This window comes from Pseudomonas sp. A-RE-22 (assembly GCF_019956035.1).
Taxonomy (GTDB): domain Bacteria; phylum Pseudomonadota; class Gammaproteobacteria; order Pseudomonadales; family Pseudomonadaceae; genus Aquipseudomonas; species Aquipseudomonas brassicacearum.
In genome coordinates, this window is the sequence record NZ_JAHBCZ010000098.1 from 1 (window position 1) to 56703 (window position 56703).

Sequence of the window (56703 nt, forward strand, 5' to 3'; positions counted from 1 at the left end):
GATTGATGCGGGTTAGGGGTGGGTGAATATCCATTTCTTCGGTAACGGCGGCTTATGGTTCCGCCCTTGCGGCGGGTCACTTTTGGAAGAGCCGGGAGCCGGACCAGCCAAAAGTAACCAAAAGCGCTTTGCCCCACCACTTGGTGCCTCGCTTAGGCTCGGCATGCCTGAACGAAGGCATTGCTCCGTGGGCCGCCGCGAAGGGCCATCCATGGCCCACTGCGCAATACCTGCGTTCGGCCATCGTGGTTAACGGGGCGTCCGAGATCAACGTCCATCGCGAGGCGGCCTAACAGCCGACCTGACTCTTGATGGGACCGCGTTTTTCCTGTGGGAGCGGGCTTGCTCGCGAAAGCGGTGGGTCAGCTCGCGGTGAGGTTGGCTGTGCCGACGTCATCGCGAGCAAGCTCGCTCCCACAGGTTCTTGTGTCGTATGCGGATGCTTTGAATACCCGAAAACCCATGTGAGGAGCGAGCTTGCTCGCGAAAGCGGTGGGTCAGTTTGTGATGATGTTGGATGTGCCGGCCTCTTCGCGAGCAAGCTCGCTCCCACAGGAGGAATGCGGTCCCCATCAAGAACCAGGTCGGCTACTAGGCGGGCATGCCGAGCCTAAGCGAGGCACCAAGTGGTGGGGCAAGAGCGTTTTGCTTACTTTTGACTGGGCCGGCTTCCGGGCTCTTCAAAAGTGAGCCGCCGTAAGGGCTGAACCATAAGTCGCCGTTACCTAAATAACGGATATTCACACAAACCTACTGCTGATAACCCTCAAGCCCATCCTCGGACAAGATACGAATCTGACGCCGCTCCATGGCAATCAACCCCCCATCAACCAACCGATGAAGAATCCGCGAAAACGTCTCCGGCTGAATCCCCAGCTTGGAAGCCACCAGACGCTTGGACACCTGCAACACCAATTGACCATCCCGCGGATCGCGTTCCTGCAGCAGGAAATTGATCACCCGCCGGCTGGCACTGGCCAAGGTCAAGTTATCGATGTCCTTGAGGCGCTGGTGCAGATGGATGCTCATGCTCGCCAGGATCGCCAGGCAGACCTTGGGCTGGTCCTCCAGGGCCTTGCGGTAATGGGTGCCCTCGATACTCACCAGCACGCTGTCCTTGATCGCCGACGCACTGACCGGATAGCAGCGGGCCTGGCTGAACAGCAGGGCCTCGGCGAAGGTCTGGCCGGGCTGGATGATTTCCACCAGGTTCTCCTGGCCCTCACCGGTCACCCGGAACAGCTTGATCTGACCACTGACCAGCAAGAAAAACCGCTTGGCCGGATCGCCCTGGTGCATGAGCGTGCTGTTGCATTCCAGGCGTTTGAGGACAGCCAGGCTGCAGACATCCTCAAAGACCCGCTCCGGCAGTTGGCTGAACAGGTGATGACGACGCAACAGTAAAACGATGGAAGGGTGGGTCAGCATGGCGTACCTCCGCGTGCCGTCATGGTAGAGCCCAAATCACCGTCGGCCTATGCCTCGGCAGGCCTACCTCGGAAGAGGGATGGGTCTTTCGATCAAGGCAAAACCCCGTGGGAGCAAAGCTTGCTCGCGATGGCGGCAGCACGCTCAACATTTGCGCAAGCTGAACCACCGCTATCGCGAGCAAGCTTTGCTCCCACAGGATTTTTTCCTGCAGGCTCTGCTCTCACAGTTGGTGTGTTTTGCTGGGCTAGCCCGCCCCGCGCAAATGCTCCATTGCCCACACCGCAGCTTCGACCCGTGAGCGCAAGCCGAGCTTGTGCAGCAGGTTCTTCACATGCACCTTGACCGTGCCTTCGGTGATGCCCAGCTTGTGCCCGATGACCTTGTTGCTGTAGCCGCCGGCGATGGTCTTGAGGACCTGGCGTTCGCGCTCGGTCAGTTCCACATCGGCCTGGCGCGGTGGCGAGCGCAGCGCCTGGGCCATGACGCGGGTCAGGCCGGGGCTGATCACCAGGGCGCCGTTGAGGGCATCGCGGATGTACTGGATCAGCAGCTCCGGCTCCATGTCCTTGAGCAGGTAACCGTTGGCGTCCAGGCGCAGGGCATCGCGGATGTCGTCCTCGGCATCGGACACGGTGAACAGCAGCACCTTGCCGGTGTAGTGCATGGCGCGCAGCCGACGCAGGGTCTCGATGCCGTTCATCTGCGGCATGTTGTTGTCCAGCAGCACCAGGTCGGGCTTGAGCGGTTCGATCAGGGTCAGGGCTTCTTCGCCGTGGCTGGCTTCGCCAACGATCTGCAAATCGTCTTCGAGCTCAAGCATCTGACGAATGCCGCGACGCATCATCGGATGATCGTCGACCAGTAGCAGGGTGTGGCGCAGGGGGGCGTTCATGTTGCGAGGCCTTCGGTGTGTTGGCCCAGGAATTCCGGTTGGAAATGCACCTGGATGCGGGTGCCCTGGGGTGTTCGGGAGAGAATCTGCAGTTGGCCGCGCAGGCTGCGGGCCCGTTCGTTCATGATGTTCAGGCCATGGTGTTCGCGCTGGTCGACCTCGCCGCTGAAGCCGCGGCCATCGTCTTCGATCGACAGCTGCACGGTCTCGCCTTCCTGGCGCAGTTCGAGCCAGGCGTTTTCGGCATGGGCATGGCGCAGGCAGTTGGACAGCGCCTCACGGGTGATCTGCAGGATGTGGATCTGCTCGCTGGCCGACAGCTCGAAGGCCAGGGTGTCGACGAACAGATGCACCTTGAAGTCCCCTCGGTTGGAGAATTCCTCGGCGGTGTCCTTGAGCTCTTCGACCAGGCCATCGTCGTGGATCTGCAAGCGGAAGGTGGTCAGCAACTCGCGCAACTGGCGATAAGCATTGTTGAGCCCTTCACGCAGTTCACCGGTGACGGTCTCCAGGGTCTGCACCGGTTCGCCCCGACGCATCAGGGTCTGCATGCGGCTGACTTGCAGCTTCATGTACGACAAGGCCTGGGCCAGGGAATCGTGGAGCTCGCGGGCAATGATCGTGCGTTCATCGAGCAGCAGCAGGCGATGGTCCTGTTCGCGCTGGCGCTTGAGCGACAGCGACGTACCAATCAGGTTGGCGAGGGCCTGGATCAATGCGGTTTCCCAGGGCTGCGCGGCGTGGCCGTCGACAAAATGAGCCTTGAGCTCACCCAGTTCGTTGCCCTGGTTGCTGATGCTGAAGGCTTGCGGGCGTGCCGCGTTGCGTTTATGGCAACTGGCGCAATCGCTGCTGGCGCAGACCTGGCGGCTGTCGGCGCCATGCAACGCCAGCAGGTGCCTGGCCGGTGATTGCAATTGCCCTTGCAGGCACAGCGTCAGGCGCAGGCCCGGCAGGCGCTGTTGGAAGCGCCGGATCAATTCATCCAGCCCTTCGGCATTGGCCTGTCGCGTCGCCAGGCTGCGACTGCTCTGGTACAGCAGCTCCAGGGCGGCGTTGGCCTGTTGCAGGTTCAGGGTCTTTTGCCGGACCTGGTTTTCCAGGGTGCGGTGCGATTGCTCGATGGTCTCGGCCATGGTGTTGAAACTGGTCGCCAACTGGCCCAGTTCATCTTCGGACTGGTGATTGACTCGCACCTGGAATTCGCCACGGCGAAAGCGCTGGGTGGCGTCCACCAACTCCTGCAAGGGCGTGACCACGCCGTACTGCAATTCATACAGGCCGATCAGCAGGATGATCATGGTGCTGAACAGCGCCGCGCCCTGGATCACCTGCTGCCAGCCTTGCTTGTGCTCGCTCTGGCGCTGCAGCAGGGTAACGAACCGGTCCAACTGGTTGACGAAGGCATTGGCATTGGCCTGGAAAAACGCCGAGTCGCCACGCTCGATGGCCGGGCGCAAAGTCTGGTTCCAGCGTTGCACAAGGTCGCGATAGCTCTTGTGCAGGGAGGTTTCCGGCCCATCTTCCAGCACGGCGCGCAGGGCAGGGCTGTCGAGGCGTTGTTGCAGGCTGGCGATGATCGCCGGGACGTCGTCGTTGGCCCCCGCCGCCAGTTTCCAGCTCAGGTGGTAGGTCTCCATGCGCACGGAGCCGGCGGTGTTGATGGCGGCAGCGTCGCCCTGGCTGAACCAGGCGATCAACCCTGCACTCAAGGAACTGGCCAGGGCCAGGATGGCGATCAGGATCACCGCCAGCCCGGCGCGAGCGGGCAGGGAACTGCGCAGCCAACGCATCATCGACGCGGGCCTGCGGGGCAAAACTGTGAACCGAGCATAGGGGCGCCCTGGACCTGGGGGTGTAGCAGCCAATCCTGGGCGCACTACCTCTAAAGAGTTGTCGGCCGCTCCATTTCCATAAAAGCTTCGGCAGACTTGATCAAGGTATTGATAAATAAAGGGTTGTATCAATATCCGGGTCTACCTCCTTGGAGGTAGACGGGCCAAGCATAGGCCTGGACCGCCCCGGCACACGTTGATCCAGGTCAAGTTTTCGCGGGGTTCGTATCACTAGGCTGCGCTCAATCGAACTGACGGAGTGCATCGTGATGCGAGCGCAAGTGCAACAAGGGCTGGTACTAGGGATGAGTACCCTGGCCTTCACCGTGTGCTTCATGGTCTGGATGATGTTTGCCGTGCTGGGGGTTCCGATCAAGGAACTGCTGGCCCTCAATGAAACCCAGTTTGGCCTGCTGGCCGCTACGCCGGTGTTGACCGGTTCGCTGGTGCGCTTGCCCCTGGGGCTTCTGACCGACCGCTTTGGCGGACGGATCGTGTTCTTCCTGCTGATGCTGGCCTGCGTATTGCCGCTGTACCTGATCACCCTCGCCACGGCCTTCTGGCAGTTCCTGGTACTGGGCCTGTTCGTCGGCCTGGCCGGTGGCTCGTTCTCGGTGGGCATCGCCTACGTCGCCAAATGGTTCGACAAGCAGAACCAGGGTTTTGCCATGGGCGTCTTCGGCGCCGGCAACGCCGGTGCGGCAGTGACCAAGTTCCTCGCCCCGGCGTTGATCGCGTTCGGCACCTGGCACCTGGTGCCGAAAGTGTTCAGCGCCATCCTGTTCATCACCGCGCTGTTGTTCTGGTTTCTCACCACCGAGAAAAAGGAACACAGCGGCACCGGCGGCGCGACGTTGCGCGAGCAATTGAAAACCCTGAAAGAGCCGGCCGTGTGGCGCTACTGCCAGTACTACTCGATCGTGTTCGGCGGCTACGTGGCACTGGCCTTGTGGATGACCAAGTACTACGTGCAGGAATACGGCTTCAGCCTGCAAAGCGCGGCGCTGCTGGCGGCGTGTTTCTCCTTGCCCGGTGGCGTGTTGCGGGCGGTCGGTGGCTGGATGTCCGACCGCTGGGGCGCCCAGAGCGTGACCTGGTGGGTGTTGTGGGTCAGCTGGATCTGCCTGTTCCTGCTCTCCTATCCCCAGACTCAACTGCAAGTGCAGACCGTCAACGGCATCGTCGATTTCCACATTGGTCTCAGCCCCACGCTGTTCACCGTGCTGCTGTTCGTGATGGGCATTGCCTTCGCGTTCGGCAAGGCCTCGGTCTTCAAATACATCGCCAACGACTACCCGAAAAACATGGGCGCGGTGTCCGGCATCGTCGGCCTGGCCGGCGGCCTGGGCGGGTTCGTGCTGCCGATCATGTTCGGCGCCCTGGTGGACCTCACCGGCGTGCGCTCGTCCTGCTTCATGTTGATGTACGGCGTGGTCTGGGTCTCCCTGGCCTGGATGTACTTCAGCGAAATGCGCAAGCGCCCGCTGCTGGGTAAACAGCCGCCGGCCACTCAATCCCCGTTTTCCAGCATTGCCCAAGGAGAAGAACATGTCCGTTCTGCAAACGCCTGAAAAGGGCCCGGTCATTCATGACTGGCGCCCGGAAGACCCTGCTTTCTGGGGCAGTAGCGGCAAACTGACCGCCCGGCGCAACCTGTGGATTTCCATCCCGGCGCTGCTGTTGGCCTTCGCGGTGTGGATGGTCTGGAGCACGGTGATCGTGCGCCTGAATGCCATCGGTTTCAGCTTCAGCACCGACCAGCTGTTCTGGCTGGCGGCATTGCCGGGGCTGTCCGGCGCAACCTTGCGCATCTTCTACTCGTTCATGGTGCCGATCTTCGGCGGACGCCGCTGGACCGCGCTGAGCACGGCGTCGTTGCTGATACCGGCTTTGTGGATGGGCTTCGCCGTGCAGGATTCGGCCACGCCCTACAGCGTGTTCGTGCTGATCGCATTGCTTTGCGGTTTTGGTGGCGGCAACTTCGCCTCGAGCATGTCCAACATCAGCTTCTTCTATCCCAAGTCCCAGCAGGGCACCGCCCTGGGCCTGAACGCCGGGCTGGGTAACCTGGGCGTGTCGGTGATGCAGTTCAGCGTGCCGCTGGTGATCTCCTTCGGCGTGTTCGGCTTCATGGGCGGCCAGCCACAGGTGTTGGCCGACGGCAGCTCGCTGTGGTTGCAGAACGCCGGTTTCATCTGGGTGCCGTTCATCCTCGCCATTACCGTGATCGCCTGGTTCGGCATGAATGACCTGTCCAGCGCCCGCGCCTCGTTCAGCGAACAGGCGGTGATCTTCAAGCGCAAGCACAACTGGCTGATGTGCTGGCTGTACCTGGCCACTTTCGGTTCGTTCATTGGTTTCTCCGCCGCCTTCCCGTTGCTGATCAAGACTTCGTTCCCGGAAGTCATCGCCCTGAAATTCGCCTTCCTCGGCCCGCTGGTGGGCGCGCTGGTACGGCCGCTGGGCGGCTGGCTGGCGGACAAGCTCGGTGGTGCGAAGGTCACCTTGTGGAACTTCGTGTTGATGATCGTGATGGTGTTCGGCGTCCTGCACTTTCTTCCGCAGAACGGCCAGGGCGGCAGCTTCTACGGCTTCCTGGGCATGTTCATGTTGCTGTTCATCACCACTGGCGTGGGCAACGGTTCGACCTTCCGCATGATCCCGGTGATCTTCCGCACCCTGCACGAGAAAGCCGCCCTGGGCAAGAAGCCCGAGCAACGCGAGTTGGCGCTCAAGAACGCCGGCAAGGAATCGGCTGCGGTGCTGGGTTTCAGCTCGGCCATGGGCGCCTTCGGAGCCTTCTTCATTCCCAAATCATTCGGCACTTCGATGGCCCTGACCGGCGGCCCGGAGATGGCCTTCTACATGTTCGTCGGCTTCTACCTGAGCTGCATCGTGGTGACCTGGTGGTGGTATGCCCGCAAGGGCGCCGCGACACCTTGCTAAGCCGAACCTAAACCTGCGTGGGCGGGGCGCAGACCCCGCGGAGCAAGCCTGAGAGGAACACACTGTGAGTCATTTACTGGATCAACTGCGGTTTTTCAACCGTAAGCAAGGCGAGTTTTCAGACGGGCACGGCGAGACCCGCAAGGAGTCCCGGGACTGGGAGAACGTCTACCGTTCGCGCTGGCAGTACGACAAGATCGTGCGGTCCACCCATGGGGTGAACTGCACCGGTTCGTGCTCGTGGAAAATCTACGTCAAGAACGGCCTGATCACCTGGGAAACCCAGCAGACCGACTATCCGCGTACCCGCAACGATCTGCCCAACCACGAACCACGCGGCTGCCCTCGCGGCGCGAGCTACAGCTGGTACATCTACAGCGCCAACCGGCTCAAGTACCCGAAAATTCGCAAGCCATTGCTCAAGCTGTGGCGTGAAGCCCGGCAGACCCTGCCGCCGGTGGAAGCCTGGGCCAGCATCGTCGAGGACAAGGCCAAGGCCGACTCCTATAAAAGCAAGCGCGGCATGGGTGGCTTCATCCGTTCCAACTGGGAAGAAGTCAACGAGATCATCGCCGCAGCGAACGTCTACACCGTCAAGGAACACGGCCCGGACCGGGTGGTGGGCTTCTCGCCGATCCCGGCCATGTCGATGGTCAGCTACGCCGCCGGCTCGCGTTACCTGTCGTTGATCGGTGGCGTCTGCCTGAGCTTCTATGACTGGTATTGCGACTTGCCGCCAGCGTCGCCGATGGTCTGGGGCGAGCAGACCGACGTGCCGGAATCGGCCGACTGGTACAACTCCAACTACATCATTGCCTGGGGCTCCAACGTTCCGCAGACCCGTACCCCTGACGCCCACTTCTTCACCGAGGTGCGCTACAAGGGCACCAAGACCGTGGCGATCACCCCGGACTATTCGGAAGTCGCCAAGCTCACCGACCTGTGGCTCAACCCCAAGCAGGGCACCGACGCCGCGCTGGCCCAGGCCTTCAACCATGTGATCTTCAAAGAATTCCACCTGGACAAGCCGAGCGTCTATTTCACCGAATACGCCAAGCGCTACACCGACCTGCCGGTACTGGTGATGCTCAAGCCAATGCTCGGCGCCGCTCCGGGCGCGGGTTACCAGCCGGACCGTTTCCTGCGGGCCAGCGACCTGACCGACAACCTCGGCCAGGACAACAACCCGGAATGGAAAACCATCGCCATGGATGCCGCCGGCGAACTGGTTTCGCCCCAAGGTTCCATCGGCTATCGCTGGGGTGAGAAGGGCAAGTGGAACATCCTGCCCCGTGAAGGCGGCGAGGGCCGTGAGATCGACCTCAAGCTGAGCCTGATCGGCGGCGACGTCGCCGAGGTGGCGTTCCCGTACTTCGCTGGCGAAGCCCAGGAGTACTTCCAGCACGTGGCCGGTGACGCGGTGCAGTTCCGGCGGGTGCCGGTGCACAGCGTGGTACTGGCCGACGGCAGCGTGGCGAAAGTCGCCACCGTATTCGACCTGTCGGCGGCCAACCTGGCGATCGACCGTGGCCTGGGCGGCGCCAACGTTGCCAAGGACTATGACGACGCCTCGGTGCCTGGCACCCCGGCCTGGCAGGAGCAGATCACTGGCGTAAGCCGCGAGAAGGCGATCCAGATCGCCCGCGAGTTTGCCGACAACGCCGACAAGACCCGTGGACGCTCGATGATCATCGTCGGTGCGGCGATGAACCACTGGTACCACATGGACATGAACTACCGCGGGCTGATCAACATGCTCATGCTCTGCGGTTGCGTCGGCCAGACCGGCGGCGGCTGGGCCCACTATGTCGGCCAGGAAAAACTCCGTCCGCAATGCGGCTGGCTGCCCCTGGCCTTTGGCCTGGACTGGAACCGTCCGCCACGGCAGATGAACGGCACCAGCTTCTTCTACGGGCACAGTTCGCAATGGCGCCACGAGAAGATGAGCATGCACGATGTGCTCTCGCCCCTGGCCGACAAATCGCAATTTCCCGAGCACGCCCTGGACTACAACATCCGCGCCGAACGGGCCGGCTGGTTGCCGAGCGCACCGCAGCTCAACACCAACCCGCTGCACATCTGCCGCGATGCCGCCGCCGCGGGCATGGACCCCAAGGACTACGTGGTCAAGTCGCTGCAGGACGGTTCGCTGCGCTTTGCCTGCGAGCAACCGGACAGCCCGGTGAACTTCCCGCGCAACATGTTCATCTGGCGTTCCAACCTGCTGGGCTCCTCGGGCAAGGGCCACGAGTACATGCTCAAGTACCTGCTGGGCACCAAGAACGGCGTGATGAACGAAGACATCGGCCATAGCACCGAGTGCAAGCCCACCGAAGCCGAATGGGTCGACGAGGGCGCCATTGGCAAGCTCGATCTGGTGACCACCCTGGACTTCCGCATGTCCTCGACCTGCGTTTATTCCGACATCGTCTTGCCAACCGCTACCTGGTACGAAAAAGACGACATGAACACTTCGGACATGCACCCGTTCATTCACCCACTGTCGGCCGCCATCGATCCGGCCTGGGAGTCGCGTTCGGACTGGGAAATCTACAAGGGCATCGCCAAGGCGTTTTCCGCCATGTCGGTCGGCCACTTGGGTGTCGAGAAAGACCTGGTCACCGTACCGCTGATGCACGACAGCGTCGGCGAACTGGCCCAGCCATTCGGCGGCACCGACTGGAAAAGTGCCGGTGTGGCGCCGGTCCCGGGCAAGAACGCGCCGAACCTGCAAGTGGTGGAACGCGACTACCCGAACATCTACAAGCAGTTCACCTCCCTGGGCCCGATGCTGGAAAAACTCGGCAACGGCGGCAAGGGCATCAACTGGAACACCGACACTGAAGTTAAATTCCTTGGCGAACTGAACCACAAGGAAGTCGAGGCGGGTATCAGCCAAGGGCGGCCAAAAATCGACAGCGCCATTGATGCTGCCGAAGTGATCCTGTCCCTGGCGCCGGAAACCAACGGCCATGTCGCGGTGAAAGCCTGGGCAGCGCTGTCGGAATTCACCGGCATCGACCACAGCCACCTGGCGGTGTCCAAGGAGCACGAGGCGATTCGCTTCCGTGACATCCAGGCCCAGCCACGCAAGATCATTTCCAGCCCGACCTGGTCTGGCCTGGAAGACGATCACGTGAGCTACAACGCTGGCTACACCAACGTCCATGAGTCGATCCCATGGCGCACCATCACCGGTCGCCAGCAGTTCTACCAGGATCACCCGTGGATGCAGGCGTTCGGCGAGCAACTGATGAGCTATCGGCCACCGGTCAACACCCGCACCATCGCCGGCGTGAAGGGCAAGCGCAGCAATGGCGAGACCGAGATCGTCCTGAACTGGATCACCCCGCACCAGAAGTGGGGTATCCACAGCACCTACAGCGACAACCTGCTGATGCTGACCTTGAGCCGTGGCGGACCGATTGTCTGGCTCTCGGAAATCGACGCCAAGCGCGCCGGTATCGAGGACAACGACTGGATCGAATGCTTCAACGTCAACGGCGCGCTGACCGCCCGTGCGGTGGTCAGCCAACGGGTCAAGGAAGGCATGGTGATGATGTATCACGCCCAGGAACGGATCGTGAACGTGCCGGGTTCGGAAACCACCAAGACCCGTGGCGGCCACCACAACTCGGTGACCCGCGTGGTGCTCAAGCCCACCCACATGATTGGCGGCTACGCCCAACAGGCCTACGGCTTCAACTATTACGGCACGGTCGGTTGCAACCGCGACGAATTCGTCGTGGTGCGCAAGATGGTCAAGGTCGATTGGCTCGATGGTTCCAGTGGCGATGATTTGCCGCGTCCACTGCCGACTGATATCGAGGAGAACTGAGATGAAGATTCGCTCACAAATCGGCATGGTCCTGAACCTGGACAAATGCATCGGCTGCCACACCTGCTCGATTACCTGCAAGAACGTCTGGACCAGCCGCGAAGGCATGGAATACGCCTGGTTCAACAACGTCGAATCCAAGCCTGGCATCGGCTATCCCAAGGAGTGGGAAAACCAGGACAAGTGGAAAGGCGGCTGGATCCGCAACGCTGACGGTTCGATCAACCCGCGCATCGGCGGCAAGTTCCGCGTGCTGGCGAACATCTTCGCCAACCCGGACCTGCCGAGCCTGGACGATTACTACGAGCCGTTCGACTTCGACTACCAGCACCTGCACACCGCACCGCTGGGCGAGCACCAGCCCACCGCGCGACCACGCTCGGTGGTGTCCGGCAAGCGCATGCAGAAAATCGAATGGGGCCCGAACTGGGAGGAAATCCTCGGCACTGAATTCGCCAAGCGGCGCAAGGACAAGAACTTCGACAAGATCCAGGCGGACATCTACGGCGAGTACGAAAACACTTTCATGATGTACCTGCCGCGCCTGTGCGAGCACTGCCTGAACCCGGCGTGCGCGGCGTCGTGCCCGAGCGGAGCGATCTACAAGCGCGAAGAGGACGGCATCGTCCTGATCGACCAGGAGAAGTGCCGCGGCTGGCGCATGTGCATCAGCGGCTGCCCGTACAAGAAGATCTACTTCAATTGGAAGAGCGGCAAGTCGGAAAAATGCATCTTCTGCTACCCGCGCATCGAAGCCGGGATGCCGACCGTCTGCGCTGAAACCTGCGTTGGCCGCATCCGTTACCTCGGCGTGTTGCTGTATGACGCCGATCGCATCAGCGAAGTGGCAAGCACCGCCAATGAGCAGGACCTGTACGAGAAACAACTGGAGATCTTCCTCGACCCGAACGACCCGGCGGTGATTCGCCAGGCCCTGGCCGATGGCGTGCCGCAGTCGGTGATCGATTCGGCGCAACGCTCGCCGGTCTACAAAATGGCCGTGGACTGGAAACTCGCACTGCCGCTGCACCCGGAATACCGCACCTTGCCAATGGTCTGGTACGTGCCGCCACTGTCGCCGATCCAGAACGCTGCCACGGCCGGCACCGTGGGCATGAACGGGGTGATCCCGGACGTCGACAGCCTGCGTATCCCGCTGCGCTACCTGGCGAACATGCTCACCGCCGGTGATGAAAAGCCGGTCAAGCTTGCGCTGAAACGCTTGCTGGCGATGCGTGCCTACAAGCGTTCCGAGCAGGTCGACGGCGTGCAGGACTTGCAAGTGCTGGCCGACGTCGGCTTGAGCGTGAACCAGGTGGAAGAGATGTACCGCTACCTGGCCATCGCCAACTACGAAGACCGTTTCGTCGTGCCAAGCGCCCACCGCGAAGACGCCATGAGCGACGCGTTCGCCGAGCGTTCCGGGTGCGGTTTCAGCTTTGGCAGCGGTTGCAGTGGCAGCTCCGACACCAACATGTTCGGTGGCAAGAAGGCCAACCGCCGCGACGTGATCAAAACCGTGCAGTTGTGGGAGGAATGAGCATGCGCATTCTCAAGGTGATTTCGTTGCTGCTCGACTACCCGACCGAGACCCTGGTGGCCGGTCGGGATGAGCTGGAACAAGCGATTCTCCAAACGCGGGAAATCAGTCCGAACCAGCGCGCCGGGTTGTTCGAGTTGCTGGAGGTGATCTGCGGCAAGGACCTGATGGATGGCCAGGAGCACTACGGTGCTCTGTTCGGCCGCGGTCGCTCGCTGTCGCTGCTGCTGTTCGAACATGTCCATGGCGAATCCCGCGACCGGGGCCAGGCCATGGTCGACATGATGGCTCAGTACGAAGAGGCCGGTTTCGCCATCGGCGTCAAGGAACTGCCCGACTACATCCCGCTGTACCTGGAGTTTCTGTCCACCCGCGAAGACCTCGAGGCCCGCGAGGGCCTGGCCGATGTCGCGCACCTGCTGGCCTTGCTCGCGGCGCGCCTGGACGAGCGTGAAAGCGCCTACGCCAGTTGCTTCCGGGCCTTGCTGCAAATCGCCGGGGCCGAGCCCCAGGTGGCCGTGGCCGAGTTGCGTGAGCAAGTGAAGGCCGAACCACGGGACGACTCCCTCGAAGCCCTGGACAAGATCTGGGAAGAAGAGGCAGTGGATTTCATGAAGGCCGAACAGCAGGACCGTTGCAGTTCACTGCCCAGCGCGCCGGGCAAGGCGCGGGACGAAAGTGCGGTGCCGCTGCACTGGGTGGATTTTCAGCATGAAGGGCTGGCCGCAGCGCCAGCCGGGGAGGTGGGCAATGTCTAAATGGGATCTGTTGTTGTTCGGGGTCTACCCCTATGTCGCCTTGGCGATTTGCCTGCTTGGCAGTTGGGCACGCTTTGATCTGTCCCAGTACACCTGGAAGGCAGGTTCCAGCCAGATGCTGAACAAGCGCGGCATGCGCGTGGCCAGCAACCTGTTTCACATCGGCGTGCTGTTCGTGCTGGCCGGCCACTTCGTCGGCCTGCTGACACCCTCGGCGATCTACCACCATGTGCTGAGCACCGAGAACAAGCAGTTGCTGGCGATGGTTTCCGGCGGTTTCTTCGGCGTACTGGGCCTGATCGGCCTGGTGATGCTGCTCAACCGTCGCCTGACCGACCCACGGGTTCGCGCCACCTCCAATGTCTCGGACATCCTCGTGCTGGTGGTGCTGCTGGTGCAACTGGTACTGGGGCTGATGACCATCGTGGCGTCCACCGCCCATATGGACGGCTCGATGATGGTGATGCTGGCCGACTGGGCCCAGAACACCGTGCTGTTGCGTCCGGTCGAAGCCGCTACCTCGATAGCGCCGGTGGGCCTGGTCTACAAGCTCCACGTGGTGCTGGGCCTGACCCTGTTCGTGTTGTTCCCGTTCACCCGTCTGGTCCATATCGTCAGTGCGCCGGTCTGGTACCTGGGGCGTCGTTATCAAATCGTTCGGCAGAAGTTTTGAGGAGAAGATCATGGCGAGTGGATGCGGATGTGGCGGTAGTGGTGGCGGCAGCGGCGGCTGCGGTTCTTCGGCAAAAGCGGCACCGGTGATCGCGCCGCTGGCCGATGCCGAACCGGCGGGGGCGGTGCAGTTCGAGCCGGCCCAGGCCGGGCCGGTGACGGAGGATGAAGCGCCACAGTTGATTGCCAGCAGTGAGCAAGAGTGGCCGATCATCAGCGTCAACGGGGTGTCGGTCACCCCGCAGGCGATGGCCCAGGAGCTGCAATATCACCCGGCGGAAAGCCGCGAGGAGGCGGTTTATCAGGCGGCACGGGCCTTGGTGATCCGTGAGTTGCTGCAGCAACGTATCGCCGAACTGGGTCTGGCGTTGCAGGTCGGCGCCGGTGAAAACGAAGAGGAAGCGGCCACGCGGCTGTTGCTCGAACGCGAGGTACAGGTGCCGCAGTGCGACGAGGCCACCTGCCTGCGTTATTACGAAAGCAACCGGGCGCGCTTTCACAGCGCACCGTTGCTGGCGGTGCGACACATCCTGCTCGAGTGTGCGCCGGACGATGCCGAGGCGCGCAGCCTGGCCCATGTACAGGCCGAGCTGCTGCTGGAGCGGCTGGACCAGTTCCCGGGCAGTTTTGCCGAGTTGGCGCTGAAGCATTCGGCGTGTCCATCCAAGGAGCAGGGCGGCTCGCTGGGGCAGATCAGCAAGGGCCAGACCGTGCCTGAACTGGAGCGCCAGTTGTTCACCCTGCCGGCGGGCCTGGCTGGTAAACCGCTGGAAAGTCGTTACGGCTGGCACGTGATCAGCATCGACCAGCGAATCGATGGCCAGCCATTGCCGTATGAGGCAGTGGCGACGGCGATTCGTACCCAGTTGCAGCAGGGCGTGTGGCAAAAAGCGCTGGTGCAGTACCTGCAAACCCTGATCGGTGCGGCGGATATTCGCGGCATTCACCTTCAGGGCGCCGACTCGCCGCTGGTGCAGTGAACACGGGCTCAATCGGGAGATCTTCATGAACGCGGTGTTGCAGGACGGATTTGGGCGCCAGATCGATTATTTGCGGATGTCGGTGACCGATCGTTGTGATTTTCGTTGTGTGTATTGCATGGCGAAAAACATGACTTTCCTGCCGCGTCAGCAAGTGTTGACCCTGGAGGAGTTGCAGCGCCTGGCGCGGCTGTTCGTCGGCCTGGGGGTGAAGAAAATCCGCCTGACCGGTGGTGAGCCGCTGATCCGTCCAGGCATCGTCGGGCTGTGTCGCGAGATCGCGGCATTGCCCGGCCTGCGGGAACTGGTGATGACCAGCAACGGCTCGCAGCTGGGGCGACTGGCCCAGCCGCTGGTCGAGGCCGGGGTCAAGCGCATGAACATCAGCCTCGACAGCCTGGACGGCGATCGTTTTCGGGCGATCACCCGCAACGGCAACCTGGACCAGGTGCTGGCCGGCATCGAAGCGGCGAAGGTCGCCGGGTTCGAGCGGATCAAGCTCAACTGCGTGGTGATGAAAGGGCGCAACTTCGATGAAGTCCCGGCGTTGGTGCAATACGCCATCGAGCAGCGCATCGACATCAGCTTCATCGAGGAAATGCCGCTGGGGGAGGTCGGGCGTTCCCGGGGCGAGTCGTTCTGTTCCAGCGATGAGGTACGGGCCGAAATCGCCCGCCATCACCGGCTGCTCGACAGCACCGAAAACAGCGGCGGGCCAGCGCGCTATGTGCGCCTGGAGCGTCATCCGGACACCCGGATCGGTTTCATTTCGCCCAACACCCACAACTTCTGCGCCAGTTGCAACCGCGTGCGCATGACCGTCGAAGGGCGCTTGCTGTTGTGCCTGGGACAAGAGGACTCCCTCGACCTTCGCGGCTTGCTGCGGCGTTATCCGCTGGACGACCAACCGGTGATCCAGGCGGTGCAACGGGCGTTGCGTGGCAAGCCACTGCGCCATGACTTCAACCCGGGTGGGGAAGTGCAGATCGTGCGGTTCATGAACATGAGTGGGGGGTGAGCAGTACACAGGTCCCACAAAGGGACCTGTGGTGGATACAGACCTTGCAGTCACCCCGAAACCAATGTGGGAGCGAGCTTGCTCGCGATGACGGTGGGTCAGCTTGCATTGATGTTGAATGTGCTGGCCTCTTCGCGAGCAAGCCCGCTCCCACAGGGGATCTATGGTGCTTGCAAAAATGACTTTTCGAGCCTGAATGTGGGTCGCTTCCGATTCTTGATGTCGATCAATTGCAACCCTGCCTTTTGCCCGTACTCTCCACTGCATATTGTGTTTGAAGATCTCAAAAAGCCTATATGTAGTGTCTGGAGCCAAAATGCAGAGCACGTTGATCTCAGTAGGGTGTAACCGCTTGCACAAGCGCGATGGCAGTGTGGTTGCCTTTGATGCGGACAAGATCCGCCAGGCGCTGATCGCCGCTGGCAAGGCCACCGGCGAATATGCCGAAGTCGAGGCCGAGGCGTTGCTGGAGGCGGTGTTGGCGCGGTTGGAAGGGCAGACGCGGTTGAACGTCGAGCAGATCCAGGACCGTGTCGAACGGGTACTGATGGACGCCGGTTTCTTTCTCTCCATGCGCGCCTACATCGTGTATCGCGAGCAACACGGACGCCTGCGTCGGGATCGTCGCACACTGGTGGAAGTCGCCACGTCGATGAACGAATACCTGGATCGCGAAGACTGGCGTGTGCAGGCCAACGCCAACCAGGGGTATTCCCTCGGCGGGTTGATCCTCAACGTTTCGGGCAAGGTCACCGCCAACTACTGGCTCGACGAGGTCTACAGCCAGGCCATCGGCGAGGCGCACCGCGAGGCTGACCTGCATATCCACGACCTGGACATGCTCGCCGGCTACTGTGCCGGCTGGTCCTTGCGCACCTTGTTGCACGAAGGCCTCAACGGCGTGCCGGGGCGGGTCGAGGCCGGGCCGCCCAAGCATCTGAGCAGTGCCCTGGGGCAGATGGTTAATTTTCTTGGCACCCTGCAGAACGAATGGGCCGGCGCCCAGGCGTTCAGCTCGTTCGACACTTATCTCGCGCCCTATGTGCGCAAGGACCAGCTCAGCTACGACGAAGTCCGCCAGTCGTTGCAGGAGTTCATCTACAACCTCAACGTGCCGTCGCGCTGGGGTACGCAAACCCCGTTCACCAACCTGACGTTCGACTGGGTCTGCCCACAGGATCTGCGCGAACAGATCCCGATCATCGGCGGCGAAGAGATGCCGTTCGCCTACGGTGACCTGCAAACGGAAATGGAACTGATCAACCGCGCCTACATCGAGGTGATGCAGGCCGGCGATGCGAAAGGCCGGGTCTTCACCTTCCCGATCCCGACCTACAACATCACCCACGACTTCCCGTGGGACAGCGAGAACGCCGACCGGCTGTTCGAAATGACTGCCCGCTACGGCTTGCCGTATTTCCAGAACTTCCTCAATTCGGACATGCAACCCAATCAGGTGCGGTCGATGTGCTGCCGCTTGCAACTGGACGTGCGCGAGTTGCTCAAGCGTGGCGGCGGGCTGTTCGGCTCGGCGGAGCAGACCGGTTCCCTGGGCGTGGTGACGATCAACTGCGCCCGCCTGGGCTATCTGTACAAGGGCGACACCAGTGCGTTGCTGCAACGCATCGATACCCTGATGGAACTGGCGAAAGAGAGCCTGGAGGTCAAGCGCAAGGTCATCCAGCATCATATGGATGCCGGTTTGTACCCCTACACCAAGCGCTACCTGGGCACCTTGCGCAATCACTTCTCCACCATCGGCGTGAATGGCCTGCACGAAATGCTGCGCAATTTCACCGATGATCAGCAAGGCCTGCACACCGAGCAAGGCCGGGAATTCGCCCTGAAACTGCTGGATCACGTGCGGGCCACGCTGTTGCGATTCCAGGAGGAAACCGGCCACCTCTACAACCTCGAAGCCACGCCTGCCGAGGGCACCACGTACCGCTTCGCCAAGGAAGACCTCAAGCGCTATCCGGATATCTTGCAGGCCGGCAGCACGGTCGCCCCGTACTACACCAACTCGTCGCAACTGCCGGTGGGCTTCACCGAAGATCCGTTCGAAGCCCTGGAGCTGCAAGATGAACTGCAATGCAAATACACCGGCGGCACCGTGTTGCACCTGTACATGGCCGAGCAGATTTCCTCCACGCAGGCCTGCAAGCAGTTGGTGCGCAAGGCCCTGGGACGTTTCCGCCTGCCGTACCTGACCATCACGCCGACCTTTTCCATCTGCCCGGTGCACGGTTACCTGGCCGGCGAACACGAGTTTTGCCCCAAATGCGACGAGGCCTTGCTGCTGCAACAACAGCGCCAGGGCAGCGTTCACTGATCCGATCCATCGACCGCAAGGAGCTTCACCCATGAATGCATCGCAAAGCCTTCCACAAGCACAGCGTCAACGTTGCGAAGTCTGGACCCGAGTGATGGGTTATCACCGTCCGGTGGCGGCCTTCAACCCAGGCAAGCAGTCCGAGCACCGCGAGCGGGTGCACTTCACCGAACGCGCGGCCGGGCGTCCATGAGTCGAGTGCTACGGGTCGGGGGCATGGTGCCCCTGACCACACTCGATTATCCGGGCAAACTGGCGTGCGTGCTGTTTTGCCAGGGCTGTGCCTGGCGTTGTCGTTATTGCCATAACCCGCAACTGATCCCGCCGCGCGGTAGCGAGGAGGTGGATTGGTGCCGGGTATTGGCGTTCCTGCAACGCCGTCAGGATCTGCTCGACGCCGTGGTGTTCAGCGGCGGTGAGCCAACGTTGCAGGACGGCCTGGCGCCGGCCATGGAGCAAGTGCGGCAGATGGGCTTTCGCATCGGCCTGCACAGCGCCGGCATCAAGCCGGCGGCCTTCGCCAAAGTGGTCGGGCTTGCCGACTGGGTGGGTTTCGACGTCAAGGCCTTGCCCGAGGATGCCCTGGACGTGACCCGGGTCGAAGGCAGCGGTGCCGCCAACTGGCGCAGCCTCGACCACCTGCTGGCCAGCGGCGTGGATTATGAATGTCGCACAACGGTGCACTGGCACCTGTTCGACCCCGAGCGGTTGCTGACCCTGGCCCGACGCTTGAGCGAACGCGGCGTCACGCGGTTCGCCGTACAACTGGTGCGCACCGCGCGGATGCTCGATCCCCACCTTTCCAGCGTTTCGGCACAAGCCTTGCAGCCTGAGCTGTGGGCCGCCATGCGCGAGTTGTTCCCCTCGTTCGTCTTACGCAGTTGAGCGAGCGCCGGGATGAACGACCGACAGCGGCCCGGGATGACTGGGCCGCACTTTTTCATGGTTTTCAAATGCGCTGCCAACCGGCAGGTAGTTGAACAGGGAGCATTTGATATGACCAGATTCACCACTGCCCAACGCATCGTGATCGGCTTTGCCATCGCCCCACTGGCCTTGATCGCCTTGGCGCTTTACGCCTTGAGCGACCTGGCGATGCTGCGCGACCAGGCCGAGCAGATCGTCAGGCAGGATTGGCCGAAGATCGACCCGATCATGGTGATCGCCACGGGCGTGCGCGATAACGCCAGGAATACCCGGGACTTGTTGATCGACAAGAACAACGCGCAAGTCCAGCAATCCATCGACGCCACCCGGCAGCGGATTACCCAGGCCTTCGCCACGCTGGAGCCGTTGTTCGATCAGCCTGAAGGCAAGGCCGTGTATGCCGAGTTGAAAAAGCGTCGCGAGGCCTATGTGGCGGCTTTCGTCCAGGTGCAGGCGTTGATCCGCCAGGGCGCGACGGAGGAGGCGATGACGCAGCTCAAGCAAGGGGTGATTCCGGCGGAGCTTGAGGTGTACAAAAGCCTCGAAGGGATCATGGCGATGCAGGGCAAGGTCTTTGTCGAACGTGAACAGCAGGCCCAGGCACGTTACAACGATGCGCGGCGCAACATGTTGGCGTTGGTGCTGGCTTGCCTGGCCCTGGTAACGACCGTGGCGGTCCTGGTGACCCGCAGCGTGACCCGTCCCCTGGGCGGTGAACCGAATGACGCGGCGCGGCTGCTTAATCTCATCGCCCAGGGCGACCTGACGATCCGCGTGCCCGTGGGCGTTGGCGCCAATGACAGCGTGATGAGCAACATGCACGACATGCAGCAGAGCCTCAACAGCATGGTCCGGCACATTGCGGCCTCGGTGGATCGGGTGGCCAGTTCCTCCGAAGAACTGAGCGCGGTGAGCAGCCAGACCAGCAGCACCTTGCAGTTGCAAGGGCATGAAATCGAACAGGCTGCCGCGGCCGTGAACCAGATGACCGCTGCGGTGGATGAAGTGGCGCGCAATGCGGTGAGCACCAGCGAAGCCTCGCGAGTGTCCGAGCAAACGGCCCAGCGCGGTCGTGAACAGGTCCAGGAAACGGTGGCTTCCATTACCGCGCTGGCCGAAGGTGTGACGGACAGTTCCGGGCGAATCCAGCAATTGGCCGGGCGGGTCCAGGACATCAGTTCGGTGCTGGACGTGATCCGCAGCATCGCCGAACAGACCAATCTCCTGGCACTGAACGCCGCCATCGAAGCCGCCCGCGCCGGTGATGCCGGGCGTGGTTTTGCAGTGGTGGCCGATGAAGTCCGGGCGTTGGCCCATCGGACCCAGGATTCGACTCGGGAAATCGAGGGCATGATCGGTAACATCCGCCTGGACAGCGGGCATGCGGTGAGCTCCATGCAGAACAACAGCGAACTGGTGCAAGCCACGCTGCTAGTGGCCCAGCGCTCCGGCGATGCCCTGGATGAAATCGCCCATTCGATCTCGCAGATCAACGAGCGCAACCTGATGATCGCCAGCGCCACGGAACAGCAGGCGCTGGTGGCGCGAGAGGTGGATCGTAACCTGGTGGGCATTCGCAACCTGTCCGAACAAGTCATGCTGGGCGCCCGGCATACCGATACGGCGGGCCAGGACCTGGCGCAGATGGCCGGGTCACTGCATGAGACGGTGGCGCGGTTCAAGGTCTAGATCGCTTACTGCTGGGCGAGATGTCCGCAGAAGTCGTGTTCACCTGAACCCCCTGTGGGAGCGAGCTTGCTCGCGATAGCGGAGGGTCAGCTAGTAGTGATGTTGGCTGTGCCGACGTCATCGCGAGCAAGCTCGCTCCCACAGGAGGAACGCGATCACCCAGAACCAGGTCGGCTATAAGGCCGCCTCGAGGTAGCCGCGCTGGGCCATGATGGCCCTTCGCGGCGGCCCACGGAGCAATGCCTTCGTTCAGGCACACCGAGCCTAGGCGAGGTGCCGAGTGGTGGGGCAGAAGCGCTTTGGTTACTTTCGACTGGGCCGGCTTCCGGGCTTTTCGAAAGTGACCCGCCGTAAGGGCGGAACCATAAGCCGCCGTTACCCAAAAAACGGATATTCACACCAAGTCAGGAGTTCCCAGCGACCTGCTCAGAAGCACCCAATCGAGGCCCGGCCGAATAACGAACCACACTAAGAACAGCCAACGTCGCAACCACCAACCCAGGCGAAGTCGCCAGCAATACGGCCGTGGTCCCACCCCCTGCGGCCAGGATCTGCCCTGCAGCCAGAGGCCCGGCCACCGACCCCAGGCGTCCGATGGCCACCGCCGCACCAACCCCCGTCGCACGTACGGTCGTAGGGTAGGAGGGCGGAGCCAAGGCGTAGAGGACCAATTGCGCAGCCATGACAAACAACCCAGCGGCGAACCCGGCAATGGCCATCGGCACGATACCGACCGACAACCCGACCCCGGCCAGGGCGCTCAGCAGACCGGCATAGACGAACAGCACCACCTTGATGCCATTGCAACGGTCCAGCAACAGGCCGCCGAGCAACGAGCCAAGAGCACCGCCGATGTTGAACAGCATCTGCACCAGGCCGGCCTGGGGTTTGCTGAAGCCCTGCTCCAGCAGCAACGATGGCAGCCAGTTGAGCAACATGTACATCACCGTCAGGGTGAAGAAATAACTCAGCCACAGCGCCAAGGTGGTGCGGCCGCGACCTTCACCGAACAGCGCCTGGGCGGTGGAGCCGCGCGATGAGCCGCCATCCTGCGCCTGGCGAAAGACGCTCGATTCGGGGAGCCACAGGAGCATCAGCGGGACCACCAGCAAGGGCGCCAGCCCACCGATGAAAAACGTCATCTGCCAGTGCTCGCCAAACAACATGGCGACCACTGCCGCCAATGCACCACCCAACGGAACGCCGGCATACATCACGCTGATAGCCGTGCCCCGGCGCTGCTCGCCCACGGCTTCGGCGCACAGGGCAATGAGGTTGGGCAGGGCGGCGCCCAAGCCCAGGCCGGTCATGAAACGCACCAGCAAGAGGCTGGAGAAGTGTTCGACATAAGCGGTGCTGAGGGAAAACACGCCGAACAGCAAGACAGCGGTGACGAGGATTTTCTTGCGACCGATACGATCAGCGATCCAGCCACCGAAGAACGCACCTGGCAACAGCCCGATGATCCCGGCGCTGAATACCCAACCCATCATTTTCGGATCGAGGGCAAACGTCTGTCGCAGACCTGCGGCTGCGGTACCGGCTGACTGAAGGTCGAAACCCTCGATCAGCGCGACGATGAAACACAAGGCGATGGTCAGCGTCGCACGACGCGCCGGACGGTTCATGGCAAATCCTCTTATTGTTTTTGTGAGGGACACCGGCTCGGAGGATAGCCGGTAGGTGCATTTAAGATTAACAAAGCTAACTAAAAAATGAAGGTTGCCATTGGGCAGTCATAAACTGACCAGATCATTATAAAAATCAGAGGCTTGGTACGAATCTTCGAGCTAGTTGGTAAATTAGTTAATGATATTAATGTTCGATTATCGGTCATTGTTGATTGACGAAGCGCCCGTGCAGTTTCCATTCTTGGTTCCCACGGCCCCCACCACCAAGGTTGGGCCGAACAAAACAACAACAATAAGTGGATATCGAACATGCCAAACCTTGCCCGGGCCGCCCTGACGGCGCGCCCTGTTTCATCGCTCGTTCATCTGCTGGCTTGTCTCGGGCTGAGCCTGGGGGCTCCGGCCTTGCGGGCGGAGGGCTTCATCGACGACAGTCACGGCACCCTGACCCTGCGCAATTACTACATGGACCGCGACTACAAGGACGACGGCGCCAAGACCGCGGCCAGGGAGTGGGCTCAAGGTGTGTTCATGAACGTCGAGTCGGGGTTTACCCCAGGGGCGGTTGGGTTCGGCCTCGACGTGAGGGGATTGCTGGGCATCAAGCTCGACTCGTCACCTGACCGAAGCGGCACCGAACTGTTGCCGGTGTCGAGCAGCGACAAGCGCGCAGCTGATGAGTATTCGCGCCTGGGCGTGACCGGCAAGCTGCGTTTCGCGCAAACCACGGTGAAGACCGGCGATGTGTCGATCTTCCTGCCGTTTGCCTTTGCCAGCCCATCGCGGCTGCTGCCGCAGACCTTTCGCGGGACGACTCTCAGTTCCAAGGACATCGACGGCTTGACGTTGAACACCGGTTATATCGATCGCATCGCCCGGCGCGATTCCACCGACTACCAACCGATGAGCATCGCCTCGCCCAACCGTCGTTTCAACGGTGCGGCGACTTCTTCCCATATGGCGTACGTGGGCGGCGACTACCAGGTCAGCAAAGACCTCAGCTTGCGGGCTTACCACGCCGAAGTGGCGGATTTGTATCAACAGAACACTCTGGCGTTATTGCATAACCTGCCTTTGGGCGATGGCGTCCTGACCACCGACCTGCGCAGTTTTTTCAGCGACGAAGACGGCGCGGCCAAGGCCGGAAAAGTGGATAACCGCAATGTCTCGGCGCTGGTCGGCTATCGCCTGGGTGGCCATCGCGTGAGCCTGGGCTACATGCATTCCAGTGGCGATACGGCCACGCCTTATGTGTCCGGCACCGAGCTGATGGGCTTGAGCGAAATGACCATGAGCTCGGATTTTCTCAATGCCAGGGAACGCACCTGGCAGGCGATCCATGACTACGACTTTGCCGCCGTGGGCGTGCCGGGCCTGCGGAGTCGGCTGCGTTATGTGCGTGGTGATCACATCGAACTGGCGGCCCTCAATGCCGAGGATCGCAAGGAACGCGAGTTCCAGATGGAACTGGGGTACGTGATCCAGAGCGGCCCGCTGAAAAACGTCGGGCTGCTGGCGCGCAAATCGATCTATCGCAACAACTTCCCGGGTACGGCGGCGTTTCGCGACGAGAACCAGACACGGTTCCTGGTGACGTACAGCGTGCCGATCTGGTGAGTTCCCAGGTGCCTGGCTTGCTCTTGTGGGAGCAAGGCTTGCCCGCGATTGAAGCGCTGCGGTTTTTCAGGAATCGAGGTGCCTTCGTCGCGAGCAAGCTTTGCTCCCACATAGCCGGAGCTTGCGTCCTCGCCACAGGGAGCGCCGCCAGGTTTGCTACTGGTAAACCTTCTTCAACAACCGCAGCAACTCCTCCCGCTCAGCGCCTGAAAGGGTCGCGGTGGAATCCAAGTCACTCTGTGCGGCGATTTGCTTGAGTTCCTTGAGCAAGGTTTCGCCAGTCTTGCTCAGGAATATCCCGTAGGAGCGTTTATCCGGCTTGCACCGCACACGCACGGCCAGGGCCCGACTTTCCAGTTTGTTCAGTAGCGGCACCACTTGCGGCGGTTCGATCGTCAGGGCCTTGGCCAGGTCGGCCTGCATCAGGCCGGGATTCTGGTCGATGATCGCCAGCGCCGAGAACTGGGCGGGGCGCAGATCGTGGACGGCGAGCCGGCCAATCAGGTTCTGGAACAGTTTCAACTGGGCGCGGCGCAGGGCGTAACCGATCAGGTCGTCCAGCGCGGAGTCCAGCGGCGCTTGCGCGTCGGTACCGGCGGCCAGGGGCTCGGCGGGTTCGGCAAGCTTGGAAGACTTGGCCATCGAAGTGAACTTCCTCAAGGTAAGTGATTAACAAGGCTATCCAGTTTGCCGGGGTTGCGACGCCCTGGCTATGGGCTCGCGCAAATTCGAGATTTGTAACCGCCGACCCAGACCCGGAAAAATACAGATAAATCGATTAATAGTTAATTGACATAACTATTTTTCCGGTTTAGTTTTTGATCATCTTCAGCCAAGAACAAGAGAGCACGCATCATGAGTAATTACGAAGGTCGCTGGAAAACGGTCAAGGTCGATATCGAGGAGGGCATCGCCTGGGTCACCCTCAATCGCCCGGAAAAACGCAACGCCATGAGCCCGACCCTCAACCGCGAGATGATCGACGTGCTCGAGACGCTGGAGCAGGATCCGGCCGCTGGCGTATTGGTGCTGACCGGGGCCGGTGATGCCTGGACCGCCGGCATGGACCTCAAGGAATATTTCCGCGAAGTGGATGCCGGGCCGGAAATCCTCCAGGAAAAAATCCGTCGCGAAGCGTCGCAATGGCAATGGAAGCTGCTGCGCATGTACGCCAAGCCAACCATCGCCATGGTCAACGGCTGGTGCTTTGGTGGCGGTTTCAGCCCGCTGGTGGCGTGCGACCTGGCGATCTGCGCCGACGAAGCGACCTTCGGTCTCTCGGAAATCAACTGGGGCATTCCGCCAGGCAACCTGGTGAGCAAGGCCATGGCCGACACCGTGGGCCATCGCCAGTCGCTGTACTACATCATGACGGGCAAGACGTTCGGCGGGCAGAAAGCCGCCGAAATGGGCCTGGTCAACGAAAGCGTGCCCTTGGCGCAACTGCGTGAAGTCACGGTGGAGCTGGCGCGCAACCTGCTGGAAAAGAACCCGGTGGTGCTGCGGGCCGCCAAGCATGGTTTCAAACGCTGCCGCGAACTGACCTGGGAGCAGAACGAGGATTACCTGTACGCCAAGCTCGACCAGTCGCGCCTGCTCGACACCGAAGGTGGCCGCGAGCAGGGCATGAAGCAGTTTCTGGACGACAAGAGCATCAAGCCTGGCTTGCAAACCTATAAGCGCTGAATCGACCGGCGAATGGCGGGCCGCATCCCGCTGTTCGCTGCCTCGCCCTGGCGCTACTGTTACACCGCTGCGATGCATTCCCGATAAAGACAATAAAGAGGAATCACCATGCTGGACGTGCCCCTGTTGATTGGCGGCCAGTCGTGCCCGGCCCGTGACGGCCGGACCTTCGAACGCTGCAACCCGGTGACGGGTGAGGTGGTGTCTCGCGTGGCCGCCGCCACCCTGGAAGATGCCGACGCCGCGGTAGCTGCTGCCCAAGCGGCGTTTCCCGCCTGGGCCGCATTGGCGCCTAACGAACGCCGCACGCGACTGTTGCGTGCAGCCGAGCAGTTGCAGGCCCGTAGCAGTGAATTCGTCGCTGCTGCCGGCGAAACCGGTGCCATGGCCAATTGGTACGGTTTCAACGTACACCTGGCTGCGAACATGCTGCGCGAAGCCGCTTCCATGACGACCCAGATCAATGGCGAAATCATTCCTTCGGACGTGCCTGGCAGTTTCGCCATGGCCCTGCGTCAGCCTTGCGGCGTGGTGCTGGGCATCGCGCCCTGGAACGCTCCGGTGATTCTCGCCACCCGCGCCATCGCCATGCCCCTGGCCTGTGGTAACACCGTGGTGCTCAAGGCTTCTGAAATAAGCCCGGCGGTGCACCGGCTGATCGGCCAGGTGTTGCAGGACGCAGGGCTGGGTGACGGCGTGGTCAACGTGATCTGTAACGCACCGGCGGATGCGCCGGCCATTGTCGAGCGGTTGATCGCCAACCCGGCGGTGCGTCGGGTCAATTTCACCGGTTCGACCCATGTCGGGCGCATCGTCGGCGAACTGTCGGCGCGTCACCTCAAGCCGGCCTTGCTGGAACTGGGCGGCAAGGCGCCGCTGCTGGTGCTGGACGATGCCGACCTGGACGCTGCGGTGCAAGCGGCGGCCTTCGGCGCCTACTTCAACCAGGGCCAGATCTGCATGTCCACCGAGCGACTGATCGTCGATGCCCGTGTGGCGGATGAGTTCATCGCCCGCTTGACCGCCAAGATCGCCACCCTGCGCGCCGGCGATCCGACGGCCGCTGATTCGGTGCTGGGCTCGTTGGTTGACGTCAGTGCCGGCCAACGCATCAAGGGGCTGATCGACGATGCCCTGGCCAAAGGCGCAACGCTGGTCACGGGTGGGCAGTTGGAAGGCAGCATCCTGCAACCAACCTTGCTCGACGGCGTCACTGCGCAGATGCGCTTGTACCGCGAAGAGTCTTTCGGGCCGGTGGCGGTGCTTCTGCGCGGTGACGGCGATGAAGAGCTGTTGCGCCTGGCCAACGATTCCGAGTTCGGCCTGTCGGCCGCCATCTTCAGTCGCGACACGAGCCGTGCTCTAGCCTTGGCCCAGCGGGTCGAGTCGGGCATTTGCCACATCAACGGGCCGACCGTGCACGATGAGGCGCAGATGCCCTTTGGCGGGGTCAAGTCCAGTGGTTACGGCAGCTTTGGCGGCAAGGCGTCCATCGAGCATTTCACCCAGCTGCGTTGGGTGACCTTGCAGAACGGTCCCCGGCATTACCCGATCTGAAACCCGTCGCATCGCGGGCGGTGGAGCCTTGAACACCGTCGCCCCGATGCAGGCCAGAATAATAATGACAAGGCCGCAGCCTAGTGCTGCCACGCTCCGCTCGCATCGCGACCCGAGTGTGCCTTGGTGGAGGAAATGTACGTGAGTTCCGAGTCAAGATCGTCCTCCCGACCCGAGGCCGGGCGGTATCGCCAGGTGTCGATTGGTCATCCTGCCGTCGAAGTCCGGGAAGAGCGTGGCATCTTGCACATGCGCTCCCTGGAGCCCCTGGCCCCGCTGCCGGCGCGGTTGCTCGAGCGCCTGGTGCACTGGGCCGAGGTGCGCCCAGAGCAGACGTTTATCGCCGCCCGTGAATCCAGTGGTGATTGGCGTCGAGTCAGTTATGCGCAAATGCTCGACAGTGTACGGGCCATCGCCCAAGGCCTGCTCGGTTACGGCTTATCGGCCGAAAAACCCTTGGCGCTGCTCTCCGGCAACGACATCGAGCACCTGCAAATGGCCCTCGGCGCGATGTACGCCGGTATTCCCTATTGCCCGGTTTCGCCGGCCTATTCATTGCTGTCCCAGGATTTCGCCAAGCTGCGTCACGTCTGCGATCTGTTGCAGCCGGGGCTGGTGTTTGTCAGCGAAGCCGCACCGTTCGAGCGGGCAATCACTGCCGTATTGCCGGCGGACGTGCCCTTGATCACGGTGCGTGGCGAGATAGCTGGCCGGTCGAGGACAAGCTTCGCCAGCCTGCTGGCCCAACCCGGCGGCGCCGAGGCCGAGCAGGCGTTCGCCGCCACTGGCCCGGACAGCATCGCCAAGTTCCTGTTTACCTCAGGCTCCACCAAACTGCCCAAGGCGGTGATCACCACCCAGCGTATGCTTTGCGCCAATCAGCAGATGCTGCTGCAGACCTTTCCGGTGTTCGGCGAGGCGCCCCCAGTGCTGGTGGACTGGTTGCCGTGGAACCACACGTTCGGTGGCAGCCACAACGTTGGCATCGTGTTGTACAACGGCGGCACGTTCTACCTGGACGACGGCAAACCCACCGCCCAGGGCTTCGCCGAAACCCTGCGCAACCTCAAGGAAATTTCACCGACCGCCTACCTGACCGTGCCCAAGGGCTGGGAGGAGCTGGTTAGCGCCCTGGAGCGGGACGGTGAGTTGCGCGAGCGATTCTTCAAGCGCATCAGTCTGTTCTTCTTTGCGGCAGCGGGTTTGTCCCAAAGCACCTGGGACCGGCTCGACAAGGTCGCCGAACAGCATTGCGGCGAACGTATCCGCATGATGGCGGGCCTGGGCATGACCGAGGCGGCGCCGTCCTGCACCTTCACCACCGGGCCGTTGTCCATGGCCGGCTACATTGGCCTTCCGGCGCCCGGCTGCGAAGTCCGGCTGGTGCCGGTGGACGGCAAGTTCGAAGGGCGTTTTCGCGGGCCGCACATCATGCCCGGCTACTGGCGCTCGCCGCAGCAAACTGCCGAGGTATTCGACGAGGACGGTTTCTATTGTTCGGGGGATGCGATCAAGTTGGCCGAAGCCAGCAATCCGCAACTGGGGCTGATGTTCGATGGGCGGATCGCCGAGGACTTCAAATTGTCTTCCGGTGTATTTGTCAGCGTCGGGCCGTTGCGCAACCGCGCGGTGCTGGAGGGCACGCCCTACGTCCAGGACCTGGTGATCACCGCGCCGGATCGCGAGTGCCTGGGTGCGCTGGTGTTCCCACGGCTTGCTGAATGCCGACGCTTGTCGGGCCTGGGCGGGGAGGCCAGCGACGCCCAGGTCCTCGCCAGCCCGCCGGTACGCCAATGGTTCGCCGACTGGCTGCAACGCCTGAACCGCGAAGCCAGCGGCAACGCCAGTCGCGTGGAGTGGATCGCCTTGCTCGATGAACCGGCGTCCATCGACCGTGGTGAAATCACCGACAAGGGCTCGATCAACCAACGGGCGGTGCTGCAGTGGCGGGCGGGGAAGGTCGAGGCGCTGTATCGCGGGGAGGATGTGTCGATCCTGCGGGCGGGACCTGTGGCTTAAAGCAAAACCTTGTGGATGTTCATAAGTGGCAGGCTCATCCACAAACTCCTGTGGGAGCGAGCTTGCTCGCGATAGCGGTGGTTCAGCAGCAGAGATGTTGCCTGACTCACCGTCATCGCGAGCAAGCTCGCTCCCACATGAGGTCCGGGGGCTGGTTTGTGATGTTTAACGCCGTCCTAGCAACAAACCCACCACCAGGCCGAAACCGGCGGAAATCGCCACGGTCTGCCAGGGGTGGCCGCCAATATAGACCTCAGTGGCATCGACCATGGGACGGGTACGTTCCCGGGTGCTGGTGACTGAGTCGAGCGCCTGTTGCAGTTTCTGGGATATCTGGCCTCGCAGGTCTTCGGCCTCTTCGCCCACCAGCGAGGCACTGCTTTTGAGCAGCTTTTCCGATTCTTCAATCAGAGCCGTCAATTCGCTGAAGGCTTGATCCTTGATTTGCTCTCCGTTCGCTTGCACGGTGCCTTTACGGGCCATGGAAGTACTCCTTGTGTGGATGATGGCATTGAACAATGGAGTGCCGTGCCCGTTAAAAAGTTGCAACGCTCGGCGCTGGCAGGGCAGTCCATCACAAATCGTGGTTAAGACGTTTCCCTCCAAGGTGTAAGATGGCGCCTATTTACGCAACAGGTAATTCCCATGAGCTTCAATCTGGCTGACAAGCCCCTGGCCGAGCGCGCCGCGCTGGAAGACGAAAAATCCCGACTTTTTGAACTGTGGCAAAACAACCTGGGCAAGGCCAAGGGCGATGCTGCCCGCTTGTTCGGCGAGCGCTCCAAACGCAAGGGCAAGTGGGCCGAGTGGGTGCGTGCCGAACTGGATGGCATGTCGCCGCCGGAGTACGCCAACATGGTGCGCAGTGAGGTCAATCGACTGATGGCCGCCAACAAGTAAGCCTTAGGCGAATGTTGCCGTAATGGCCTGGCGAACCTTGAGCATTGTCGGCTCCATTTGCGTGTGGGTTCGCCATCCCAACTCGATGGGGTAGCGGGGCAAGGCCAGGGGGCAGGGCAGCAAGGCCAGGCCGCTGAGGTCGGCGATGGCCCGGGCGGCATGGGTCGGGATGGTCGCCACGGCCTGACTGCCCTTGAGCAGGAACGGCAACGCGGCAAAGTGGGTGGTCGAGGCGCAGACTCGCCGACTCAGGCCAAGCCCGGCCAGCCCTTCGTCGGTGATGCCGATGAAACCACCCGAAGACACCAGCAGGTGCTCACGGGCCACGAACGCCTCCAGGCTGAGGGATTGCTGGCCCTGCGCCAGGCTCGCCGGGTCCAGGAGGCAGGCGTAATCGCCTTCGCCCAACACCTGACGGCTGAGCAATCGCTGGGCGAAACCGCCCGCTGTGATCGCCAGGTCAAGGTCGCGCTCCATCAGGGCCCGGCCGACGATCTGACTGTGGGTCTGGCGGAAAATCAAGCGCAGGCCCGGCGCGCGGTGGGCCACTTCTTCGATCAAGCGTCGCCCATGGGCAATTTCGAAATCGTCCGACAGGCCGACGATGACCGAGCGGCCTTCGTAATGGCTGGCATCCGGGTCGACCATCGCCAGGCTCTGGCGGCATTTATCCAGTGCTTCGCTGATCACCGGCTTCAGTTGATTGGCCCGCAGCGTCGGCGCCAGGCCCCGGCCGGTGCGCACGAATAATTGATCGTCATACAAACCGCGAAGCCTGCGCAGCGCAGCGCTGATGGCCGACTGGGTCACGCCCAGGCGCACGGCGGCGCGGCTGGCGCTGGATTCGTCATGCAGGGCTTCGAAGGTCTTGAGCAGATTGAGGTCGATGTCGGCGATATTCATAAGGCTCATATCATTTAGCAGCATTCAGGGCTTTATTCATGATCGGCCGCTGCTTGAGAATCAGCAACACCTGATGATCAAGGAGTTGAAAAGCCATGCCCAAATCCATTGTGGCTGCCCTGCAGATCGGCTCGTTGCCTGGCGGCAAGGGCGAGACCCTGGCACAGATCCTTTCCTATGAAGAGGCCATTCGCCAGGCCGGCGCGCGTCTGGTGGTGATGCCTGAAGCGCTGCTGGGTGGCTATCCCAAGGGCGAGGGGTTCGGGACTCAACTGGGTTACCGGCTGCCGGAGGGGCGCGAGGCGTTTGCCCGCTATTTTGCCAATGCCATTGACGTGCCCGGCGTTGAAACCGAAGCGCTGGCCGGGCTGTCGGCGCGTACAGGGGCGAGCCTGGTGCTGGGCGTCATCGAGCGTGTCGGCAGCACCCTGTACTGCACCGCGCTGTATTTCGAACCCGATGCAGGCCTGGTGGCCCGGCACCGCAAGTTGATGCCCACCGGCACCGAGCGGCTGATCTGGGGCAAGGGCGATGGGTCGACCTTGCCCGTGATCGACAGCCAGGTCGGCCGGGTCGGCGCGGCGGTGTGCTGGGAGAACATGATGCCGCTGCTGCGCACTGCGATGTACGCCAAAGGGGTGGAGGTCTGGTGTGCGCCGACGGTGGATGAGCGAGAGATGTGGCAGGTGACCATGCGCCATATCGCCCACGAAGGTCGCTGCTTTGTGGTCAGTGCCTGTCAGGTACAGGCCTCTCCGCAGGCCCTGGGTATCGAGGTCGCGCACTGGCCGGCCGAGCGGCCGTTGATTGCCGGTGGCAGCGTGATTGTCGGACCCATGGGCGACGTGCTGGCCGGGCCGCTGAAAGACACGGCGGGGTTACTCATCGCCGAAATCGACACCGATGAACTGGTGCGGGCGCGCTACGACTATGACGTGGTCGGGCATTACGCCAGGCCGGATGTGTTCGAGTTGGTGGTGGACGAGCGCGCCAAACCCGGCGTGCGCTTCACCGCCTGATCACCAGCTGGCGGCGGAACCCGGCAGGTCGAGGGTTCCGCGGTCGACGAAGCGCAGGGTGCCGAATACGCCGCCGGCGAGCTTGCCCTTGAGCACATAGGGCAGGTTGTCCAGCCCTTGGGTCTGGCTCAGGCCCAAGGTCTGGCGCAACACCGAAAACGCCGAAATGCTCACCGGGACACTGAGGATCGCCTCGGAAAAGCGCGGGATCGAACCGCTCTGGTCACTGACCCCCGTTGCCAGCGTACGGTCGTTGACCTCCAGGTCCAGCGCCACGCCGTTGTAGTCGATGGCGGTTTCGTTGGGGTTCTGCACGCGCAGTTTCACGGCGAAACGTACCTCCAGCCCCTGGTTGGGCAAGGGTTCGATGCCGACCACGTTGATGTTCAGCGGGTCACGGTGCGGGAAGAGGGCGCAGGCGCTCAGGCTGAGCAGTATCAGGAAAACGGAAAGGCCGAGGATTCTGCGCATGGATAGACTCTCAAGAAAGGAAAAAACTCGGAAACGATTGAGTACGATAACCCACAGCGGCCCCATGACAACGGCAAACCACCCTGTGGGAGCAAGGCTTGCCCGCGATGAAGGTGATGCGGTCTTTCAGGAACCGAGGTGTCTGTTTCGCGAGCAAACTTTGCTCCCACAGCCTTGCGGGGCAAATTCCACCTTGCTCTGGATCCAAACAAGGTTCAGGGCTCCTGACAGTTTCTGACACCAGCCTCTGCTAATCTGCGTCAACTTTTTCTTTCCGGACAGTCCATCGTGTCGCGTACCTCTCGGTTGCTCACTTTGCTGCAAGTCTTGCGGGGCAAGCGTTGCCCGGTCACCGCTGCGACATTGGCGGGCGAACTGAACGTTTCCGAGCGCACCTTGTACCGCGACATCGCCGAACTCAGCGCCCTCGGCGCGCCGATCCAGGGCGAGGCGGGCATCGGTTATGTCTTGCGCAGCGGCCTGTTCCTGCCGCCACTGATGTTCACCGCCGATGAAATCGAGGCCATTGTGCTGGGCTTGCGCTACGTCGATCAGCGCGCCGACGAGGTGCTGGGCAAGGCGGCCGCCGACGCCCTGGCGAAGGTCGCCGCAGTGCTGGCTCCCGATGTGCGAGACGCCTTGCGCAACCCCACGGTATTGCCCGGTCCACCGGGTTATGGCTATCCGCAGAACACGGTGGAACTGAATGTGTACCGCCAGGCCATTCGTGCCCAGGCCAAGCTGCATATCGATTACGCCGATGTGAACAAGACCCCGAGCCAACGCTTGATCTGGCCGCTGGCCCTGGGCTTTTTCAATGAGGCGCGGGTGGTGGTGGCCTGGTGTGAATTGCGCGGCGCCTATCGGACTTTTCGCACTGACCGGATTGCCTCTGCCACCGAGCAGGGCGAGCGCTATCCGGGCCGACGCAGCGACTTGCTGCGCGACTGGTTTGCGCTGATGAAGCTGGACGAAACCGGGCGTTTCACTCCTGACAAAAACTGACACAACGCTGTTCTAGCATAGTGCCAGACCGATAAAACAAGGAGCCGTACCATGTCCAATCCCGTCTCTTCCCTGGCCCCGGCCATCGCCGGCTACATCGCGGCCGCCAATGCCCGTGACAGTTCGGCGGTGACGCGTTTCTTCGCCGAGGATGCCAACGTGTTCGATGAAGGCCAGCACCGTGTTGGCACCCAGGCCATCGCCCAATGGATGGAAGACACCGCCCAGCGCTTCCAGCCGCGGGTGGAAGTCCTCAACGTGCAGCAACGCACTGGCAAGGTGCTGGTGCAGAAACTGATCTCCGGGACATTCCCCGGCAGCCCGTTGGAGTTACGCTACACCTTCCGGCTCGATGAGCAGGGGAAGATCAGTCGGTTGGATATCTCGATCTAAGTTCTGCACTCAGGTCTGTGGGAGCAAAGCCTGTGGGAGCAAGGCTTGCCCGCGATGAACGATAACGCGGTTTGGCTGTTGGACCGCGGCGCGACTATCGCGGGCAAGCCATGCTCCCACAGGCCATTGCTTCCAGAGGCCATGCTCCCACAGGCCATGCTTCCACAAGATATTGCTCCCACAGATAAACCCCACGCCACAGTTCTACGCAGGGTTCCTGCAGTCGCCCGCCATGGCATACTCCCCACCTTCGTTTTCCGGACCCGGGCCGTATGACTTTCGACTCCCCCTTGAGTGCCTGGCAGCATGCCATCGAACACCACGGCTTCGTCCAGGACGAGGCCCAGGAACTGGCCATCATGACACTGGAGCAATGCCACCAGGCGTTGCACGAAGGTCGCAAGTCGATCAAGGGCGTTTATCTCTGGGGCCCGGTGGGACGTGGCAAGACCTGGCTGATGGACCGCTTTTATGAAAGCCTCAAGGTGCCGGCCCGTCGACAACACTTCCATCACTTCATGGCGTGGGTGCATCAGCGTTCGTTCCAGCTCACTGGCACGCCGGATCCTCTGCAGGCCCTGGCCCGGGAGTTGAGTGCTGAAGTACGGGTGCTGTGTTTCGACGAACTGTTCGTCAACGACATCGGCGATGCAATCATCCTCGGGCGCCTGTTCCAGGTGATGTTCGAGCTGGGCATGGTGATGGTCAGTACCTCCAACCTGCCGCCGGAAGAACTCTATGCCAACGGCCACAACCGCGAGCGTTTCCTGCCGACCATCACCGCGATCAATCGATATATGCAGGTCGTGCCGGTGAACGGTTGGCAAGACCATCGCCAGCACCCAGGTCAGTTACAGCAGCGTTATTGGCTGCGCGATCCCGGGCAACCTGATCCGCTGGGGGAGGTCTTCAACCAGTTGACCGCCGGGCAAGTATCGAGCAGTGCGTCGATCGAGGTCGGCCATCGCTTGCTTGAACCGGTCCAGGCCAGCGATAGCGTGCTCTGGAGCCGTTACTCCGACCTGTGCGAGCAACCGTTCTCGGCGCTGGATTTCATGGCGCTGTGCGACCGCTTCAGCGTCATCCTGCTCAGTGACGTGCCGTGCCTGAGCGCCGAACAACGTGAAGGGCGCATTGCCCGTGGCACCGAAGACGGTGTCGAACGGGTCGAGGCCGGTGATCGCGAATTGCCGCAGTTGTCGATCCATGACGATGGCGTACGGCGCTTCATCGCCCTGGTCGACGAGTGTTATGACCGCAAGGTGCCGTTGTGCCTTTCGGCCCTGGTGCCGATGGATGAGTTGTATACCGAGGGCTATCTGCAATTCCCGTTTCGCCGTACCCTCAGCCGCCTCCAGGAAATGCAAATGCAACGTTTTGGTCAGCAAGCCTGACCTGTATCCCGCCGACGGCTTCGAGCTGGCGGCACTAACGAAGTGAGATGGAAGGTCATGGAAGAAGCCAAGGACATCCTTGTACTGCAAGCCAGCTACACCAACCCGGTTCACGCCGAAGCGATCTGTCATGTGCTCAACGGCTATGCACAGGACCCGATGGGCGGGGGACAGCCATTGCCGGCAGAGGTGCTGCTGCATCTGCCCGAGGAACTGGCCAAGCGCCCTCATGCCTTCAGCGTGCTGGCTTTCGTCAACGGCGAACCGGCGGGGCTGGTCAATTGTTTCGAAGGTTTTTCAACCTTTGCCTGCCGGCCACTGGTGAACGTCCACGACGTGGCGGTGATGAAGGATTTTCGTGGGCTCGGGCTGAGCCAGAAGATGCTGCAGAAGGTCGAGGACATCGCCCGTCAGCGTGGTTGCTGCAAGATTACCCTGGAAGTGCTCGAGGGCAATGCCGTGGCCCAGGCCAGCTATGCCAAGTTCGGCTTTGCCGCCGGCATGTTCGACCCGGCCCACGGGCCTATGGAGTTCTGGATCAAGCCCCTGTAAAAGCGGGCTTCTGAGGAGTTTCGGTTATTTCTGCACGACTGCAGCCGCCGGTGCCTTGGGCTGCATCAGGCTGAAGTCGATCAGGGGCTTGCGTGGGGTTTGATAGGGGTCGCCAATCAACAGCGGGCGCGCCTTGAAGTCCGCGCTGACCAGGCTCTTGCTGTGGTCCAGCTCATCAAAACTCAAGCCAGCCATGTCCGCCCAGGTGTGAATCAGGTGCGAGCTGCTGTAGGGGCGCGACAGGTCGCCGGCAAAGTTCCAGTCATGGCTTTCGCGCCACTTGGGCGAGGCCCAGGCCATGAAGGGGATGGTGTACATCGGCGCGGTCGGCTTGCCTTCGTTACGGCCCAGGGTGCCGTGGCCCGAGGAGTCGAACACGTCTTCACCATGGTCCGACAGGTACAGCAGGAAGCCGTTGGGGTCGGTCTTGGCGTAGTCCTTGATCAGGCTGGACACGACGAAGTCGTTGTACAGCACCGCGTTATCGTAGCTGTTGTAGGTCGGGACCTGATCATCACGCAGGCCCGCCGGTACGCCTTGGCGGTCGGTGAACTTGTTGAAGGTCGGCGGATACCGGTACTGGTAGCTCATGTGGGTGCCGAGCAGGTGCACCACGATCAGCTTGCGCGGAGCGCTGTCGGCCAGGGCTTTGTTGAATGGCTCGATCACATCGCCATCGTACTGCGCGGCATTCTGGTTGCGGTTGTTGTTCAGGTACACCTGCTCGTCGGCCTGTTGGGAAAAGGTCGTGAGCATGGTGTTGCGCTTGGTCATGGTCTGCTGGTTGGTGATCCAGAAGGTCTTGTAGCCGGCCTGTTTCATCATGCTCACCAGCGACGGGGTGCTCAGGTACAGGTCCGGGTTCTGTTCGTCGGCGAACGTCAGCACCTGCTGCAGCGCTTCGATGGTGTAGGGGCGCGGGGTGATGACGTTATCGAACACCGACAGCTGGCCTTTGAGCTTGTCCAGCTCCGGCGTGGTTTCCCGCGGGTAACCGTAGAGGCTCATGCGCTGGCGGTTGGTGGATTCACCGATCACCAGCACCAGGGTGGCCGGCTGGTCGGCCATGGCATCCTTGAGATTGCTCAGTGGCGCGATCTTGCTGGCGCTGTGGAGCATGCCTTGCATGTTCTCCAACTGCTCACCATAGCGACGATACGCCACCAGCATCTGCCACGGCACCGCAGGCTCGATGCGATCTTCGAATTTTTCCAGGCCACCGGCAAAGCTGCCGGTACGCTGGGTCTGCTTGATCAGCGGATAACCGACCACCGCCAGGACAATGGCGACTGCTGCGACCATGGCCTGGCCCCGGGGCAGGTACACCGGGCGCAGGCGGGTCCAGAGCCAATAGCCGACGGCGGTGTGGGCCAGGAACGCCGCCACCATCCACCAGGCAAAATACTGTGTCAGGTACTCGCCGGCTTCTGACACGTTCGATTCGAACATGATGAAGATGACGCTCTGGGAAAATTCTTGCTGATAAATGAAGAAGTAGCCGAGGCTGGCCATGGAGCAGGCCCACAGCACCACGCCGATCAACGCCGCGAGCACGCGCGTGCGGGCGGGGAAGAGCAGCATGGGCGCCAACCACACCGCGCTCATCACGAACGCTTGGCGAAAGCCGGTGAAGCCGGAGGTGTCGCTCAACAGAATGAGCAGTTGGGTGATGCCAGAGAAGTACCAGAAGAACAGAAACAGCCAGCCAAGCCCGGCCCAGTCGAAACCTTTCGCAGTCGTTTTGCTGCGTTTGAACAAACTCATCAAGCGCTCCAGCCTTTGTCGACGACGCTGTCGGCACCGGATTGGTGACCGCAGGCATACGTCGAGCAACCTTAAAGGCGGGGAGTATCGCGAGCCGGTTGTGAAAAGTTTGTGAGTTTTTCGGATACAAATCGCTGATTGGGGGGGGGCGAATGCTCTCTGGGGCGAGGGATTATCTGTGGGAGCAAGGCTTGCCCGCGATGAACGATAACGCGGTTCAGCTGTTAGACCACGGCGCGACTATCGCGGGCAAGCCTTGCTCCCACAGATAGAATTCTCGCCATGAGTGTGCCTGGCAGGACTTGCATGGAAGTGACACCGTTTGACCAGCGTCACTTCCTGGCGCTGTGCCTCTGGGGCGGTTACCGAGCCAGGGACTGGCTCTGGTGGGACAGCTGTGCGTGTTGCAACTGCATGCGCAACTGCGTCACTTCATCAAGCAGTAGATCGCGTTCTTCCTTGAGTAGGCGCAATTCATCGCGACGAATGGTCACATAAAGGGTTTGGGGAGGACGTGCGGTAACGACAGGGCCCATTGCTCACCTCGCAAATGGCGTACATCAACTATAGAGATGTCGCCAGTATTTGGTCGACACCTCTACTATCGGCGCCGATTCTGATTTCTTTTGCTTGTGATTGGAACTTTTTTATTTTTCATGGTCGCTGTGTCTTCGGCCGGATCTTGAGCGTTATCCCTTGTGATCGCTCGAATTACCCGGAAACTATGCAGCAATGCTCTGGACTAACCTCCATTAGTCGATAGTGTTAAATCTTTGACACACCTTTATTTGTAGTAGGGAGCATCAGCACATGCAACTCGGGATCATTGGACTGGGCCGCATGGGCGGCAATATTGCGCGGCGCCTGATGCTCAATGGGCACACCACCGTCGTCTATGACCGCAATGCCGCTTTTGTCGAAAACCTGCGTCAGGAAGGCGCCACGGGCGTCGCGGACCTGCCGGCACTGGTCGCTGGGCTGGAGAAGCCACGTGCGGTCTGGGTCATGCTGCCGGCCGGCGCACCCACTGAAGACACCGTCAACGTCCTCAGCGAACTGCTGGAGCCGGGTGATGTGATCATTGATGGCGGTAACACGTACTACAAGGACGACATCCGTCGCGCCCAGGCCCTGTCGGAAAAAGGCCTGAGCTACATCGATGTTGGCACCTCCGGCGGTGTTTGGGGTCTGGAACGCGGTTACTGCATGATGATTGGCGGTGATGCCGAAGTGGTGAAGCGCCTGGACCCGCTGTTCGACAGCCTGGCGCCGGGCATGGGCGATATCCCGCGCACCCGTGATCGCAAATCCGACGATGACCGCGCCGAACGTGGCTACATCCACGCGGGCCCGGCCGGTTCGGGGCATTTCGTGAAGATGATCCACAACGGCATCGAATACGGAATGATGCAGGCCTTCGCCGAGGGTTTTGACATCCTCAAGACCAAATCCAGCGAAAGCCTGCCACCGGAGCAGCGCTTCGACCTGAACGTGGCCGATATCGCTGAAGTCTGGCGTCGCGGCAGCGTCGTATCGTCCTGGCTGCTGGACTTGACCGCCGACGCGTTGGCCAGCGATCCGAAACTGGATGGTTTTTCCGGTGAGGTCGCCGACAGCGGTGAAGGGCGCTGGACCATCGAGGCTGCCATCGAGCAAGCGGTGCCGGTTCCGGTCCTGTCCAGTTCGTTGTTTGCCCGTTTCCGCTCGCGCCAGCAAAGCACGTACGGTGACAAAATGCTCTCGGCCATGCGCTTCGGCTTCGGCGGCCACGTGGAGACGCCGAAAAAATGACCTCGATCGGCAGCAAATCCAAGGCAGAACCCGCGCCGCCGACTACGTTGTTTCTGTTCGGCGCCCATGGCGATCTGGTCAAGCGTCTGCTGATGCCGGCGCTTTACCACCTCAGTCGCGACGGTCTGCTGGGCGATGGGCTGCGCATCATCGGGGTTGACCACAACGCCATCAGCGATGTGGATTTTGCCAAGAAACTCGAGGACTTCATCCGTAACGAAGCGGCGAGCAAGGGCGGCGATGCCGACCGGGCGCTCGATCCGGTGCTGTGGGCCAAGCTGGCCCGGGGCATCAGCTACGTCCAGGGTGATTTCCTCGATGAGAGTACCTACCAGGCGCTGGCGGCGAAAATCGCCGCCAGCGGCACCGGCAACGCGGTTTTCTACCTGGCGACCGCGCCGCGCTTTTTCAGTGAAGTGGTCAGCCGCCTTGGTGCGGCCGGGCTGCTTCAGGAGCAGGAGGGCGCCTTCCGGCGAGTGGTGATCGAAAAGCCGTTCGGCTCCGACCTGCACACCGCCGAAGCGCTGAACGCCTGCCTGCTCAAGGTCATGAGCGAGAAACAGATCTATCGCATCGACCATTACCTGGGCAAGGAAACGGTGCAGAACATTCTGGTCAGCCGTTTCTCCAACAGCCTGTTCGAGGCGTTCTGGAACAACCACTACATCGACCACGTACAAATTACCGCCGCCGAAACGGTCGGCGTGGAAACCCGTGGCAGTTTTTATGAACACACCGGCGCCCTGCGAGACATGGTGCCCAATCATCTGTTCCAACTGCTGGCGATGGTGGCCATGGAGCCGCCAGCGGCGTTTGGTGCCGATGCAGTGCGTGGGGAAAAGGCCAAGGTCGTCGGGGCGATCCGGCCCTGGTCGGTGGAGCAGGCCCGGGCCAACTCGGTCCGTGGCCAGTACACGGCCGGTGAAGTCGGCGGCAAGGCGGTAAATGGTTATCGCCAGGAGGCCAACGTGGCGCCCGACAGCAGCACCGAGACCTACGTCGCCCTCAAGGTCATGATCGACAACTGGCGGTGGGTCGGCGTGCCGTTTTACCTGCGCACCGGCAAGCGCATGAGCGTGCGGGACACGGAGATCGTCATCTGCTTCAAGCCCGCGCCTTACGCACAGTTTCGCGACACCGAAGTCGACGAACTGCAACCTACGTACCTGAGAATCCAGATCCAGCCCAATGAAGGCATGTGGTTCGACCTGCTGGCCAAGCGGCCGGGGCCGGCACTCGACATGGCCAATATCGAATTGGGCTTTGCCTACAAGGACTTCTTCGAAATGCAGCCATCCACGGGTTACGAAACCCTGATCTACGATTGCCTGACCGGCGACCAGACGCTGTTCCAGCGCGCTGACAACATCGAAAACGGCTGGCGCGCCGTGCAGCCGTTCCTCAATGCCTGGCAGCAGGACGCGACATTCCAGCCCTACAAGGCCGGCGAAGATGGCCCGGCGGCCGCCGATGACTTGCTGACCCGCGACAGCCGCGTCTGGCATGGCCTCGGATGAGTGATCTGGTGAAGCACCCCATCCGTTTTTTGCTCAGCGACATGGACGGTACATTGCTGTTGCCCGACCACAGCCTGAACCAGCGCACCATTGAGGCGGTTCGCTCATTGCGTGAGGCTGGTGTGCTGTTCAGCCTCGCCACCGGGCGGCCACCGCGGGCCATGTTGCAGCAGATCGAGGCCCTGGGTGTCGACCTGCCCACGGCGGCGTTCAATGGCGGCACGCTGGTTCATCCCGATGGCAGCTTTCTTGCCGTCCACTACCTGCCACCCGAGGCAGCGCTGGCCACACTGGCCCTGTACGCCGATCAGCCCGGCATCGAAGTCTGGGTATTTGCCGATGGCGACTGGCTGGTGCGCGACGCCAACGGTCCGATGGTGCCGGTGGAGACGCGTGGCCTGGGCTACCCACCTGTAGAGGTCGAAAGCTTCGAGCCGTATCTGGAGCGGATCGACAAGATCGTCGCCACCAGCGCCAACACCGACCTGCTGGTGGAGCTGGAGGCGCGGTTGCATCCGCTGCTCAAGGGCCAGGCCCAGGTGTCGCGCTCGCAACCGATCTACCTGGATGTGACGGCCATGAAGGCGAACAAAGGAGAAGCGCTGTCGACCCTGGCAGCCTTCCTCGATGTGCCCCTGGAGCAGACAGCGGCCATGGGCGACGGCGGCAACGACCCGGCGATGTTCCACCGCGCGGGATTGTCGATTGCCATGGGGCAGGCAGAGGAGGCGATCCGGCGTCAAGCGGACGTCGTGACCGCCGCGGTTATTGACGACGGTGCGGCGCTGGCGATCGAACGCTACATCTTGCCGCGATAGGATGTCCTGGCCTTTGGTGGCAGGGGAATTCATTCCCACTGTGGGAGCAAAGCTTGCTCCCACACCAAATCCCCTCGCCACAGGTTTTCCTACTCAGAAGCTTGGTTACAACCAGTAAGTCACCGCATACCAGCCCAAGCCACCCATCACCACGGTGTAGGGCACGGCCATCCAGACCATCCGGCCATAGGACAGGCGAATCAGCGGGGCGATCGCCGAGGTCAGCAGGAACAGGAATGCAGCCTGGCCGTTGGGTGTGGCGACGCTCGGCAGGTTGGTGCCGGTGTTAATGGCCACCGCCAGGGTCTCGAACTGTTCGCGGCTCATGTGGCCGGATACGAAGGCCTGTTTGACCTCGGTAATGTAGATGGTTGCCACGAACACGTTGTCGCTGATGGCCGATAGCAGGCCATTGGCAATGAACAGCATGCCGGGCTGCTGGTCGGCGGGCAGGCCCAGCACCCACTGGATCAGCGGCGTGAACAACTGCTGGTCGTGAATGACCGCCACCACCGCAAAGAACACCACCAGCAGCGCGGTGAACGGCATGGCGTCCTTGAACGCACTGCCGAGCCTGTGCTCGTCGGTGATGCCGGTGAAGGCGGTAATCAACACGATGACCATCAGGCCGATCAGGCCGACTTCGGCAATGTGCAGGGCCAGGCCCACGATCAGGATCAGCGCGGCAATACCCTGGACGATCAGGGCGGCGCGTTGGCGTGCGGTGCGTTCACGATTGTCCTGCTCGGCGTAGTCGGCCAGCACGGCACGTACGTTGTCCGGTAGTAGCGTGCCGTAACCGAACCAGCGCAGTTTTTCCAGGGCTACGCAGGTCACCAACCCGGCCACCAGCACCGGCAGCGACACCGGCGCGACTTTCAGGAAGAAGTCGATGAAATGCCAGTCCATCTCATGGCCAATCAGCAGGTTCTGCGGTTCTCCTACCAAGGTGCAGACGCCGCCCAGCGCCGTGCCTACGGCGCCATGCATGAGCAGGCTGCGTAGAAACGCCCGAAACTGATTGAGATCTTCATGATGACTCGACGGCAGATCGTGGTCTTCATCGACATTGCTGTCCTGGCGCGGATCGTTGCCCGACGCCACACGGTGATACACCGCATAGAAGCCGACCGCGGCGCTGATGATCACCGCGGTGACGGTCAATGCGTCAAGGAACGCAGACAGGAACGCCGAGAGAAAGCAGAACATCAAGGCCAGCAGCGCCTTGGAGCGCACGCCCAGGAGCAGGCGTGAGAACAGGAACAGCAGCAGATCCTTCATGAAGTAGATGCCTGCCACCATGAACATCAGCAGCAGGATCACCGGGAAGTTGTGCAGCAGTTCATCATACAGCGCCTTGGGGGTGGTCATGCCCAGCACCAGGGCTTCGACCAGCAGCAGGCCGCCGGGCATCAGCGGGTAGCATTTAAGGGCCATGGCGAGGGTGAAGATGAACTCCACCACCAGCATCCAGCCGGCAACAACCGGGCCCAGGGTCCACAGCACCACGGCATTGAGGATCAGGAACGTGATGATGCACGCCTTGTACCAGCGCGGGGAATGCCCCAGAAAGTTATGCGCGAAAGCCTGAGCCATTGAACCGGACATCGGCTGCTCCTTTTAATTAGAAGCGCGCAACTTGCCGTAAGAAATGAGGAATATCAAGAGTAAGAATAAATACCGTTCACCCGCGTCAATCCGACTCAGGCCCAATACCGCGCAACCACCGCTCGATAATGCCCCTGGAGCGAATAACCGCCCACCAGGATTCTTCCATCATCCTGCATAGCCAGGGTAGTGGCGGTGTCCAGGCTGTAGCCGAGTCGAGTGCGAACCCAGCCTTTGCCCTGGCCGAAATCCGGGTCGAGGCTGGCATCTGGCAGATGTCGGGCAAGTACGAAGTCGGCCTCGATACCGCCGATCGTGGCGCCGGCGGTCACCAGTTTTCCGTCCGCTTGAAGCTGGGCGGCGGTCCACTGACTGGCATTGCGTCCGATCGCCATGAGTTGGCACTGGCCCTGGTTGCAATGACGGTCCGGCTTGCCGTCGGGGCGTACTTTCAGCGACAGGCTATGCATCGGATCACGGCTGCTGCCGAACACCTGCAGATCACCGCTCGTATCCTGAACGATTTGGCTGACCATCACGCTGTGCCCCTGCGCCAGGATGGACAGGAAGCCATTTTCGCCGAAGCTGTCATCGAGTTTGCCGCTGCTGTCGTAACGGGCAACCAAGCCATGCTGGGGCAAGTCGATGGCGCCGCCGACGACAATATGACCGTCAGCCTGGAGCACCAGACAGCCGAGCCAGGTATTTTTCAACAGGCGTCGGACCATCACGAAGCCGCGACCGTTGAACGAAGGATCCAACGCCCCATCGGGCAAGAGTCGGATCAGTACGCCGACATGGTCGGAAAATTGATAGTGGTGGTTGGCGAGTACAAGGATCCGGCCATCGGCCTGCACTTGCATGTCGCAAGCCTCAAGCCCTGGCACGCCGGGCGGTAGCCAGGGGTCGCGCAGGCCTTGGGAGAGATTGCCGCAAAGCCGGATGACGTGCCGGCCGGCGTTGCCGAAGCTTTGAACGGCGCAACCTTGCTGGTCGAACAGCGCCAGGGCGGGAAGGGTGTGGTCGTTGCTTTCGTAGTGCAGGCCGGACAGCAGGATATGCCCATCGGGCAACACGATCACCTTGCCCGCCGTCGCTTCGAAACCCTGTTCAAACGCGCCGATCACGTAGCCGCGGGTGCCGAAGTCCGGGTCAATCTCACCGTCGTGGTTGAGTCGCGCCAGCCCGAACCGACTGCCGTGGGCCGTCTCGACCCTGGCTGCCACCAGGATCTGTCCGGCGTGATCAAGGGTCAATCCGGTGGTCAGGCTTGAAGTACTGTCTTCGAAATGAACCCAGGCTTTGCCGTTGGTGGCAAAGCCTGGATCAAGCTGCCCAGCGTGGGCCATGGCCCTGGGGGACACAAACGCGAACTGATCGAGCATGCCTGCCTCTCCTTGCGTGTCGAGCAGCCCGAAAGGGCGACGACTGCATGAGGGCAACATTCAATCCCTGAATGTGACAATGCACAACTGTCATGTTCTACAGATACAGCGGCGATTCGTGCCATAACGATGGCTTTACAACCCAGAGCCAAGCCTGCAATCGATAACAGGCTTTACCAGCGGTTATTCAGGCATCGACCAGGATTGCAATGTGTAGCCTTCCTGGCTCAGTTCGGCACGAGCCTGTTTCAACAGATCGGCCAGTTGGACCGGGTCGGTATAGGCGCTGCTTGGAATTTGGGTGCGGCCAATATGGGTATTGGTGCGGTCGATGACGGTCAGGCTAAGTTCACCGTTGCCGTCTTGTGGAGCCCAGGCCACGCATTGGAAAGGACGGAATGCGCGGTCGGCAATCAAAAGAGCTTCGTTGATACGGAGCGGGGCGTTCATGGCGTTTTCTCTTAAGTGTGCCCAAACAAATGATATGCCGTCGGTTGGGCGTACCGTGCGGCTGGTTACTTGTACTGATGTCCCGAACCCGTAGGCGGGTCACACATTATTTAAATAAATTTCGATTTTCTTTCAGACCAGGCTTTTGGGCTTTTGTTTGAAAGCACCCTGAAACAAACAGGCCTGTGATAACTAACGAAATGCCTGCTTATAACCACTTTGAAGCGATCCCGATAATCAATTGATACAAGGGTGTGTCAACTTCTTGCTACTGTTACATGCAGGTCTGCCAAACGCCTGTTTCTAATCATATTTCCTTATTTTGACGCCAAGGATCAGTCATGATCGAAGCCAGTACGTCCCGTCGTCTGCTCGTGGTTGATCCCTGCGATGATTGTCATCGCCTGTTGCCAGCTCTGCGCACTATTGGCTGGGAGGTGGACAGTTGCGCCCTCGAACACGCCGGCGATCGGACGTGTGACGTCGGTCTTCTGCGATTGCAGCCTTTTCACCTGGAACGCCCGGAAGCCGTCAAGGAGTTGATCAGCCGTAGCGGCACCGAATGGATCGCTGTGCTCAACCAGGAAGTGTTGCGTCTGCAAAATGTCGGTGATTTTGTCTGCGAGTGGTTTTTCGACTTCCATACCTTGCCGTTCGACGTGTCCAGGGTCCAGGTGACACTGGGCCGGGCGTTTGGCATGGCGCGCCTGCGGGGACAGGGCTCGATCCATATCGATCAGCCCGAACATGAACTGCTGGGCGACAGCAAGCCGATTCGCGAACTGCGCAAATTATTGAGCAAGTTGGCGCCCGCCGAGTCGCCGGTATTGATTCGCGGGGAGAGCGGTACCGGCAAGGAGCTGGTGGCGCGCACCCTGCATTGTCAGTCTTACCGGCGTAATAAGCCGTTCATCGCCATCAACTGCGGCGCGATCCCGGAGCACCTGATCCAGTCCGAGTTGTTCGGGCATGAGAAGGGCGCGTTCACCGGGGCTCACCAACGCAAGATCGGGCGGATCGAGGCGGCCCATGGAGGCACGTTGTTTCTCGATGAAATCGGCGATCTGCCGTTGGAGCTGCAGGCCAATCTGCTGCGTTTCCTGCAGGAAAAACACATTGAGCGGGTCGGTGGCAGCCAGCCGATCGCGGTCGATGTGCGGGTCTTGGCGGCCACCCATGTGAACCTTGAGGCGGCCATCGAGCACAAGCGGTTTCGCGAGGACCTGTATTACCGCTTGAACGTATTGCAAGTAGTGATGGCGCCGCTGCGCGAGCGTCATGGCGACCTGTCGATGCTCGCCAGTCACTTCTCCCATTTCTACAGCCAGGAAACCGGTCGCCGTCCCCGCAGCTTCAGCGAAGATGCCTTGGTGGCGATGGGCATGCATGATTGGCCCGGCAATGTGCGGGAACTGGCCAACCGCGTCCGACGCGGTTTGGTGTTGGCCGAAGGGCGACAAATCGAAGCCCGGGACCTTGGCTTGGCCAGCCACCAGGGCGTCGCGGTGCCGATGGGTACGCTGGAGGACTACAAGACCCGCGCCGAGCGCCAGGCCCTGAGCGATGTGCTCAACCGTCACAGCGACAACCTGAGCGTGGCCGCCAGGGTGCTGGGCGTGTCCCGGCCGACGTTCTATCGCCTGCTGCACAAGCATCAGATCCGCTGACTAAAACCTGCGCACATCCCCTGTGGGAGCGAGCTTGCTCGCGATAGCGGTCTTTCATTCAGTATCAATGCTGACTGAAAGGACCTCATCGCGAGCAAGCTCGCTCCCACAGGGGTTTTGCATTTCCCTCAGGGATATGTGCCGATCACATATCCCTGAGGGCATCAGAAGTAGTACGGGAATTTCAGGCTAAAGGTGAAGTCCGGCGCATCGTCGGTCAACCCGATGGACAGGTTGGGCACGATGGTCAGGTTGTCGGACGCGGCGACGGTCATGCCGATGTTGAAGTAGCCGGCGTTGGCGTCGCTGGAGACTACCGATTCCCAGTCGCCGCCGTCCTGTTTGAGCTTGCTTTTCTTTTGGATCAGGTCAGAAACCGAGAATGACATGCTCATCTTCTCGTTCAAGGCAAAGGCGATGCCCGCGCCGAGCTGGAAGCTGTCGCCGATCCGCACCTTGCCTGGGATCTTCTGGTTGACCGTGGAACTGATGTCGTCGAACGACTCCTCCAGATTATGGGTGTAGGAGAGGGTGCCGAACAGCACCGCCGGGTCGAAGGTCTTGACCAGCGAAAGCCCTGGCGTGATCGACCATACGCCGTTGCCGGTGGGCAGGTCGTCAGGCACGAACAGGTTGGTGTTGGCCTGGGATTGGCGCAGCTTGATGCCGAATGGGTCCTTGCCGGTGGGGGCCTTGACCCGCAGGGTGACCACCGCGTCCGGGGAATTGATCGACTCATCCATGAACTTGTAGGCGATGCCGAAGTTGACGTCGCCGATGGTCGGGTCGCGGGTCACGGTTTCTTCGCTGGTGACGCCGGCTGCGCCGTTGTTTGCGCCGCCTGACTGATAGGTGGATTCGCGGTAGACCACCGGGACGTTGAGGTCGAACTGCCAGCGGTTGTCGAAGTTATAACGGCCAGTGAGGTCCAGCGTCCAAGTGTCAGCCTTGATCCGGTCGAGGTTGATGTTGCCCAGGAAAATCGAATCCAGGGCCAGGAAACCATTGAGGATCAGTTGCCGCGTGTCGTAGCGCGAATAGGTCACGCCGGTCTCGAAACTGAATTTACCGCCGCCGAAGAAGCCGCTGGCCTCGTCATAGAGGTTGGAGACGCTCTGGGCCGGCTGGGAATCATCGGCCAGGGATTGCCCATAGCCACTGCCGCCAGCCGTTGTCGCACCGCTGCCGGCCACGGTCTGGTTGCCTTTCATGTCGGCCGGGGATTTGGCCAGGCGTTTGGGCGGTGGGGCGGCGGGTTGATCCTCCACTTGGCGAACCCGCTGTTCGAGCACCGCCAGGGCCTTTTGCTGGACCTCGTATCGTTGCTTGAGCTCAAGAAGTTCCTGTTTCAGGGCCTCGATGTCCGCATCCGGGGCCGCCTGCAACACGGCCGCCGGGAACAACGTGCTTAAACACATCACAGCGCGCAACGATACGGATCGATACATGAAATATGCCGTCCTTATTTGCCCATTGATCGGCGATCAACGTAGATCAATATCCGAGGTTTCGAAGACCACGTAACTGAGTCAGGTTGCAGTCCAATGCTCCGGCACTGGGGCCGTTGTTGTTCAGCACCACGTTGAGCTGCGTCATGTTGTTGACCAGGTTGCTGTTTCCCAGCAGACGGGTGTTTTGCAGCAAGCCGCCTTGGGCCACTTGTTGCAGGGTGCTGCCCTGGTTATGGCTGGCCTGGATCGCCATTTGCACGCCGCTGCCGGTGGCGGTGACCGCGACACTGCCGGCGGCGTTGCTGCCGCTGATGGTCTGGCCCTTGGTCAGCAACTGGCCTTGGGAAGGCACGAGTGCCGGGGCCTGGTTGCTCTCTTTTACGTTGATGTTGACGTTGTTGTAGGCCGTATTGCCGTCTCCGGCGGCGCGTACGCTCTGGGTCACGCCCTGGCTCGTGCCAAGGCCGGCGCCACCGGTAATATTGCCGCTGCCCTGGTCCGGAACGCTGCCGTTACCGGTCTGCTTGATGGTGGAGACATAGAATTCGGGTTTGACGGTGGCAGCCTGGATCTGCATGGCGCTGGTGGCGCCGATCAAGTCGCCGCTGGCGTTGCGCCAGGTACTGCTCATGACGATGCCGAAGCTGATGACTCGGCCGGGCATGACATAACGACCGCGCAGCTCGGCAAGCTCCTGGTCCTTGACTTCGATGGGTTTGAAGCCCGCATGGGCGTAGCCCGAGGCGGTCGCGAGCAGGCAGGCCAGCGACAGCCAGTGTGAGGTTTTCATGTGCTGCTCCCGGAGCGTCCTGCTCCTTTTTGTACTTATGTTGGCAGTTGGTCGGCGATTAAAAAAAGTCGCTCTGTATGAAGCCGAAATCCATCAGTTCCGCATCCCTGACCGGGTTGAAACCGTCCAGCTTGTTACGGGCGGTCAAGGGTTGAGGAGGGCTGCGTAGTGCATTGGTCTTGTCATAGCCCGGGCCGACGATCGCAAAGACGATGCCGTTCCAGCCTTTGATGAACTCATCATGGGCGTAGCGCTTGTGGCCCAGCACCGGGTCGCCGATGTAGACCCATTGCTTGTCGGCCCGCTGCAACACCACGAAGTGCTTGTAGCCGCGTATTTCCATCAGGACCACCACCGGAATCGTCACCGCTTCGAGTTTCTCTGGCGGTATCCGGTAGCCTCGGGCGCGCATGCCGATGGTTTCCACGTAGCGCTTCATGTCCAGCATGGAAAACCCTTGGGTGCGAACCAGATTCTGGTCGGCATTGACCAACATGCCTTTGATGACGTGCTCTTCATCGACGTCAAGCCAATAGGCCTGGCGCAGCACCGTGGCCAGCGCGGCGGCACCGCAACTGAAATCGGTTTTCTGTTCGACGATGTCGCTGAATTTGCGTTCGCGTACGCTTTGCACCGGTTTGTAGACCAGCATGCCGCCAGGCAGGGCGGCCACAGGCATCTGCGCTGCTTCGGCCGCGCAGGCCAGGCAGAGCAGCAGGGAAACGGCAGTGACACGCATGATCAATACGCCTAGTGGGCATCCAGGAAAAAGCCCCCTGTGGGAGCGAGTCCGTGGGTGCAACGCTTGCTCGCGATAGCGGTTTTACAACCAACAGAGGCGTTTTATGTAACGACCTCATCGCGAGCAAGCTTTGCTCCCACAGACTCGCCCCTACAGCGGTACTTTTTTACATGCAAGCCTTGCAGCCGGCAGCGATGGACAGCGAGTTGCTCTGCTGGTTGCCCACGCCTGCCGACACGTTGGCGCCGCCGTTACCGGAGAAGCCGTTCATTGAGTTGGTCATGGTGGCGTTGTTGATCACAGGGTTTTTCCAACCGTCGCGGGTCAGCACCTGCTGGGTGTTGCTGCCGGCCAGTTCGAAGGTCCCCACGGCGGAGAACTTGAACTTGTCGTCATCGTGACCGCCGCCATAGCCGCCGCCTTTGTTGTCCCAGCCGCCGTGATCGTCTTCGGCGGTACCGGTACCTTTGGCCTTGAACGTGCCGGAGGCGCTGTAGGTGCTGGTGAGGGTGTCGGTCTTGTAGGTCCGCACGCCTTTGTTGTCGACCACAAGGCCGGTGGAGGACTGGTCAGCCGCGGCAGAGGCCTGTGCGACACGGCCCCCGGATACGGCGATGGCCAGGTTGTTTTTCTGTTGGTTGAAGTTCCCGGCGGTCACGTTGATGCCGATGTTGCCGGAGCCATTGTTGCCCGCATTGGTGAGCGAGGCGTTGTTTTGCGTCGAGTTGTTCTTGACGTAGTTGTTGTTATTGACCTGCGTGGCGCTGGAGGCGGCGACAGCCGAGCCGAAGATGAAGCTTTCGTCGGCGGTGGCCAGGGCGGCGGCGTTGTCTTGCTGGTTGCCGTCGCCGCCGGCAATGTTGGCGCCCATGTTGCCGTTGCTGCCATTGAGCGAGTCAGTGGCTTCAGCGGTGTTTCTGGTGGCCTGGTTGGTCACCACGTTGCCGTCGCTGTTCTGCTCATCCAGCACCGTAGCCCCAGCGCCGGCATTGATGGAGAGCAATTGATCCAGCGTCGGCCCTTGCTGATGGCCGTTGCCATGACCGTGACCATTGCCATGGCCATTATTGTTGTCGTTTCCTCCAGCCTGTGCCGCCATTGTCATGACCGCGGCGAGAGCGAAAACCAATGGTTTGAGTGCCATTGTAGGTTTCATGGTGTTTCTCCTTGCGTGTCGTTGGTTAAGTGTCGGTACTTTCTTATGTAGCCTCCGGGTCAATCAGCAACCCGGATGCTCAGGGTGTTAGCCATACGGTTTCCCACCCCTGCGCTCTGGTTCACCTGGATTACCCCTCGGCTGCCGGTGAAGGCCTGGTCGCTGGTAACGACCTGGCGACTGCCGGTTGGGGTGCCAGTTGCTCCTGAGTTCGGTAGCAACGCCACGTTCTGTTGAGACAGGGCGCTGTCATCAATGCTCTGCGGATGGGCGCTGATGCCCACCCGCATGACATTGGCCATCTGGTTGTTGGCCCCGGCGGACTGGTTGACGCCCAGTACACCGTTGCCGTTGGTGAAGGAGTTGCCGCCGATACGGGCGGTGGCGTTCATGGAAGGGTCGGCCGGCGTGTCGACGCGTTGCTGTACGCGGGTGCTGGCCTGGGCGTGGCTGCCAATGGCGATGGCCCGGGTGTTGGTTTGCTGGATCTGGTCGCCGGCGGCCTGGTTGACGTTGAAGTTGCCGGTGTAATGGCTGCCGGAATCCTGCAGGTTGGCGTTACTGACCACCGCAACACCTGGATCGGCAAATACGGTGAAAGAACTGAGCAGGGAAAGCATGAACAGGGCGAGCAGAAACAGCACGGGCTTCATCTCACTGGCCTCCCGCCAGCCGACCCAGCGGGGCCAGGCCGGAACTCAGCGAGCGGTTGATGGTGCCGGAGATCGCGCCGCCGCTACCGCCACCGTGACCGGCATTCATGCCCGGCATACCGTTGGGATTGCTCACGACGTTCAGGCCTTGCACGCCGGTATTCGGGTTGACGGTGTTGCGGATCGACGAGCCGCTGGCCACGCTGGCAAATTCGCCATCGCTCAGTTCGGTGCTGGCGGTCGCCTGGTGGATTCGTTCGGAGGGGTTGGCATTGACGGTGGTCGGGTAGGGATCTTTGCCACCGTTGCGACCAATTGCGATGGGCTGCACGTCACGGTTGAGGACAATGACGCCGTTGCCCTCGGCCTGCGCTGGCAGACTGAGCGTTGCGCTGGCGGCGCAGCCGATCAACAGCAGACAGGTCAAACTTCTCTCGAAAGTCCCCACGGCATCGATTCCTTCTTCGGTGGGCTGGCCCTGGTCCAGCGTTGCGAAGTGGGGCAGAGCAGGTGTCGTGCCGAGTTTTGAAATACCTTTAAATTCAATGAGTTGTATTTTTCGACGGTATGCCGGGTGGAAGGGGTGTTTCAGCGCTGAGACACGGCACAGGGTGACTAACCGGTCACTTACTGTTCCAGGCCTCTGAATCCAGGCTTTTGGGCGGGTGTTTCAGAAACTTGACAGTCTTGATGGCAATTTGATGAAGCGGCGTTGGATCCGGGTTTGGAGCGACTGCGCTGTTTCAAGAATGGAACAGATCACCCCGCGATCAGGCTTGAAGCAGCTGGCTAACGACGGCGAACACTTGCTGTTGGCGTTGCGCCCAATCGCCTTCAATGACCTGGAACGGTTGCCGGTGTCCGCTCAGCCAAGCCTCGATCGCTTCAAAAAACGCCAGCCGTTCAGCCAATTCAGGTTGGCAACGCAAGCCGTCGCCGGTCCATTCGACCTGCTCGGGGCTCAGCAGCAGGTGCAGGTCATAATGGCGGGCCAGCAGGGCCGGTTCGAGCCAGTCCGGGCAGTCGCCGAACAGGGTTTGGCTCCAGAGGATGTTGCTCAACAGGTGAGTATCGAGGATCAACAGCGCCGGACGGCGGGCACGCGCTTCATCTTCCCAGGCCAGTTGGCCGGAGGCGATGTCGGTGATGTCGGCCAGGCAGGTATCGCGTTGGGTCTGCTCCATGAAATGGCGCACGTACTCATCCACCCGCACGCCACCAAAGTGTTCCTGCAATTGCGCCGCCAGCCAACTCTTGCCGCTGGATTCCGGGCCGGTCAGCACCACTACCTTCATGCGCGCAGGGCCGGATCGGCGCGCCATTCCCGCCAGCCTTGCACGGCCAGCAGGGTGAACAGGGCGTAGAGCGCCGCTGTCAGGTGCAAGCCCTTGTAGATGAACAGGCCGACGAAGATCACGTCCAGGACGATCCACAGCGGCCAGCATTGCACGCGTTTTTGCGCCATCCACCACTGGGCCACGAGGCTGAAACCGGTGAGCGCGGCATCGAGCCAGGGCTGGGCGGCATCGGTCCAGTGGGCCATGGCGGCGCCCAACAGCAGGCTGCCTGCCGCACCGATAGCCAGGCCGAACAGCACTGACGACCCGCCGAGGCGGCTGACCTGGCGTCCATCATGATTGTGCCCGGCGCGGGTCCATTGCCACCAACCGTAGAGTTGCAGCACCGCGTAGACAACCTGCAGCAGCATGTCCGAGTACAACTTCACCTCGAAAAAAATCCAGCTGTACAGCAACACCATGACCAGGCCGATCGGCCAGCACCAGGGGTTCTGTTTGACGGTCAACCAGACGGCGATCACGCCGAGGGCTGCGGCAAACAGTTCAAGCCCGGACATGGCGGTTCCTTGGGGAAATGGAAGAGGGCGGCGATTGTAAACGCTATGGCGTGGACAGCTCCAATACCAATGTTGAATGTGCCGCTGCTATCGCGAGCAAGGGATTACGATCGTTCCCACGCTCCTGCGTGGGAATGTCGCCAGGGACGCTCTGCGTTCCGCTTCTGGAATGTGACGCAGAGCGTCACGGGATGCATTCCCACGCGGAGCGTGGGAACGATCAAAACACAGAACCCCTGTGGGAGCGAGCTTGCTCGCTCCCACAGGGGGGGCTACCGATCGTTAGACCCGGAACTGCGTGAGCAACCCGTTCAACTGTTCACTCAACGCCTTGAGGCGGGTGCTTGCCTGGCTGGATTGTTCGGCGGCCATGGCGGTGCTGTGAGACAGTCCGGCAGCCTGGGTGACGTTCTGGTTGATGTCTTCCACCACATGGGCCTGTTGCAACGTGGCGCTGGCGATGGAGGCGTTCAGGCTGTTGAGATTGCGCAGGGCCTGGCCGATGGCGTTGAGGCTGGCACCGGCCAGGCCGGCTTGTTCAATGGTCAGTTGCGAAGCTCGGCTGCTGTCGCTGATGACTTTCACGGCAGCTTCGGAATGACTTTGCAGGCGCTCGATCATCGCCTGGATCTCTGCAGTGGACTTTTGCGTACGCTGGGCCAGCAGCCGCACTTCATCGGCGACCACCGCGAAGCCCCGGCCTTGTTCGCCGGCGCGGGCGGCTTCGATCGCTGCGTTGAGAGCCAGCAGGTTGGTCTGCTCGGCAATGGAGCGAATCACCTCCAGCACGCTGCCAATCTGGGTGCTTTCACTCGCCAGGGTGCGGATCACTTCCACCGCCTGGTCGATGGTCTGGGACAGGCGGTCGATCTGCTGCAAGCTGCCATCGATGTTGACCTGGCCTTGCTGGGCCTGGGATTCGGCGTCGCGCATCTCACTGGCCGCGTGCTCGGCGTTCTTGGCCACGTCCTGCACACCATAGGTGACTTCATTGATCGCGGTCGCCACCAGCTCCATTTGTTGCGACTGCTGCTGGCTGCGTTCCTGAGCCTGCGCCGCATCGTTGCCCAATTCGTTGGAAGATTGCCCCAGCGCACTGGCCGAAGCTTGCAGTTGGGTCACCACTTGCCGCAACTTGGCGGTAAAGGCGTTGAAATGCCGCGCCAGTTGCGTGACTTCGTCCTGGCCGTGGGTGTCGAGGGTGCGGGTCAGGTCGCTCTCGCCGCTGGCGATGTTGGCCATGGCGTTGACCGTTTCCTGCAACGGGCCGACGATGCTGCGCACGATCAGGGTCAACAGCAGGCCCATGAGCAGGGTGATGATCAAACCGACCACCGAGGCCTTGATTACCTGGGATTGGAACTCGGCCTGGACGTCATCCACGTACACGCCTGAGCCGATGATCCAGCCCCAGGGTTCGAACAGTTGGACGTAGGAGGTCTTGCCCACCGGGGCCTCGGCGCCCGGTTTCGGCCAGAGGTAGTTGATCATGCCGGCGCCCTTGGACTTGGCGATGGCAACCATCTCGTTGAACAGCGCATAGCCGTTCGGGTCGCGGATGGCCGAGAGGTTCTGGCCTTCAAGCTTCGGGTTGGCCGGGTGCATGATCATGACCGGCGTCAGGTCGTTGATCCAGAAATAGTCACTCTGGTTATAGCGCAGGCCACGCACGACGCTGAGGGCCTGCTTTTGCGCGGCGTCACGGGTCAGGGTGCCGGCCGCTTCCAGGCCTTGGTAGTAAGTCAGCACGCCGCTGGCGGTCTGCACCACGTGCTGGGTTTTCTGCACCTTGGCTTGGTAGAGGTCGTTGTGGATCTGATTAAGCATCAAGGCGCCGAGCGTGAACAACATCACGATGGCCACGACCAGGATGAGCCACAAGCGTCGGCTGATCGACACACTGCGCAAGCTATTCATACGCTGTCACTCCGGTTTTTATTCTTGTCATATCGACGGTCGGCACTGTAGCGCCCCGCCGCTATCGGTAATTGACCTGAGTCACAACGCGGCAGCGTTATCAGGGCTTGTCTGATAGGATTTCGGCCCCGCAGCGCAAAACCTGAGCCGGTTCTCATTTTTCATTGGTTTTTTTTGAAAGGTCGCGGTTATCGTGCACCCGCTGCGGGGGTACCTGCATGACACTTGAATATTGATAAGACCTGCATGAACAGTGTCTTTTTTGGGGGATGAATGGATTTGTGGACTGCCTTTTCGGCATTGATTCTTGGCGTAGTGGAAGGCTTGACGGAGTTTCTGCCGATTTCCAGCACCGGGCACCAGATCATTGTCGCCGACTTGCTTGAGTTCGGTGGCGAGCGCGCGATGGCGTTCAACATTATCATCCAGCTCGGCGCGATCCTGGCGGTGGTCTGGGAGTTCCGCCGCAAGATCTTCGACGTGGTGCTGGGCCTGCCGACACAACCCAGCGCCCGCCGCTTTACCGCCAACCTGCTGATCGCCTTCCTGCCCGCCGTGGTCTTGGGCGTGCTGTTAGCCGACTGGATCCACCACTACCTGTTCAACCCGATCACGGTGGCCACCGCGTTGGTGGTGGGCGGCCTGGTGATGCTCTGGGCCGAGAAGCGCCAGCACCAGGTGCACGCTGAAACTGTGGACGAGATCTCCTGGAAGGACGCGCTGAAGGTCGGCCTGGCCCAATGCATTGCGATGATCCCAGGCACCTCCCGTTCCGGTGCGACCATCATCGGTGGCCTGCTGTTCGGGCTGTCGCGTAAAACCGCTACCGAGTTTTCGTTCTTCCTGGCGATGCCGACCATGGTCGGCGCGGCAGTCTACTCGGGCTACAAATACCGTGAGTTGTTCGTCCCGGCGGATTTCCCGGTGTTCGCCATTGGCTTCGTCACGGCGTTCATTTTCGCCATGATTGCGGTCAAGGGTCTGCTGCGATTCATCGCCAGCCACAGCTACGCCGTGTTCGCCTGGTATCGAATCGCCTTCGGCCTGTTGATCCTGGCAACCTGGCAGTTCGGCTGGGTGGACTGGACCGCTGCCAAGCCATGAACGAATCAGGCAAGCGCAAACGTGCCGGGC

50 protein-coding genes (1 of these 50 only partly in view) are annotated in these 56703 nt (G+C 61.3%); 28 read left to right on the plus strand and 22 right to left on the minus strand.

The window, feature by feature from the left end:
* Positions 1-750: 750 nt before the first annotated feature.
* From KGA89_RS29595 to KGA89_RS29605, 3 genes are all read right to left on the minus strand, one after another.
* Positions 751-1428, minus strand: a complete 678-nt coding sequence (locus tag KGA89_RS29595; RefSeq protein WP_223473201.1) for a Crp/Fnr family transcriptional regulator — start codon at positions 1426-1428, stop codon at positions 751-753.
* A gap of 247 nt (positions 1429-1675) precedes the next feature.
* Positions 1676-2323 (minus strand): two-component system response regulator NarL, encoded by a 648-nt coding sequence (gene narL / locus KGA89_RS29600; protein ID WP_003202460.1) that lies wholly within the window; start codon positions 2321-2323, stop codon positions 1676-1678.
* Entirely contained in the window at positions 2320-4119 is a 1800-nt protein-coding gene (locus tag KGA89_RS29605) for a HAMP domain-containing protein (protein WP_013693503.1), read from the minus strand. Before KGA89_RS29605 ends, narL begins: the two co-directional genes overlap by 4 nt.
* Positions 4120-4427: 308 nt before the next feature.
* Here KGA89_RS29605 and KGA89_RS29610 point away from each other — a divergent pair, with 308 nt between their 5' ends.
* From KGA89_RS29610 to KGA89_RS29665, 12 genes are all read left to right on the plus strand, one after another.
* The gene (locus tag KGA89_RS29610) at positions 4428-5729 is read left to right on the plus strand and encodes an MFS transporter (protein ID WP_003202455.1); all 1302 of its coding nucleotides are present in this window, start codon (positions 4428-4430) and stop codon (positions 5727-5729) included.
* Entirely contained in the window at positions 5707-7104 is a 1398-nt protein-coding gene (locus KGA89_RS29615) for a NarK family nitrate/nitrite MFS transporter (RefSeq protein WP_027911613.1), read from the plus strand. The genes KGA89_RS29610 and KGA89_RS29615 overlap by 23 nt, the downstream gene beginning before the upstream one ends.
* Positions 7105-7168: 64 nt before the next feature.
* Complete coding sequence (locus tag KGA89_RS29620; RefSeq protein WP_003202451.1) at positions 7169-10942, plus strand: nitrate reductase subunit alpha; 3774 nt, start codon at positions 7169-7171, stop codon at positions 10940-10942.
* 1 nt (position 10943) lies between these two features.
* Positions 10944-12482 (plus strand): nitrate reductase subunit beta, encoded by a 1539-nt coding sequence (gene narH, locus KGA89_RS29625; protein WP_003202449.1) that lies wholly within the window; start codon positions 10944-10946, stop codon positions 12480-12482.
* 2 nt (positions 12483-12484) lie between these two features.
* Complete coding sequence (gene narJ / locus KGA89_RS29630) at positions 12485-13240, plus strand: nitrate reductase molybdenum cofactor assembly chaperone (RefSeq protein ID WP_013693501.1); 756 nt, start codon at positions 12485-12487, stop codon at positions 13238-13240.
* A complete protein-coding gene (gene narI / locus KGA89_RS29635; RefSeq protein ID WP_223473202.1) occupies positions 13233-13913 on the plus strand; it encodes a respiratory nitrate reductase subunit gamma in 681 nt (226 codons plus the stop codon). Before narJ ends, narI begins: the two co-directional genes overlap by 8 nt.
* Before the next feature lie 10 nt (positions 13914-13923).
* Positions 13924-14892, plus strand: a complete 969-nt coding sequence (locus KGA89_RS29640; protein ID WP_223473203.1) for a peptidylprolyl isomerase — start codon at positions 13924-13926, stop codon at positions 14890-14892.
* A 25-nt stretch (positions 14893-14917) separates the two neighbouring features.
* Positions 14918-15910 (plus strand): GTP 3',8-cyclase MoaA, encoded by a 993-nt coding sequence (moaA, locus tag KGA89_RS29645; RefSeq protein WP_003202440.1) that lies wholly within the window; start codon positions 14918-14920, stop codon positions 15908-15910.
* A 316-nt stretch (positions 15911-16226) separates the two neighbouring features.
* Complete coding sequence (locus KGA89_RS29650) at positions 16227-18242, plus strand: ribonucleoside triphosphate reductase (protein WP_223473204.1); 2016 nt, start codon at positions 16227-16229, stop codon at positions 18240-18242.
* Between the two features lie 31 nt (positions 18243-18273).
* On the plus strand, positions 18274-18435 hold the full coding sequence (nrdD, locus tag KGA89_RS29655) for an anaerobic ribonucleoside-triphosphate reductase (RefSeq protein ID WP_003202433.1): 162 nt from the start codon (positions 18274-18276) through the stop codon (positions 18433-18435).
* A complete protein-coding gene (locus tag KGA89_RS29660; RefSeq protein ID WP_223473205.1) occupies positions 18432-19127 on the plus strand; it encodes an anaerobic ribonucleoside-triphosphate reductase activating protein in 696 nt (231 codons plus the stop codon). The genes nrdD and KGA89_RS29660 overlap by 4 nt, the downstream gene beginning before the upstream one ends.
* A gap of 111 nt (positions 19128-19238) precedes the next feature.
* Positions 19239-20858, plus strand: a complete 1620-nt coding sequence (locus KGA89_RS29665) for a methyl-accepting chemotaxis protein (protein ID WP_223473206.1) — start codon at positions 19239-19241, stop codon at positions 20856-20858.
* Between the two features lie 404 nt (positions 20859-21262).
* Here KGA89_RS29665 and mhpT read toward each other — a convergent pair whose 3' ends face one another.
* The gene (mhpT, locus tag KGA89_RS29670) at positions 21263-22486 is read right to left on the minus strand and encodes a 3-(3-hydroxy-phenyl)propionate transporter MhpT (RefSeq protein WP_223473207.1); all 1224 of its coding nucleotides are present in this window, start codon (positions 22484-22486) and stop codon (positions 21263-21265) included.
* 312 nt (positions 22487-22798) lie between these two features.
* Here mhpT and KGA89_RS29675 point away from each other — a divergent pair, with 312 nt between their 5' ends.
* Positions 22799-24106, plus strand: a complete 1308-nt coding sequence (locus tag KGA89_RS29675; RefSeq protein ID WP_223473208.1) for an OprD family porin — start codon at positions 22799-22801, stop codon at positions 24104-24106.
* A gap of 156 nt (positions 24107-24262) precedes the next feature.
* Here KGA89_RS29675 and KGA89_RS29680 read toward each other — a convergent pair whose 3' ends face one another.
* Positions 24263-24748 carry a MarR family winged helix-turn-helix transcriptional regulator gene (locus tag KGA89_RS29680; protein ID WP_014338127.1) on the minus strand — a complete coding sequence of 162 codons (486 nt, stop codon included), beginning with the start codon at positions 24746-24748 and terminating at the stop codon, positions 24263-24265.
* A 213-nt stretch (positions 24749-24961) separates the two neighbouring features.
* On the opposite strand from KGA89_RS29680, the gene KGA89_RS29685 reads away from it, so the two are divergent.
* From KGA89_RS29685 to KGA89_RS29695, 3 genes are all read left to right on the plus strand, one after another.
* Positions 24962-25792 (plus strand): p-hydroxycinnamoyl CoA hydratase/lyase, encoded by an 831-nt coding sequence (locus KGA89_RS29685; RefSeq protein WP_003202420.1) that lies wholly within the window; start codon positions 24962-24964, stop codon positions 25790-25792.
* A 108-nt stretch (positions 25793-25900) separates the two neighbouring features.
* A complete protein-coding gene (locus KGA89_RS29690; protein WP_018601603.1) occupies positions 25901-27349 on the plus strand; it encodes an aldehyde dehydrogenase in 1449 nt (482 codons plus the stop codon).
* Between the two features lie 141 nt (positions 27350-27490).
* Positions 27491-29368 (plus strand): feruloyl-CoA synthase, encoded by a 1878-nt coding sequence (locus tag KGA89_RS29695; protein ID WP_223473209.1) that lies wholly within the window; start codon positions 27491-27493, stop codon positions 29366-29368.
* Between the two features lie 165 nt (positions 29369-29533).
* Here the strand turns inward: KGA89_RS29695 and KGA89_RS29700 are convergent, their stop codons facing one another.
* Positions 29534-29851, minus strand: a complete 318-nt coding sequence (locus tag KGA89_RS29700) for a YqjD family protein (RefSeq protein ID WP_003202414.1) — start codon at positions 29849-29851, stop codon at positions 29534-29536.
* Between the two features lie 162 nt (positions 29852-30013).
* Here KGA89_RS29700 and KGA89_RS29705 point away from each other — a divergent pair, with 162 nt between their 5' ends.
* A complete protein-coding gene (locus tag KGA89_RS29705; RefSeq protein ID WP_003181187.1) occupies positions 30014-30268 on the plus strand; it encodes a hypothetical protein in 255 nt (84 codons plus the stop codon).
* Positions 30269-30271: 3 nt separating this feature from the next.
* Here the strand turns inward: KGA89_RS29705 and KGA89_RS29710 are convergent, their stop codons facing one another.
* On the minus strand, positions 30272-31180 hold the full coding sequence (locus KGA89_RS29710; RefSeq protein ID WP_223473210.1) for a LysR substrate-binding domain-containing protein: 909 nt from the start codon (positions 31178-31180) through the stop codon (positions 30272-30274).
* 86 nt (positions 31181-31266) lie between these two features.
* Between KGA89_RS29710 and KGA89_RS29715 the strand changes: the two genes are divergently transcribed.
* Positions 31267-32190 carry a carbon-nitrogen hydrolase family protein gene (locus KGA89_RS29715; protein WP_223473211.1) on the plus strand — a complete coding sequence of 308 codons (924 nt, stop codon included), beginning with the start codon at positions 31267-31269 and terminating at the stop codon, positions 32188-32190.
* Here the strand turns inward: KGA89_RS29715 and KGA89_RS29720 are convergent, their stop codons facing one another.
* Positions 32191-32661: an LEA type 2 family protein gene (locus KGA89_RS29720; RefSeq protein WP_003202406.1), complete on the minus strand. Its 471-nt coding sequence runs from the start codon at positions 32659-32661 to the stop codon at positions 32191-32193. It abuts the gene before it with no gap.
* Between the two features lie 288 nt (positions 32662-32949).
* Here KGA89_RS29720 and KGA89_RS29725 point away from each other — a divergent pair, with 288 nt between their 5' ends.
* From KGA89_RS29725 to KGA89_RS29740, 4 genes are all read left to right on the plus strand, one after another.
* A complete protein-coding gene (locus KGA89_RS29725; RefSeq protein ID WP_223473212.1) occupies positions 32950-33666 on the plus strand; it encodes a helix-turn-helix transcriptional regulator in 717 nt (238 codons plus the stop codon).
* 51 nt (positions 33667-33717) lie between these two features.
* Complete coding sequence (locus KGA89_RS29730) at positions 33718-34059, plus strand: nuclear transport factor 2 family protein (RefSeq protein ID WP_223473213.1); 342 nt, start codon at positions 33718-33720, stop codon at positions 34057-34059.
* A gap of 272 nt (positions 34060-34331) precedes the next feature.
* Entirely contained in the window at positions 34332-35453 is a 1122-nt protein-coding gene (zapE, locus tag KGA89_RS29735; protein WP_223473214.1) for a cell division protein ZapE, read from the plus strand.
* Between the two features lie 57 nt (positions 35454-35510).
* Positions 35511-36005 carry a GNAT family N-acetyltransferase gene (locus tag KGA89_RS29740; RefSeq protein ID WP_223473215.1) on the plus strand — a complete coding sequence of 165 codons (495 nt, stop codon included), beginning with the start codon at positions 35511-35513 and terminating at the stop codon, positions 36003-36005.
* Between the two features lie 24 nt (positions 36006-36029).
* Here KGA89_RS29740 and KGA89_RS29745 read toward each other — a convergent pair whose 3' ends face one another.
* Both KGA89_RS29745 and KGA89_RS29750 read right to left on the minus strand, forming a co-directional pair.
* The gene (locus tag KGA89_RS29745) at positions 36030-37769 is read right to left on the minus strand and encodes a phosphoethanolamine transferase CptA (protein ID WP_223473216.1); all 1740 of its coding nucleotides are present in this window, start codon (positions 37767-37769) and stop codon (positions 36030-36032) included.
* A 362-nt stretch (positions 37770-38131) separates the two neighbouring features.
* Entirely contained in the window at positions 38132-38305 is a 174-nt protein-coding gene (locus KGA89_RS29750; RefSeq protein WP_013693491.1) for a DUF6026 family protein, read from the minus strand.
* Between the two features lie 250 nt (positions 38306-38555).
* Between KGA89_RS29750 and gnd the strand changes: the two genes are divergently transcribed.
* The 3 genes from gnd to KGA89_RS29765 are packed head-to-tail and all read left to right on the plus strand — an operon-like array spanning position 38556 to position 41895.
* The gene (gene gnd / locus KGA89_RS29755) at positions 38556-39560 is read left to right on the plus strand and encodes a phosphogluconate dehydrogenase (NAD(+)-dependent, decarboxylating) (protein WP_223473302.1); all 1005 of its coding nucleotides are present in this window, start codon (positions 38556-38558) and stop codon (positions 39558-39560) included.
* Positions 39557-41077, plus strand: coding sequence for a glucose-6-phosphate dehydrogenase (zwf, locus tag KGA89_RS29760; protein WP_223473217.1), 1521 nt, complete (start codon positions 39557-39559; stop codon positions 41075-41077). Before gnd ends, zwf begins: the two co-directional genes overlap by 4 nt.
* The gene (locus KGA89_RS29765; protein ID WP_223473218.1) at positions 41074-41895 is read left to right on the plus strand and encodes an HAD family hydrolase; all 822 of its coding nucleotides are present in this window, start codon (positions 41074-41076) and stop codon (positions 41893-41895) included. The genes zwf and KGA89_RS29765 overlap by 4 nt, the downstream gene beginning before the upstream one ends.
* 105 nt (positions 41896-42000) lie before the next feature.
* Here KGA89_RS29765 and nhaB read toward each other — a convergent pair whose 3' ends face one another.
* The 3 genes from nhaB to KGA89_RS29780 all read right to left on the minus strand — a co-directional run bounded on the left by nhaB (position 42001) and on the right by KGA89_RS29780 (position 45338).
* Positions 42001-43503, minus strand: a complete 1503-nt coding sequence (nhaB, locus tag KGA89_RS29770; protein ID WP_223473219.1) for a sodium/proton antiporter NhaB — start codon at positions 43501-43503, stop codon at positions 42001-42003.
* Positions 43504-43598: 95 nt separating this feature from the next.
* Positions 43599-44888 (minus strand): hypothetical protein, encoded by a 1290-nt coding sequence (locus tag KGA89_RS29775; RefSeq protein ID WP_223473220.1) that lies wholly within the window; start codon positions 44886-44888, stop codon positions 43599-43601.
* 183 nt (positions 44889-45071) lie between these two features.
* Positions 45072-45338: a hypothetical protein gene (locus KGA89_RS29780; protein WP_013693488.1), complete on the minus strand. Its 267-nt coding sequence runs from the start codon at positions 45336-45338 to the stop codon at positions 45072-45074.
* 341 nt (positions 45339-45679) lie between these two features.
* Between KGA89_RS29780 and KGA89_RS29785 the strand changes: the two genes are divergently transcribed.
* Positions 45680-47005 carry a sigma-54 dependent transcriptional regulator gene (locus tag KGA89_RS29785; protein WP_003202380.1) on the plus strand — a complete coding sequence of 442 codons (1326 nt, stop codon included), beginning with the start codon at positions 45680-45682 and terminating at the stop codon, positions 47003-47005.
* Positions 47006-47169: 164 nt separating this feature from the next.
* On the opposite strand, the gene KGA89_RS29790 is transcribed toward KGA89_RS29785, so the two are convergent.
* From KGA89_RS29790 to KGA89_RS29830, 9 genes are all read right to left on the minus strand, one after another.
* On the minus strand, positions 47170-48453 hold the full coding sequence (locus KGA89_RS29790; protein WP_028237516.1) for a transporter: 1284 nt from the start codon (positions 48451-48453) through the stop codon (positions 47170-47172).
* A 46-nt stretch (positions 48454-48499) separates the two neighbouring features.
* Positions 48500-49246 carry a hypothetical protein gene (locus KGA89_RS29795; RefSeq protein ID WP_223473221.1) on the minus strand — a complete coding sequence of 249 codons (747 nt, stop codon included), beginning with the start codon at positions 49244-49246 and terminating at the stop codon, positions 48500-48502.
* 58 nt (positions 49247-49304) lie between these two features.
* On the minus strand, positions 49305-49985 hold the full coding sequence (locus KGA89_RS29800; protein ID WP_223473222.1) for a C39 family peptidase: 681 nt from the start codon (positions 49983-49985) through the stop codon (positions 49305-49307).
* A gap of 169 nt (positions 49986-50154) precedes the next feature.
* Entirely contained in the window at positions 50155-51144 is a 990-nt protein-coding gene (locus KGA89_RS29805; RefSeq protein ID WP_028237515.1) for a hypothetical protein, read from the minus strand.
* 59 nt (positions 51145-51203) lie between these two features.
* Positions 51204-51797 (minus strand): hypothetical protein, encoded by a 594-nt coding sequence (locus tag KGA89_RS29810; RefSeq protein WP_028237514.1) that lies wholly within the window; start codon positions 51795-51797, stop codon positions 51204-51206.
* A gap of 1 nt (position 51798) precedes the next feature.
* On the minus strand, positions 51799-52245 hold the full coding sequence (locus tag KGA89_RS29815; protein WP_028237513.1) for a hypothetical protein: 447 nt from the start codon (positions 52243-52245) through the stop codon (positions 51799-51801).
* 322 nt (positions 52246-52567) lie between these two features.
* The gene (locus tag KGA89_RS29820; protein WP_100263826.1) at positions 52568-53092 is read right to left on the minus strand and encodes an AAA family ATPase; all 525 of its coding nucleotides are present in this window, start codon (positions 53090-53092) and stop codon (positions 52568-52570) included.
* A complete protein-coding gene (gene pnuC / locus KGA89_RS29825; RefSeq protein WP_100263804.1) occupies positions 53089-53652 on the minus strand; it encodes a nicotinamide riboside transporter PnuC in 564 nt (187 codons plus the stop codon). Before pnuC ends, KGA89_RS29820 begins: the two co-directional genes overlap by 4 nt.
* A 282-nt stretch (positions 53653-53934) precedes the next feature.
* Positions 53935-55569, minus strand: coding sequence for a methyl-accepting chemotaxis protein (locus KGA89_RS29830; RefSeq protein ID WP_223473223.1), 1635 nt, complete (start codon positions 55567-55569; stop codon positions 53935-53937).
* 273 nt (positions 55570-55842) lie between these two features.
* On the opposite strand from KGA89_RS29830, the gene KGA89_RS29835 reads away from it, so the two are divergent.
* Entirely contained in the window at positions 55843-56673 is an 831-nt protein-coding gene (locus KGA89_RS29835) for an undecaprenyl-diphosphate phosphatase (protein ID WP_039012160.1), read from the plus strand.
* Positions 56670-56703, plus strand: the 5' end (the start) of a protein-coding gene (locus tag KGA89_RS29840; protein ID WP_223473224.1) for a DUF1294 domain-containing protein. The gene runs 386 nt beyond the window's last position; 34 of the gene's 420 nt are visible here — the first part of the coding sequence; its start codon is at positions 56670-56672; its stop codon lies beyond the right edge, outside the window. Before KGA89_RS29835 ends, KGA89_RS29840 begins: the two co-directional genes overlap by 4 nt.

What these genes read in the sequence shown, in the direction of transcription:
- KGA89_RS29745 (WP_223473216.1), bottom strand. Translation starts at nt 37,769, where the DNA reads ATGAGTTTGTTCAAACGCAGCAAAACGACTGCGAAAGGTTTCGACTGG.
- KGA89_RS29685 (WP_003202420.1), top strand. Translation starts at nt 24,962, where the DNA reads ATGAGTAATTACGAAGGTCGCTGGAAAACGGTCAAGGTCGATATCGAG.
- KGA89_RS29775 (WP_223473220.1), bottom strand. Translation starts at nt 44,888, where the DNA reads ATGCTCGATCAGTTCGCGTTTGTGTCCCCCAGGGCCATGGCCCACGCT.
- KGA89_RS29835 (WP_039012160.1), top strand. Translation starts at nt 55,843, where the DNA reads ATGGATTTGTGGACTGCCTTTTCGGCATTGATTCTTGGCGTAGTGGAA.
- KGA89_RS29790 (WP_028237516.1), bottom strand. Translation starts at nt 48,453, where the DNA reads ATGTATCGATCCGTATCGTTGCGCGCTGTGATGTGTTTAAGCACGTTG.
- KGA89_RS29675 (WP_223473208.1), top strand. Translation starts at nt 22,799, where the DNA reads ATGCCAAACCTTGCCCGGGCCGCCCTGACGGCGCGCCCTGTTTCATCG.
- KGA89_RS29715 (WP_223473211.1), top strand. Translation starts at nt 31,267, where the DNA reads ATGCCCAAATCCATTGTGGCTGCCCTGCAGATCGGCTCGTTGCCTGGC.
- KGA89_RS29705 (WP_003181187.1), top strand. Translation starts at nt 30,014, where the DNA reads ATGAGCTTCAATCTGGCTGACAAGCCCCTGGCCGAGCGCGCCGCGCTG.
- KGA89_RS29605 (WP_013693503.1), bottom strand. Translation starts at nt 4,119, where the DNA reads ATGATGCGTTGGCTGCGCAGTTCCCTGCCCGCTCGCGCCGGGCTGGCG.
- KGA89_RS29720 (WP_003202406.1), bottom strand. Translation starts at nt 32,661, where the DNA reads ATGCGCAGAATCCTCGGCCTTTCCGTTTTCCTGATACTGCTCAGCCTG.
- KGA89_RS29595 (WP_223473201.1), bottom strand. Translation starts at nt 1,428, where the DNA reads ATGCTGACCCACCCTTCCATCGTTTTACTGTTGCGTCGTCATCACCTG.
- KGA89_RS29690 (WP_018601603.1), top strand. Translation starts at nt 25,901, where the DNA reads ATGCTGGACGTGCCCCTGTTGATTGGCGGCCAGTCGTGCCCGGCCCGT.
- KGA89_RS29610 (WP_003202455.1), top strand. Translation starts at nt 4,428, where the DNA reads ATGCGAGCGCAAGTGCAACAAGGGCTGGTACTAGGGATGAGTACCCTG.
- nhaB (WP_223473219.1), bottom strand. Translation starts at nt 43,503, where the DNA reads ATGTCCGGTTCAATGGCTCAGGCTTTCGCGCATAACTTTCTGGGGCAT.
- KGA89_RS29830 (WP_223473223.1), bottom strand. Translation starts at nt 55,569, where the DNA reads ATGAATAGCTTGCGCAGTGTGTCGATCAGCCGACGCTTGTGGCTCATC.
- narH (WP_003202449.1), top strand. Translation starts at nt 10,944, where the DNA reads ATGAAGATTCGCTCACAAATCGGCATGGTCCTGAACCTGGACAAATGC.
- KGA89_RS29650 (WP_223473204.1), top strand. Translation starts at nt 16,227, where the DNA reads ATGCAGAGCACGTTGATCTCAGTAGGGTGTAACCGCTTGCACAAGCGC.
- KGA89_RS29765 (WP_223473218.1), top strand. Translation starts at nt 41,074, where the DNA reads ATGAGTGATCTGGTGAAGCACCCCATCCGTTTTTTGCTCAGCGACATG.
- KGA89_RS29785 (WP_003202380.1), top strand. Translation starts at nt 45,680, where the DNA reads ATGATCGAAGCCAGTACGTCCCGTCGTCTGCTCGTGGTTGATCCCTGC.
- KGA89_RS29730 (WP_223473213.1), top strand. Translation starts at nt 33,718, where the DNA reads ATGTCCAATCCCGTCTCTTCCCTGGCCCCGGCCATCGCCGGCTACATC.
- narJ (WP_013693501.1), top strand. Translation starts at nt 12,485, where the DNA reads ATGCGCATTCTCAAGGTGATTTCGTTGCTGCTCGACTACCCGACCGAG.
- KGA89_RS29795 (WP_223473221.1), bottom strand. Translation starts at nt 49,246, where the DNA reads ATGAAAACCTCACACTGGCTGTCGCTGGCCTGCCTGCTCGCGACCGCC.
- KGA89_RS29660 (WP_223473205.1), top strand. Translation starts at nt 18,432, where the DNA reads ATGAGTCGAGTGCTACGGGTCGGGGGCATGGTGCCCCTGACCACACTC.
- KGA89_RS29800 (WP_223473222.1), bottom strand. Translation starts at nt 49,985, where the DNA reads ATGCGTGTCACTGCCGTTTCCCTGCTGCTCTGCCTGGCCTGCGCGGCC.
- nrdD (WP_003202433.1), top strand. Translation starts at nt 18,274, where the DNA reads ATGAATGCATCGCAAAGCCTTCCACAAGCACAGCGTCAACGTTGCGAA.
- narL (WP_003202460.1), bottom strand. Translation starts at nt 2,323, where the DNA reads ATGAACGCCCCCCTGCGCCACACCCTGCTACTGGTCGACGATCATCCG.
- KGA89_RS29665 (WP_223473206.1), top strand. Translation starts at nt 19,239, where the DNA reads ATGACCAGATTCACCACTGCCCAACGCATCGTGATCGGCTTTGCCATC.
- KGA89_RS29710 (WP_223473210.1), bottom strand. Translation starts at nt 31,180, where the DNA reads ATGAGCCTTATGAATATCGCCGACATCGACCTCAATCTGCTCAAGACC.
- KGA89_RS29750 (WP_013693491.1), bottom strand. Translation starts at nt 38,305, where the DNA reads ATGGGCCCTGTCGTTACCGCACGTCCTCCCCAAACCCTTTATGTGACC.
- zapE (WP_223473214.1), top strand. Translation starts at nt 34,332, where the DNA reads ATGACTTTCGACTCCCCCTTGAGTGCCTGGCAGCATGCCATCGAACAC.
- KGA89_RS29740 (WP_223473215.1), top strand. Translation starts at nt 35,511, where the DNA reads ATGGAAGAAGCCAAGGACATCCTTGTACTGCAAGCCAGCTACACCAAC.
- KGA89_RS29640 (WP_223473203.1), top strand. Translation starts at nt 13,924, where the DNA reads ATGGCGAGTGGATGCGGATGTGGCGGTAGTGGTGGCGGCAGCGGCGGC.
- moaA (WP_003202440.1), top strand. Translation starts at nt 14,918, where the DNA reads ATGAACGCGGTGTTGCAGGACGGATTTGGGCGCCAGATCGATTATTTG.
- mhpT (WP_223473207.1), bottom strand. Translation starts at nt 22,486, where the DNA reads ATGAACCGTCCGGCGCGTCGTGCGACGCTGACCATCGCCTTGTGTTTC.
- pnuC (WP_100263804.1), bottom strand. Translation starts at nt 53,652, where the DNA reads ATGTCCGGGCTTGAACTGTTTGCCGCAGCCCTCGGCGTGATCGCCGTC.
- KGA89_RS29615 (WP_027911613.1), top strand. Translation starts at nt 5,707, where the DNA reads ATGTCCGTTCTGCAAACGCCTGAAAAGGGCCCGGTCATTCATGACTGG.
- zwf (WP_223473217.1), top strand. Translation starts at nt 39,557, where the DNA reads ATGACCTCGATCGGCAGCAAATCCAAGGCAGAACCCGCGCCGCCGACT.
- KGA89_RS29780 (WP_013693488.1), bottom strand. Translation starts at nt 45,338, where the DNA reads ATGAACGCCCCGCTCCGTATCAACGAAGCTCTTTTGATTGCCGACCGC.
- KGA89_RS29805 (WP_028237515.1), bottom strand. Translation starts at nt 51,144, where the DNA reads ATGAAACCTACAATGGCACTCAAACCATTGGTTTTCGCTCTCGCCGCG.
- KGA89_RS29810 (WP_028237514.1), bottom strand. Translation starts at nt 51,797, where the DNA reads ATGAAGCCCGTGCTGTTTCTGCTCGCCCTGTTCATGCTTTCCCTGCTC.
- KGA89_RS29680 (WP_014338127.1), bottom strand. Translation starts at nt 24,748, where the DNA reads ATGGCCAAGTCTTCCAAGCTTGCCGAACCCGCCGAGCCCCTGGCCGCC.
- KGA89_RS29820 (WP_100263826.1), bottom strand. Translation starts at nt 53,092, where the DNA reads ATGAAGGTAGTGGTGCTGACCGGCCCGGAATCCAGCGGCAAGAGTTGG.
- narI (WP_223473202.1), top strand. Translation starts at nt 13,233, where the DNA reads ATGTCTAAATGGGATCTGTTGTTGTTCGGGGTCTACCCCTATGTCGCC.
- KGA89_RS29700 (WP_003202414.1), bottom strand. Translation starts at nt 29,851, where the DNA reads ATGGCCCGTAAAGGCACCGTGCAAGCGAACGGAGAGCAAATCAAGGAT.